A 57,671-nucleotide genomic window follows, 5' to 3' on the forward strand; every position below is an offset into this window, starting at 1 on the left:
ACCACAACGTCGACAGCGAGATCACCGACATGCTCTCCGGCCTGGCCGACCGGGCGGGCGACATGAAGCAGATCGCGGAGCGGTGCGCCGCGGAGGCGAGGAGCACGGCCTCGACGGCGAGCAGACCGGCCAGCCGGACGGCGCTGACCTGGTGCCAGATGCCCTGCACCATGCCCTCGCTGAACGCGGTGTAGACGACGAGCAGGATCGAGCCGCGGTCGACGTAGCCGAGGATCTTCTTGTGGCGGGTGAGGAAGCCGCCGACCCAGCGGCGCAGCAGCTGGCCCGCGAGGAACGGCACGAGCAGTTGCAGCACGATCTTGACGAGCGAGTCGGTGGAGAAGCCCCCGCCGCTGTTGCCGAGCAGCGCCGCCGCGAGCAGGGGCGTCAGGACGATGCCGGCCAGGGAGGAGAAGGAGCCCGCGCAGATCGCGGCCGGGACGTTGCCGCGCGCGATCGAGGTGAACGCGATCGACGACTGGATGGTGGAGGGGACGAGCGTCAGGAACAGCAGGCCCTCGTACAGGTTCCGCGGGAGCAGGACCGGGACGAGGCCGCGGGCGGCGAGGCCGAGCAGCGGGAACACCACGAACGTGCAGGCGAGGACGGTGACGTGGAGCCGCCAGTGCCGCAGTCCGTCCATCGCCTCGCGGGTGGAGAGTCGGACCCCGTAGAGGAAGAAGAGGAAGGCGACGGCCCCGGTCGAGGCGCCGGAGGCGACGTCGGCGGCGGCGCCGCGGGCCGGGAGGAGCGCGGCGAGGCCGACCGTCCCGAGCAGCGCCAGGATGTAGGGGTCGACCGGCATCCAGCGCGGCCAGTGCAGGCGTGTCATCGGTTCCTAGCTCTCGGTTCAGGTCGTGCCCTCTCCATGGTCCTCCTGATCAGCGTGATCGGGAATCCTGCATACCGCTCTGACTGTGATCGATGTTCATGATGAGCCCGGGTAGGGTCGGGGCATGTACGACCCCGGGCAGTTGCGGACGTTCCTCGCCGTCGCGCAGACGCTGAGTTTCACGCAGGCCGCGCGACGCCTCGGGCTGCGGCAGTCGACGGTCAGCCAGCACGTGCGGCGCCTGGAGGACGCGGTCGGCCGCACGCTGTTCACGCGGGACACGCACTCCGTCGAGCTGACCGAGGACGGCGAGGCCATGCTCGGGTTCGCGCGGCGCATCCTGGAGGTCCACGAGCAGGCGGCCGCCTTCTTCACGGGGACGCGGCTGCGGGGGCGGCTGCGGTTCGGGGCCTCGGAGGACTTCGTGCTGACCCGGCTCACCGAGATCCTGGAGGCGTTCCGGCACGAGCACCCCGAGGTCGACCTGGAGCTGACGGTCGAGCTGTCGGGGACGCTGCACGAGCAGCTGGCGGCGGGCAAGCTCGATCTCGTCCTGGCCAAGCGGCGCCCCGAGGATCCGCGCGGGGAGTCCGTCTGGCACGACCGGCTGGTGTGGATCGGCTCGGAGCGGCTGCGGATCGATCCGGAGCGGCCGGTCCCGCTGATCGTCTACCCGCCGCCCGGGATCTCGCGGGCCCTGGCGCTCGAGGCGCTGGAGCGGCACGGGCGGGCGTGGCGGATCGCCTGCACCAGCGGTTCACTGAACGGGCTGCTCGCCGCGGCGCGGGCGGGTCTCGGCGTGATGGCCCACGCGCGCGGGCTCGTCCCGCCGGGCCTGGTGCGGGTACCGGAGCGGGCGGGGCTGCCGCAGCTGGGCGAGGTCGACTTCGTGCTGCTCGGCGCCGCCGGGCGGGAGCGGGGCGGCGCCGGGGCCGCGCTGGCCCGGGCGATCCTGGCGGGCGGCGACCGGCTGCACCGGGCGGCGCGGTAGCCGGCCGCCGGCCACTGAGGGTCACCGCGCGGGCCGCGCATGGCCCCGGCGGGGGCGGGGCAGACTCCCGGCGCGGGTGCTCGCCGGTCGCCTCGCCCTCGGGGCCGACCTGGTGTATCGGCCCTGGTACGGTCACCCGGAACGGCCGGAGCGGAACCGACCACTCCGCCCAAAAAGGCGGTCGGCGCGCCGCGGTGACCTCTCCGTAGGGATTCCGTGGAGACGGGTGAAGAGCGCCGGGAGATTACGCTCCCGAAACTTACTCAACCGTAAGAATTCTGTCCCGGCCCTTCCCTTGTGGCCGCATTTACCCGGCTGACCTGTGCATATTCCGCGCGCTTGCGGCAACTTGGCACCCCTCCCGCCACAGCGCGCGGTCGGGTACCGTCACCGACGCTGTGCGGAGCGCCACAAGGAGCAACTTTGCGCGAGTTCACCAATCCTGCTCTGGCGTCGGCGCCGCCGGTGGGCGGCCTGGCCGACGCCGTCTTCGATCACGCCCTGGAGGACCCCTCACACATCGCCTTCGGCCGCAAGGACAAGAACAAGCAGTGGCACGACGTCACCGCGGGCCAGTTCCGTGACGAGGTGCTGGCCCTGGCCAAGGGGCTGCTCGCGGAGGGGATCAGGTTCGGCGACCGCGTGGCGATCATGTCCCCCACCCGGTACGAGTGGACGCTCTTCGACTTCGCGCTGTGGACCATCGGCGCCCAGGTCGTCCCGGTCTACCCCACGTCCTCGGCCGAGCAGGTCTTCTGGATGCTCTACGACGCCCAGGTGACGGCGGCGGTGGTGGAGCACGAGGACCACGCGATGACCATCGCCACGGTGATCGACCGGCTGCCGCACCTCCGGCGGCTCTGGCAGCTCGACGCGGACGCCGTCGGCGAGGTCTCCGCGGCCGGCGCCCACATCGACGACGAGACGGTGCACCGCCACCGCCGCGCGGTCACTCCGGACTCGGTCGCCACCATCATCTACACGTCCGGGACGACGGGCCGCCCCAAGGGGTGTGTCATCTCGCACGCGAACTTCATGTTCGAGGCGGACACGATGGTCGCCCGCTGGGAGCCGGTCTTCGCCTCCAAGCGCGACAGCGTCGCCTCCACCCTGCTCTTCCTGCCGCTGGCGCACGTCTTCGGGCGGATGGTGCAGATCGCCGCCGTGCGCGGCGGCGTGAAACTGGCGCACCAGCCGCAGCTGAACGCGGCGGCCCTGCTGCCCGACCTCCAGGCGTTCCGGCCCACCTTCATCCTCGCGGTGCCGTACATCTTCGAGAAGGTCTTCAACGCGGCGCGCCGGAAGGCCGAGAAGGAAGGCAGATCGGGCGCCTTCGACAAGGCGGTGGAGTGCGCCGTGAAGTACGCCGACGCGCAGGAGGCCAAGGCGTTCGGCACCGGCCCCGGCCCGTCGGCGTCGCTGCGCATGCAGCACTCGGTCTTCGACAAGCTCGTCTACTCCAAGGTCCGCGAGGCGATGGGCGGCCGGGTGCGGCAGGCGATGTCCGGCGGGTCCGGGATGGACCGGCGGCTCGGCCTGTTCTTCGCGGGCGCGGGCGTCGCGATCTACGAGGGCTACGGGCTGACCGAGTCGACGGCCGCGGCGGCCGCGAACCCGCCCGAGCAGACCCGCTACGGCACGGTCGGCAAGGCCATTCCGGGCACGACGGTCCACATCGCCGACGACGGGGAGATCTGGCTGTACGGCGCCAACATCTTCCAGGGGTATCTCAATGACCCCAAGGCGACCGACGCCGCTCTGCACGACGGCTGGCTCGCCACCGGCGACCTGGGCTCCCTCGACGACGACGGCTACCTCACCATCACCGGCCGCAAGAAGGAGATCCTCGTGACCTCCGGCGGCAAGAGCGTCTCGCCGCAGCAGCTGGAGGAGCGGGTCCGGGACCACCCGCTGATCGCGCAGTGCATCGTCGTCGGCAACGACCGCCCCTACATCGCGGCGCTCGTCACCCTCGACTCCGAGGCCGTCGAGCACTGGCTCGGGATGCGCGGCAAGCAGCTGATGACCCCCGCCGACCTGGTCCGTGACGGGGACCTGGAGATGGAGGTGCGGCGCGCGGTGGTCGCCGCCAACACGCTCGTCTCGCAGGCGGAGTCCATCCGTACGTTCCGCATCCTGGCCCACCAGTTCACCGAGGAGCACGGGCTGCTCACGCCCTCGCTGAAGCTGAAGCGCAAGTCGATCGAGACGGCGTACGCGAACGAGGTCGACGCGCTGTACCGCGCCTAGGGTTGTCGGTGTGGCATTCCCGGGGCGGTCCCGGACAGGAATGCGGGTACTTCTGTGATCGTTGACCATGGGAGTACCACCCGACGACTTTAAGGATCGACACCTCGTGAGCAAGGTCCCCCCGATCATCCTGAACAACGGCGTCGCGATGCCGCAGCTCGGTTTCGGTGTCTGGCAGGTGCCGGACGACCAGGCCGAGGAGGCCGTGAAGACGGCCCTGGAGGCCGGGTACCGCAGCATCGACACCGCGGCCGTCTACGGCAACGAGGAGGGCACCGGCCGGGCGATCGCCGCGTCCGGCCTGCCCCGCGAAGAGCTCTTCGTCACGACGAAGCTGTGGAACGCCGACCAGGGCCATGACTCCACCCTGCGCGCGTTCGACACCTCGCTGGCCAAGCTGGGCCTCGACCACGTGGACCTGTACCTGATCCACTGGCCGCTGCCGGCCAGGGACACGTACGTGGACACCTACCGCGCGCTGGAGAAGATCCACGCGGACGGCCGCGCCAAGGCCATCGGCGTCTCGAACTTCCTTCCCGAGCACCTCGACCGGCTGACCGCCGAGACCTCCGTCGTCCCGGCCGTCAACCAGATCGAGCTCCACCCCCACCTCCAGCAGCACGCCGCGCGCGAGAAGCACGCGGAGCTGGGCATCGCGACCGAGGCCTGGTCGCCGCTGGGCCAGGGCAAGGGCCTCCTGGAGGTCCCGGCGATCGTCGCCATCGCGCGCAAGCACGGCCGCACGCCCGCGCAGATCGTGCTGCGCTGGCACGTCCAGCTGGGCAACGTGGTGATCCCCAAGTCCGTGACGCCGTCGCGGATCAAGGAGAACATCGACGTGTTCGGCTTCGAGCTGGACGACGAGGACCTCGGCGCGATCAGCGCGCTCAATGAGGACCGCCGGCTCGGCGGCGACCCGGCCACCTTCGACGTGGTCTGAGCGACCGTCTTCCCGTGCGGCGCCGTCCGGCCCGGGCACCCGCGGTGCCCGGGCCGTAGCCTCAGCCGGGGCGCCTGGCCATGACCACGAGCCCCGGGCCGCTGAACTCGTCGGCCGGCAGGCGCAGTTCGGCGACCGGGCGCAGCCCGGCCCGCTCGATCAGCTCGACGAACTCCGCCGGCTGCCACTGGTGGGTCGTCCAGCGCACCGAGACCCCGCCGTAGGCCTCGGTGCGCACCAGGTCCTCGTCGCCGGCATGGGTGCCGGTGATGAAGGACCCGCCGGGCTTGAGGGCCCGCGCGAACACGGTGAGCACCTGCGGCAGGACGTCGCGGGGCAGGTTGAACAGGGACCACCAGCCGAGCACGCCGCCGAGCGACTCCGCGGCGAGGTCCAGCTCGGTCGCGGAGGCGACGGAGAAGCGGCAGTACGGATAGCGCCGGCGGGCGTTCTCGATCATGCGGGGCGAGAGGTCCACGCCGGACACGTCGAGTCCGCGTTCGGCCAGATAAGCGGTGACCGTGCCGGGTCCGCAGCCGACGTCGAGGACCGGGCCCAGGCCGGCGACGGTGTCGGCGAAGGCGTCGATCGACGCCTTGAGCCAGGGGTGACGGCGGATGTCGCCCATCCCGGTCGTCGTCACCATCTCGGCGTAGGTGTCGGCCACCCGGTCGTAGGAATCACGGATCACGTCCAGATCGGCGGGACGGTCGCATGAGTGTGCGCGCATCCGCCAACGATAGGGCGGACGCGCGCACGTGTGCTGACGGGGTGGTACGGATCGGCCGTCGGGACCGGGGCTGTGTGCCTGCCGGCCCCGACGGGGTGCGGGGCGCCTACAGGGCGGGGTAGGCGTTCTTCATGAGCTCCTGGAACTGGGCGGAGAACCAGTGACCGGACACCGGCGCGTTGGGCAGCGCCCCGGACAGGTGGTTGTTGTTGCGCGGGTTACCGGTGTACGTCGGGTCGCACATGCGGTCGAAGCCCTTGCCCTCGTCGTTGTCGATGGCGGTGCTCGAACCGTCGGACTCCCCCGGCGGCTTCATCCACACGTATGCGTCGATCCCGGTGGCCGGGTCGGCCTGCGGCCGCTCACCGAGGCCGGCGCCCGCCTGGTTGCACCAGTTCCCGAGGTGGATACGGCGGTCGATGCGTCCGCCGTCCACATACGTGTCGACGCTGGTCTTCGCGCCGGGACCCGCGGGCCGGGCCGCGCCGCCCCAGCCGTTGCGGGAGGTGTCGATCAGCATGCCGAGGTGCTGGTCGAAGCCGAGCGAGACCAGCTTGGTCCGCATGGCCTGGGCGTACGACAGCTCGTCGGTGTAGCGGTTCCAGTCGACCCACTTGGACTGGCGGACCGAGACGCCGTTGACGGAGTCGTCGATGGTGAAGTTGGTCTCCTTCAGCGCGCTGTAGTTGGCGGTGTTGACGATGAAGCCGTGGACGTCGGAGAGCTTGGCACCGTTGCTGCTGGCGGTCGTCTTGAACAGTTCGGCGGAGGAGCCGAAGTTGTCGTCCCAGCCGAGCCAGCCGTGGTGTCCGGCGTCGATGTAGTTGTAGACGTTCGGGACGTCACCGAGCTTGTCGAGGGCGTAGCCGACGCCCTTCTGGTAGTTGCCGTTCGCCTTCATCACGTCGCAGTTGGGCGTGGCCGTGGGGCGGCCGCTGACGTTGGTGACGAGGTTGGGCAGCGAGTCGATCTCGATCGTCGTGACGATGCGCAGGCCCGCGTACTTGGGGTCGGCGAGGATCGCCTTGATCGGGTCGATGAAGTCGCTCTTGTACTTGTCGATGTCGTTCGGGCCGAGTTCGCCGTTGGAGGCGAGGGCGGCGCAGTCGCGGCCCGGCAGATCGTAGATGACGAGCTGGACGACCTCTTGGCCGCTGCCCTTCTGGCTGAGGGCCGCGTCGAGGTGGTCGCGCAGGCCCATGCCGCCGTCGACACCGTTGATGGCGGCGATGCGGTCGAGCCAGACGCCGGTCGGCTGGTTGGAGACCTTGCTCCCGCCCGGCTCGGCGGCGGCCTTCTTCGACCACTCCGGGTTCACGTAGACCTTGGCACCCGCGTACGGGTTGTCGACGCGGCCGCTGGGATCGGTCGGGTCGGTGGGATCGGTCGGGTCCGTCGGGTCGGTGGGATCGGTCGGGTCGGTGGCGCCGTTGCAGGTGACGCCGTTCAGCTTGAACGTGGCGGGCAGGGCGTTGGTCCCGCTGTAGGTGCCGTTGAAGCCGAAGGAGGTGGAGGCCCCGGTGGCGAGCGAGCCGTTGTAGGAGAGGCTCTTGGCGGTGACGGCGGCGCCGGACTGGCTGATGTCGGAGTTCCAGCCGCTGGTGACCTTCTGGTTGCCCGCGAAGGACCAGGTGACGTTCCAGGCGTTCACCGCGGCACCGTTGTTGGTGACGGTGACGGCGGTGGTGAAGCCGCTGTCCCACTGGTTCTGCACCTTGTAGTCGACGGTGCAGGCGGCGGCCGCGGCTGTCTGGCCGGGGGCGGGCAGTGCGGCGGCGGTACCCACGCAAGCGGCGCCGGTGAGGGCCAGGGCGGCGAGCGCGGCGGTGCCGGCGCGCGATCTGATACGGCTCATGGTGTGCGGTGTCCCTTTCATCGGGGGTTGGTGAGGGGTCTTCATCGGGGGTGGATGAGGGGTCGAGAGGTGGTCGTGGGGCGTGGGGCGGCGCGGGCGCCTCATGGGGTTGCCGTCGGGCGGCACGAGGTTGCCGCCGGGTCGGCGCTCATCCGGTCAGCTCCCGCAGGTGGTCGCGCAGGCCGATCCCGAACGCCGTGGGGGTGCCGTCGTAGTCGCTGATCAGCGACGGCCCCGAGGAGCAGTCCCAGGTGTTCCAGGTCCAGCCGAGGTAGGACAGCTTCCGGTCGTCGAACCACTTCATGACGCGGTCGACGAAGCCGTGGGCGCAGGTGTTCTCGCCGATCTCCCCCGCCACCAGCGGGACCTGGGCCGCGACGGGCGCGAGCGTGGAGTCCCAGCAGCTCTCGGTGGCGCAGGTGTTGAAGTTGTAGACGTGCCAGGCCGCGGCGAGATTGCCGGCCGGGTCGTCGGGCCGGTGGGCGAGCCACTGGCCGAGGTCGTTGGAGTAGGCGAGGCCGCCCGCGAGGATCACGTTGGTCGCGCCCGCGCCGCGCACCGCGTCGACGAGGTCCTGCATACCGGCGACCTCGTACCCGATGCCGGGGCAGGTGCCGCCGTCCCGCCAACAGGCCCACGCCTGGGCGAGGGTGGAGGTGGCGCGGTCCGGATACGGCTCGTTGAACAGGTCGAGGACGACGGCTGGATCGTCCTTGAAGGTGCTCGCCACCGACGACCAGAAGCTGGGCGCGTAGCGCGCGTCCGGCATCGGCTTCTGGCAGGTGGCGTGGATGTCGGGGCAGCCCGCCGAGTTCCCGGTGTACTGGCCGTAGGACCAGTGCATCTCCAGGATCGGCGTCATGCCGTGGGCTCGGACCTTGGTCACCAACTCCTTGATCGCGGACCGGTAGGCGGCCCCGCCGTACTCCGGCTTGATGTTGTCGAGGCCCAGCCAGCACTCCTCGTTGAGCGGGATCCGGACGGCGTTCGCCTTCCAGTCGGCGATCGCCGCGATGGACGCGTCGTCGACCGGACCGTCGAAGATCCCGTAGCCCTGGACGCACATGAACTCGGCGCCGGAGCGGTTCACCCCGAGGATCCGGTGCGGGGCGCCGCCGGCGTCGACCAGCTTGTTCCCGGAGACCTTCAGTGCCGGCGCGGTGCCGTCGCCGCCCGGATCGGTCGGATCGGTCGGGTCCGTCGGATCGGTCGGATCGGTCGGGTCCGTGTTGCAGGCCGTGCCGTTCAGCTTGAAGGCCGTCGGTACGGTGTTGGCGCCGGTGAACGCGCCGATGAACCCGGCGGAGACGCTCCCGCCGGACGGCAGCGCGCCGTTCCAGGACTCGTTCGTGGCGGTCACGGCCGCCCCGGACTGGGCCCACTTCGCGGACCAGCCCTGGGTCACCTTCTGACCGTCGGCGAAGGCGAAGGACAGGCTCCAACTGTCCTTTGCCGCACCGTTGTTGGTGACCTTCACCGCGGCCTGGAAGCCGCTGTCCCACTGCCCGGTGACGGAGTACTCCACCGAGCAGGCGGGGGCGGCCGCGGACGCGGCGGTGGTCAGGGGGACGAGTGCGGCCGCCGAGACGACGCACGCGAGCAGGGTTGCGGGTAACAGATGACGCGGGGGGTGACGCATGAGCGACTCCTTGCAGCTCGGGCGCGGCCGGCACAGGCCGGCGCGTCGACTGGTGGAACCGCTCCCACTGGTTGCGGTTGGACTGTAGAGAAGGAACTGCCGTCAAGCAACAGAGGTGTTACGAATTCTTGTTGTCGAATTAATTCGACTCTTCAACCCTCTTGACCCCCAATTGCCCCGTCCCCATCCTTGGGAGCGCTCCCACTGGTTCACAGGTTGTGGCCCCCACGCCATGGCCCACCCCCCGCTCCCTGAACCGCAAGGAGGAACCAGGGCATGCCCAAAAGACCGGCCCGGCGGCGGTGGACCGCTGTCGCGGCCACCCTGGCACTACCGCTCGCCACACTTGCGGCACTCCCAACTAACGCCCAGGCGGCGGCAGTTGAGTGCAGCGTCGACTACAAGACCAACGACTGGGGCTCCGGCTTCACGGCCGATCTGACGATCACCAACCGCGGCGCCACGGCGATCGACGGCTGGAGTCTCACCTACAGCTACGGCGGCAATCAGAAACTGACCAATGGCTGGAACGCGACCTGGTCGCAGTCCGGGAAGACGGTCACCGCGAAAAGCCTCTCCTACAACGCGAAGATCGCGGCCGGGGCCGCCGCGTCCACGGGCGCGCAATTCACGTACAGTGGCGCGAATTCAGCGCCCACCGATTTCGCGATCAACGGCACGGTCTGTGCGGGCGCCCACCAGCCCCCGATCACGGTGCTCACCAGCCCCAAGGCCGGCGCGGTCTACTCGGCGGGCGACGCCGTCCCGCTCGCCGCCACCGCCGCCGCGGCCGACGGGGCGAGCGTCTCCAAGGTCGAGTTCTACGACGACACGACGCTGCTCGGCACGGACACCTCCGCGCCGTACACGCTCGCCGCGGACGGCCTGGCGTCCGGCACCCACTCCCTGTTCGCCAAGGCCATCGACAGCCAGGGCGCGTCCGGCGAGTCGACCCCGGTCGGCATCACGGTCGCGGCGGGCCCCGCCGTGGTCGCCTCGCCGTCCCAACTCGGGGTCCAGCAGGGCAAGTCGGGCACCTTCGACGTGAAGCTGTCTACGCAGCCGGCGTCGAACGTCGCGGTCACGGTGGCCCGCACGAGCGGCAACACCGGACTCTCCGTCGCCGCCGGCGCGAGCCTGACCTTCACCCCGTCGAACTGGAACACGGCGCAGAAGGTGACCGTCGCGGCCGACGCCTCCGGCACCGGCGCGGCCACGTTCACGGTGTCGGCGCCCGGCCACACCAAGGCCGCGGTCACCGTCACCCAGCTCGCCGCCGCCAAGACGTACGACGCCCGCTTCCTCGATCTCTACGGGAAGATCACCGATCCGGCCAACGGCTACTTCTCGCCGGAGGGCATCCCGTACCACTCGGTCGAGACGCTGATCGTCGAGGCCCCGGACCACGGTCACGAGACGACGTCGGAGGCGTACAGCTACCTCCTGTGGCTCCAGGCGATGTACGGCAAGGTCAGCGGCGACTGGTCGAAGTTCAACGGCGCGTGGGGCCTCATGGAGAAGTACATGATCCCCACCCACGCCGACCAGCCGACGAACTCCTTCTACAACGCCTCGAAGCCCGCGACGTACGCGCCCGAGCACGATCTGCCGTCCCAGTATCCGGCGGCGCTCGACCCCTCGGTCCCCGTCGGCCGCGACCCGCTCGCGGCGGAGCTGAAGAGCGCGTACGGCACGGACGACGTCTACGGCATGCACTGGCTCCAGGACGTGGACAACGTCTACGGCTACGGGAACGAGCCCGGCACGTGCGAGGCGGGCCCGACCGCGACCGGCCCGTCCTACATCAACACCTTCCAGCGCGGTGCGCAGGAGTCGGTGTGGGAGACCGTGCCGCAGCCGACCTGCGACGCCTTCAAGTACGGCGGCAAGAACGGGTACTTGGACCTGTTCACCGGCGACTCCTCGTACGCCCGGCAGTGGAAGTTCACCAACGCCCCGGACGCCGATGCCCGGGCGGTGCAGGCCGCGTACTGGGCCGATGTGTGGGCCAAGCAGCAGGGCAAGGGGTCCGATGTCTCGGCGACCGTCGGCAAGGCCGCCAAGATGGGCGACTACCTGCGGTACTCGATGTACGACAAGTACTTCAAGAAGGTCGGGAACTGCGTCGGGCCGACGACGTGCCCGGCCGGCACCGGCAAGGACGCCTCGCACTACCTGATGTCCTGGTACTACGCGTGGGGCGGCGCGACGGACACCTCGGCGGGGTGGGCCTGGCGCATCGGGTCGAGCCACACGCACGGCGGCTACCAGAACCCGCTCGCCGCGTACGCGCTCTCCTCGGTGGCCGACCTGAAGCCCAAGTCCGCGACGGGCCAGGCGGACTGGGCGAAATCGCTCGACCGGCAGCTGGAGTTCTACCGCTGGCTCCAGTCGGACGAGGGTGCCATCGCGGGCGGCGCGACGAACAGCTGGGGCGGCTCCTACGGCACCCCGCCGGCCGGCACGCCCACCTTCTACGGCATGTACTACGACGAGGCGCCGGTCTACCACGACCCACCGTCGAACCAGTGGTTCGGCTTCCAGGCGTGGTCGATGGAGCGTGTCGCCGAGTACTACCAGCAGACCGGTGACGCCGACGCCAAGGCGGTCCTCGGCAAGTGGGTCGACTGGGCCCTCTCCGAGACCACCGTCAACCCCGACGGCACGTTCCGGATCCCCTCGACGCTCCAGTGGTCGGGCAAGCCGGACACCTGGAGCGCGGCGAGTCCCGGCGCCAATGCGGGACTTCACGTGACGGTCGCCGACTACACGAACGACGTCGGGGTCGCCGCGGCCTACGCCAAGACGCTGACGTACTACGCCGCCAAGTCCGGTGACGCGGCAGCGAAGACGACGGCGAAGGCGCTACTGGACGGCATGTGGGACCACGACCAGGACGCGCTCGGCATCGCCGTGCCGGAGACCCGGACCGACTACAGCCGGTTCGACGACCCGGTCTACGTGCCCAGCGGCTGGACGGGCACGATGCCGAACGGGGACACGGTCAACTCCTCGTCCACGTTCGCCTCGCTGCGCTCCTTCTACAAGGATGACCCCAACTGGCCGAAGGTCGCGGCCTACTTGGCCGGCGGCGCGGCGCCGACGTTCACGTACCACCGGTTCTGGGCCCAGGCGGACATCGCACTCGCCATGGGTTCGTACGCGGAGCTGCTCGAGTAACGCCCCGCTGCAGGCAGCTCCGTGTGCACCGGGCCGGGCGGGCCCCCTCCCCGGGGACCGCCCGGCCCTCTCCCCTGCTCCCCTGGTACCTGGAGACCTCATGCGCAGACCCCGCTCGCCCCTGGCCGGCGTACTCGCCCTCGTGGCGGGCCTGTTGACGTCCGGCGCGGCGACGGCGGCCACCCCGCCGCCGGACGCCCGGATGTCCGCGGCGACGTCCGTGGCCGCCGACACGTACACCTGGAAGAACGCCCGCGTCGACGGCGGCGGCTTCGTCCCCGGCATCGTCTTCAACCGCTCCGAGAAGAACCTCGCCTACGCCCGTACCGACATCGGCGGCGCCTACCGCTGGGACCAGGCGGCGAAGCGCTGGACCCCGCTGCTCGACTCGGTCGGCTGGGACGACTGGGGCCACACGGGCGTCGCCTCCCTGGCCTCGGACACCGTGGACCCGGACCGGGTGTACGCGGCCGTCGGCACGTACACGAACGACTGGGACCCCGGCAACGGCGCGGTCCTGCGCTCCGCCGACCGCGGAGCGACCTGGCAGAAGGCGGACCTGCCCTTCAAGCTCGGCGGGAACATGCCCGGCCGCGGCATGGGCGAGCGGCTCGCCGTCGACCCGCACGACAACAAGGTGCTGTACCTGGGCGCGCCGAGCGGCAAGGGGTTGTGGCGTTCGACGGACGCGGGCGTGACGTGGTCGCAGGTCACGTCCTTCCCGAACCCCGGCACGTACCGGCAGGACCCGTCCGACGCGTCGGGCTACGCCTCCGATCTCCAGGGCGTGGTGTGGGTGACGTTCGACGAGTCGACGGGCGCGGGCACGGGCCGGACGCGGACGATCTACGCCGGCGTGGCCGACAAGGACAACGCGGTCTACCGTTCGACGGACGCGGGCGCCACCTGGCAGCGCCTGCCCGGCCAGCCCACCGGCTACCTCGCGCACAAGGGCGTCCTGGACGCGGAGAACGGCTACCTCTACCTCGCGTACAGCGACACGGGCGGACCGTACGACGGCGGCAAGGGCCAGGTCTGGCGGTACGCGACCGGGACCGGCGCGTGGACGGACATCAGCCCGGTCGCGGAGGCGGACACCTCCTACGGCTTCAGCGGACTGACCGTCGACCGGCGGCATCCGGGCACGGTCATGGTCTCCGGTTACAGCTCCTGGTGGCCGGACACGCTGATCTTCCGCTCCACGGACAGCGGCGGCACGTGGACGAAGGCGTGGGACTACTCCGCGTACCCGCAGCGCGCGAACCGCTACACCATGGACGTCTCCTCGGTCCCATGGCTGACCTGGGGCGCGGACCCGGCCCCGCCCGAGCAGACACCGAAGCTCGGCTGGATGACGGAGGCGCTGGAGATCGACCCGTTCGACTCCGACCGGATGATGTACGGGACGGGGGCGACGATCTACGGTTCCGAGGACCTGGGCGCCTGGGACAGCGGCGGTAAGATCACCATCACCCCGATGGTGAAGGGCCTGGAGGAGACGGCGGTCAACGACCTCGCCTCGCCGCCGTCCGGCGCGCCGCTGCTGAGCGCGCTCGGGGACATCGGCGGTTTCCGGCACACGGACCTGACGAAGGTGCCGTCGATGATGTTCACGAGCCCGAACTTCACGACCACGACGAGCCTGGACTTCGCCGAGTCGAAGCCGGCGTCGACCGTTCGCGCCGGCAATGCCGACGCGGGCGCACACGTCTCCTTCTCCTCGGACAACGGCGCCACCTGGCACGCGGGCAGCGATCCGGCCGGTGTGACGGGCGGCGGCACGGTCGCGGTGTCGGCGGACGGCGGCCGGTACGTGTGGAGCCCGGAGGGCGCGGGGGTGCAGACGGGGTCGGGGTCGTCGTGGACGGCGGCGAGCGGGGTGCCGGCGGGCGCGGTGGTGGAGTCGGACCGAGCGGACGCGGACACCTTCTATGCCTTCAAGTCCGGCACGTTCTATGCCAGTTCCGATGGCGGGGCGACGTTCGCGGCGAAGGCGTCGAGCGGGCTGCCGACGGACGGCCCGGTGCGGTTCAAGGCGGTGCCGGGCGCGAAGGGCGACATCTGGCTGGCGGGCGGTTCGGCGCAGGGCGCGTACGGGCTGTGGCACTCGACGGACGGGGGCGCCACCTTCACCAGGCTGGCGAACGTCACCGAGGCGGACACGGTCGGCTTCGGCAGGGCTGCGCCGGGCGCGCGCTATCAGACAGTCTTCACCAGCGCGAAGATCGGCGGCGTACGGGGCATATTCCGCTCCACGGACGCGGGCGCGAGCTGGACCCGGATCAATGACGACGCGCACCAGTGGGGCTGGACCGGCGCGGCGATCACCGGCGACCCGCGGGTCTACGGCCGGGTGTATGTGTCGACGAACGGGCGGGGGGTGGTCTACGGGGACCCGGCGGACACGCCGACGGAGCCGGGCGACGGCGGTCCGGGCGAGGCGGGCTGCTCGGTCGCGTACAAGGTCACCAACGCCTGGCCGGGCGGATTCCAGGCGGAGGTGACGGTGACCGACACGGGTCCGTCCGCGTGGAACGGCTGGTCACTGGCGTGGACGTTCCCCTCCGGACAGCGCTTGGCGCAGGCGTGGAACGCGGAGGCGAGCCAGTCGGGTGCGGTGGTGACGGCGAAGGACGTGGGCTGGAACGCCAAGGTGGCGAGCGGCAGTTCGGTGTCGTTCGGCTTCACCGGCACCCGTGCGTCGGCGAACGCGAGCCCGGCCGTGTTCACGGTGGGCGGGGAGGAGTGCGGGGTCGGCTGACGGCGGGGCGGGGGGGTGACCGGCCGGGTGGCGCGCAGCTGCCCGGCCGGTCTCGCGTCCGGGGCCGGGCGGCGTGGCGGGCCTCGCGCGGGCGGGCTGGGCCCAGCGTGCCCGGCGCCCGGGTGGACTCCCACTCAGCCCCTGACCCTCCACCTGGTCACGAATACATCACCAGCGCTTCACATCACCTTCACCAATGACCCGTCCGGGCCGTACGCTCCCTCCCTCACCACCGTGTTCAGGTCCAGGGGGACACCATGGCCCATCCGTACATACCCGCACCGCCACCAGGTCCGCCCACCCGGCCCGCGCCGAAGTGGGCCCGAAAGCGCATCGTGCTCCCGGCCCTGGGGGTCGCGGTCCTGCTGGGCGCGGGGATCGGCGCCGCGGGCGACGACGGCAAGGACGGCAGCGCCACGGTCGCGACGGCGCGGATCCGGCCGGCCCCCACCGTCACCGTCACGGCGACGGCCACCGCGACGGCCACGGAGACAGCCGACCCCGAACCCGCGCCGACGGTGACCGCCACCAAGACCGTGAAGGTGAAGGTCACCGTGACCGCGAAGGCGGCCTCGGGTTCGGGCGGCGGAAGCGGGGGCGGTACGAGTGGAGGGAGCGGAAGCAGCGGCGGGGGTACCAAGGCCGGCACCTGCTCCCTCACCTCGAACGCGGGCAACTGCTACGCGGCCGGCCAGTTCTGCCGCAACGCCGACCACGGCGCCTCCACCACCACGGCGGGCGGCGCGGCGATCACCTGCCGGTACAGCGGGAGCGCCTGGCGCTGGACGAGCGGCTGAGGGAGAGCGCCGTGCCCTGTCCGGCTTTCAGGGAGTCGAGATGGTCGGACGCGGCGCCGTCGCCATGCCCGCGCCCAGGAAGAAGCTCGGGTGCGGCGGCTGGTTGTAGGCCGTGTTCTGCCAGGCCAGCGCCGTGCGGTACTGGGTGTCGTGGAGGAGCGTGGTGATGCGGGTGGCGGTTTCGACGGGGGTCGAGTAGATGCGGAGCGCCGTGTTGTTCGTCGTCGGCCAGACGACCTCCTCGCGCCAGTCGCCGAGGATGTCTCCGGACAGGGCCGGGGTCGCCTTCGTGCCGCTGTCGGAGTGGACCCCCGAACCGGTCAGGAGTCGGGTGTCGGCCGTCGTGCCGTACTTGTCGATGTGCGTGGCGTCGAGGAGTTCGCGGGTGGTGTCGCCGTCCCACCAGGAGAGGAAGTTCGCGGAGGACGGCTTGCGGGAGGCGACGACCGTGCCCTTCGGGCCACGGATGCCCGACTCCGACGACGACCAGGACTCGGCGCCCGGACTGCCGGGCCAGATGTCGCCGGAGACACCGCGGCCGTTGTCGCCGCCGGCACCCGTCGACCAGAGCACCGCGCCGGTCTTCGCGTCGGCCATCCACGACGAAGGCTTGGCACCGTCCTCGTCGACCTTGAACTCCTCCAGGCCCGCGCGGGACGGGTCGAGGTCACCGACGTGCATGGCGTGGCCGTGGCCGTTCCTCGTGGTCCACAGGGCGGAGCCGTTGTCGTCGACGGCCATCGCGCCGTAGACGATCTCGTCCTTGCCGTCCCCGTCGGCGTCCGCGACGGAGAGCTGGTGGTTGCCCTGGCCGTCGTACCCCTTGCCGCTGTTGGTCGAGGAGTTGGTGTCGAACGTCCAGCGTCGTGTGAAGGCACCGCCGCGCCAGTCCCAGGCCGCGATCACGGACCGCGTGTAGTAGCCGCGCGCCATGATCAGCGAGGGCCGGGTCCCGTCCAGGTAGGCGGTGCCCGCGAGGAAGCGGTCGACGCGGTTGCCGTACGCGTCGCCCCAGGCGGAGACCGTGCCGCGCGCGGGGACGTAGTCGACGGTGTCCATCGCGGCGCCGGTCCGCCCGTCGAACATCGTCAGGTACTCGGGGCCGGAGAGCACGTAACCGCTGGAGTTGCGGTGGTCGGCGGCGGCGCTGCCGATCGTCCTGCCCTGGCCGTCGACCGTGCCGTCCGCCGTCTTCATGGCGATCTCGGCCCGGCCGTCGCCGTCGTAGTCGTAGACCTGGAACTGCGTGTAGTGCGCGCCCGAGCGGATGTTGCGGCCCAGGTCCGCGCGCCACAGCCGGGTGCCGTCCAGTTTCACCGCGTCGATGATCGTGTTGCCGGTGTAGCCGGACTGGGAGTTGTCCTTGGCGTTGGTGGGCTGCCACTTCAGGACGAAGTCGAGGACGCCGTCGCCGTCGAGGTCGCCGACGGAGGCGTCGTTGGCCTCGTAGGTGTAGGCGACGCCGTCGGGGGTGGTGCCGCCCGCGGGCGGGGTGATCGGTACGTCCTTGTAGCCGGTCCGGAACTGGATCGCGTGTGCCGAGTCCGCCTGCTCGGCGCCGTTGACGACGGCGCGGACCGTGTAGTCGGCGGAGTTCGGGGCGCCGGGGTGGAAGTAGTTCGTGGAGCCGGTGACGGGGGCCGCGTTGACCTTCGTACCGGCGCGGTAGACGTTGAAGGAGACGTTGTCGGGGTCCGTGCCCAGCCAGCGCCAGGTGAGGAGGTTGCCGGCGTCGGTGTGCACGCTGACCAGGCCGCGGTCGAGCCGCTCGGCCTGCCGGGCGGTGGCCGCGGTGGCGCTGTCGCTGGGCAGCAGCGTCAGGGAGGCGGCGGTCAGCGCCGCTGCGGTGGTGACGGCGAGCAGGAGACGGCGGGGTCCGCGACGGGGGCGGAGGTGACGCATGCGGGGCTCCCAGGGGTGGGGGGGTGGATTGGTCCGTGGGGCTACACACCGTCAGTTGCCGCCGGGCGGAGTTGAGTTGCCGCGCGCGTACTTAAGGGGCCGGTCTGTCCGGCTCGGAGCCAGCGGGCCGCATATCCCGCCCTGTTCCGGCGCCCCTTGACTTCGCGTGCGCTCCAACACGTTGACTCCTGCCACAGCCCGGCCCGCACCCGGCGGCCGGGCTCCACGAGGGGGCCCGCATGAAGTACCGCACCATCGGCATGGACCCGGCGACGCGCCGCGAGGTCAGTGTGCTCAGCCTGGGCGCCATGTTGTTCGGCACGCTCACCGAGGAGAGGACGGCGTTCGCGATCCTCGACCGGTACGTCGAGGCGGGCGGCACGTTCGTCGACACGTCGGACAACTACGCGTACTGGCAGACCGGCAGCGTCGGCGGCGAGAGCGAGACGGTGCTCGGGAACTGGCGGCGCAGCCGCGGCATCGGCGACGAGGTCGTGATCGCCACCAAGCTGGGCGCGGCGCCGCTCGCGCCCGGCACCGGGTACGTCGACAACGCCGAAGGGCTCTCCGCGGCGGCGATCCGCGCGGCCGTGGCCGGCAGCACCGCCCGGCTCGGCATGGAGCGGCTGGATCTGCTGTACGCCCACATCCCGGACCCGAAGGTCGAACTGGCCGAGACCGTGCGGGGGTTCGGGGCGCTGGTGAACGAGGGGACGGTCGGGCTGCTCGGGGTCTCCAACCACTGGGCGTGGCAGGTGGAGCGGGCCCGCGCCCTCGCGCGGGCCGCCGGACTGCCCGGCTACGAGGTGCTCCAGTACCAGCACAGCTACCTGCGGCACCGCACCGATCTGCCGAGCGCGCTGTCCCCGGACGGCGAGCTGGGCACCGCCGACGGCAACCTGCTCAGTATGGTGCGCGCCGAGCGGGACCTCACGCTCGTCGCCTACTCTCCGCTGCTCGGCGGCGCGTACGTACGGGACGACAAGCCGCTGGGCGCGGGCCACGACCACGGCAGCACGCAGGCCAGGCTGGCGGCGCTGCGCGACGTGGCGAAGTCGGCGGGGGCCACCGTCAACCAGGTGGTGCTGGCCTGGATGACGGGCGCCGAGGTCCCGGCGCTTCCGCTCGTCGGGGCGTCGTCGGTGGCGCAACTCGACGAGAGCCTCGCCGCGGTCGACCTGGTACTGACACCGGAGGAACGGGCCCGCCTGGACGCGGTCTGACCACGGGCGCGGCGGCCCGGTTCAGCGGCCGGGTGCCGGCACCGTGCAGGTGGGGCCGGGGCGCGGAGTCTCCGGGTGCGGCAGCCGTTCCAGGCGCCGGGCCGGCTCCTCGCCGCCCGCCGCGCAGACCCGCCCCGCCCGGACGTCGCGCGCGAGGCGGTCCGGGGTACGGCCCTGGCAGTGCCCCACGAACGTCACCCGGCCGCGGGGGCGCAGTCCGTGTCCGGCCGCGTGCGCGATGACACGTTCGGCGGCGTCGGCGGGGCGGCGGTCGTGGAACGGCTCGACCAGGGCGCACAGGTCGCTGCCGACCAGGTGGGCGGCGTCCTTGTCGACCGTGGCGAGGGAGACGCCACCGGGGCGCAGCACCCGGGCCGCCTCGGCGACGACGGGAGCCGGGTCGGCGAGGAGGTGCAGCAGCCACAAGTGGGTGGACCGGGCCCCGGTCAGGTCGCCGCGTGCGCCGGCGCCAACTCATCGACCCGCGCGGCGAGTTCGAAGTCCTTTCCGGTCACCGCGCCGCCCGCGTCGTGGGTGTGGACGGCGAGGGTGACGGTGTTGTAGCCGAGGGTGAGGTCGGAGTGGTGGTCGAGCTCCTCCTGGATCTGGGCGATGTGCACGACGAAGGCGGTGGCCGCGAGGTGCGTGCGCAGCCGGTAGGTGCGGGTGATGCGGTCGCCGTCGAGTGACCAGCCGGGCAGTTCGGCGAGGCGGTCCTCGATCTCCTTCTGGGAGAGCGGTTGCGTAGGCATGCCTCCAGCCTGCCACCCCTGCCGGGTTACGGTCTCCCCATGGCGGATGCGACGCGCACGAACACGTCCGAGGTGGGCCGGCTGCTGCGCGGCTGGCGCGAGCGGCGGCGGGTCAGCCAGCTGGAGCTGGCGCTGCGCGCGGACTCCTCGGCGCGGCACATCAGCTTCGTGGAGACGGGCCGCTCGCGGCCGAGCGAGGAGCTGGTCCTGCGGCTCGCCGAACATCTGGACGTGCCGGTGCGGGAGCGCAACTCCCTGCTGCTCGCCGCCGGTTACGCGCCGCGGTTCACCGAGACCCCGCTCGACGACGCCGCGCTCGGCCCGCTGCGGGACGGGCTGGAGCAGCTGCTGCGCGGCTACGAGCCGTATCCGGCGCTGATCGTCGACGCCACGTACGACGTGGTCGCCGCCAACCGGGGTCTCACGGCGCTGCTGTCCGCGCTGCCCGAGGAGCTGTTGGAGCGCCGGCCGATGAACGCGATGCGGCTCACGCTGCACCCGCGGGGTCTCGCGCCCCGGATCAGGAACCTGCGCGCGTGGCGCGGGCACCTCCTCGCGCAGATGGAGCGGCAGATCGCCCTGGCGCGCTCGCCGCGGCTGCGGGAGCTGTACGAGGAGGTGGCCGCGTACCCGGTGCCGGAGGGAGCGGACCGTGCCGGGTCCGCCGGGCCGGTGTCGTACGTCGCGCTGCCGATGGTGCTGGAGCACGACGGGCACGTGCTGTCGTTCGTGTCGTCGATCTCGACGTTCAACACGCCGATGGACGTGACGGTCGCAGAGCTGGCCGTGGAGACGCTGCTCCCGGCGGATCCGGCGACGGCCAAGTACCTCCGCACCGAGCTGGGCTGAGCCGCCCGCACCGGACGCGCTCGCTGGGCCGCCCGGGTGACGGCCGCCGGGACCGTCCGGACGGCCGGGCACCCGTACGGCCCCGGTCGGCAGGTGCCGCCGTCCCCGCGCCCCTAGCGTGCGAAGGAGGCCACAGCGAGGGAGCACAGACGGTGACGGACACGACGCGCACCCCGGCCGAGCCGGACGCCGCGCTGCTGCGGGCCGGCCGGTTCTTCCGGCGGGGGACGGCCTCGGACGACCTGCACAGCCTGCGGATCGAGGGCGGCCGGGACGGGGACGTCTTCTACCGGGACCGGTGGAGCCACGACAAGGTCGTGAACTCGACGCACGGCGTGAACTGCACCGGCTCGTGCCGGTGGAAGGTGTACGTCAAGGACGGCATCATCACCTGGGAGACCCAGCAGACGGACTACCCGAGCGTGGGCCCCGACCGGCCGGAGTACGAGCCGCGCGGCTGCCCGCGGGGCGCGGCCTTCTCCTGGTACACGTACTCCCCCACCCGCGTGCGCTACCCCTACATCCGGGGGGTGCTCCTTGAGCTGTACCGGGAGGCGAAGGCGCGGCTGGGTGATCCGGTCCTCGCGTGGGCCGACATCCAGGGCGACCCCGAGCGGCGGCGCCGCTACCAGCAGGCCCGCGGCAAGGGCGGCCTGGTGCGGGCCACCTGGGACGAGGCGGTGGAGATCGTCGCGGCGGCGCACGTGCACACGATCAAGGCGTACGGGCCCGACCGGGTCGCCGGGTTCTCGCCGATCCCCGCGATGTCGATGGTGTCGCACGCGGCCGGCGCCCGGTTCATGTCGCTGATCGGCGCGCCGATGCTCTCCTTCTACGACTGGTACGCGGATCTGCCGGTGGCCTCGCCGCAGGTCTTCGGCGACCAGACGGACGTCCCGGAGTCGGGCGACTGGTGGGACGCCGCGTATCTGATGATGTGGGGCTCGAACGTGCCGGTGACGCGGACGCCGGACGCGCACTGGATGGCCGAGGCGCGCTATCGCGGGCAGAAGGTCGTGGTGGTCGCGCCGGACTACGCGGACAACGCCAAGTTCGCCGACGAGTGGCTGCACCCGCACCCCGGCACGGACGGCGCGCTCGCCCTCGCCATGGGGCACGTCATCCTCAAGGAGTTCTTCGTCGACCGGCAGACGCCGTTCTTCACGGAGTACGTGAAGAAGTTCACGGATCTGCCGTTCCTCGTGACGCTGGAGGAGAAGGACGGCGGGTACGTCCCGGCGAAGTTCCTGCGCGCCGCGGACCTCGGGCAGGGCGGTGAGGGCGCCGAGTGGAAGACGGCGGTCCTCGACGAGGCGACCGGGCAGCCCGCGGTGCCCAACGGCTCGCTCGGCTTCCGCTGGACCGAGTCGGGCAAGGGCCGCTGGAATCTGGAACTGGGCGATATCGAACCGCAGTTGTCTCTGCACGGCAGTGACGTGGCGGCCGGGGTACCGGTGTTGCTGCCCCGCTTCGACACCGACGGTGGGACGCACGGGCAGGGCCGCGGCGAGATCGTCCGGCGCGGGGTCCCGGCGACCCGCCTCGGCGGGCAGGACGGGCCGCTGGTCACCACCGTCTTCGACCTGCTGCTCGCCCAGTACGGGGTGGGCCGCGACGGGCTGCCGGGCGACTGGGCGGCCTCGTACGACGACGCGGACGCACCCGGGACGCCCGCCTGGCAGGAGCTGCACACCTCCGTACCGGCCGCCAAGTGCGTGAAGATCGCGCGGGAGTTCGCGGACACTGCCGAGAAGTCGCGGGGCCGCTGCATGATCCTGATGGGCGCCGGCACCAACCACTGGTTCCACTCCGAGACCATCTACCGCAGCTTCCTGTCGCTGCTCCAGCTCACCGGCTGCCAGGGCAGGAACGGCGGCGGCTGGGCGCACTACGTGGGCCAGGAGAAGTGCCGCCCGGTGACCGGCTGGGCCTCGCTCGCCTCCGCCAACGACTGGTCGCGGCCGCCGCGGCAGATGATCGGCGCGGCGTACTGGTTCACCAACACCGACCAGTGGCGCTACGACAAGTTCGGCGCCGACGTGCTGGCCTCCCCGCTCGGCAAGGGTGCCTTCGCGGGGATGACGGGCGCGGACTGCCTGGCGCTGTCGGCGCGTTCGGGGTGGATGCCGTCCTACCCGACGTTCGACCGCAGCCCGCTGGAGCTCGGCGCCACCGCGGACCCGGTCAACGACACGGTGGCCGAACTCAAGGCGGGCACCCTCAAGTTCGCCTGCGAGGACCCCGACGCGCCGGAGAACTGGCCGCGGGTGCTGACCCTGTGGCGGGCCAATCTGCTCGGCTCGTCCGCCAAAGGCGCCGAGTACTTCACCAAGCATCTGCTGGGCACGCACTCCTCGCTGCGGGCCGAGGAGGCCGCGCCGGGCGAGCGGCCCTCCACGGTGACGTGGCGGGACAAGGCGCCCGAGGGCAAGCTCGACCTGCTGCTCTCGCTCGACTTCCGGCAGACCTCCTCGACGCTGCTCTCCGACGTCGTCCTGCCCGCCGCGACCTGGTACGAGAAGCACGACCTGTCCTCCACGGACATGCACCCGTACGTGCACTCGTTCACGCCGGCGGTGGACCCGCCGTGGCAGGCCCGTACCGACTTCGACACGTTCAAGGCGCTCGCGGAGAAGCTCAGCGAGCTGGCCGTGGACCACCTGGGCGTCCACAAGGACCTGGTGGCGGCGCCGTTGCAGCACGACACCCCGGGCGAGGTCGCGCAGCCCGGCGGCGTCGTCCTGGACTGGCGCAAGGGCGAGTGCGAGCCGGTGCCGGGCAAGACGATGCCGAACCTCGTCGTCGTCGAGCGCGACTACACCGCGATCGGCGCGAAGTTCGCCGCGCTGGGCCCGCTGGTCGAGAAGCTCGGCCTGCCCGCCAAGGGCATCACCCTGCGGCCCGACCAAGAGGTCGAGGAGCTGCGCGCGCGCAACGGGACCGTGCGCGGCGGCCCAGCCGACGGCCGCCCCAGCCTGGACACCGCGGTCAAGGCGGCGAACACGATCCTGGCCCTGTCCGGGACGACCAACGGCCGCCTCGCCACGCAGGGTTTCCACACCCTGGAGGCGCGCACCGGCCAGGAGATGGCACACCTCGCCGCCGAGCACGAGGGCAAGCGGGTCACCTACGCGGACACGCAGGCCGCGCCCGTCCCGGTGATCACCTCGCCGGAGTGGTCGGGCAGCGAGGCGGGGGGCCGCCGGTACACGGCGTTCACGCTCAACACCGAGCACGCCAAGCCCTGGCACACGCTCACCGGGCGCCAGCACTTCTTCATCGACCACGACTGGATGCACGAGCTGGGCGAGGCGCTGCCCGTCTACCGGCCGCCGCTCGACATGAACCGGCTGTTCGGCGAGCCGGTCCTCGGCCCGGACGGCGAGCACGAGGTGACGGTCCGCTACCTCACCCCGCACAACAAGTGGTCGATCCACTCCGAGTACCAGGACAACCTGTTCATGCTGGCGCTCTCCCGCGGCGGCCAGTCGATCTGGATGGCGCCGCAGGACGCGGATGCCATCGGGGTGAAGGACAACGACTGGATCGAGGCGGTCAACCGCAACGGCGTCGTGGTCGCCCGCGCGATCGTCTCGCACCGGATGCCGGCCGGCACGGTCTACATGCACCACGCGCAGGAACGCACCGTCAACGTCCCCAAGGCCGAGACCACCGGCCGGCGCGGCGGCATCCACAACTCGCTCACCCGGCTCATCCTCAAGCCGTCCCATCTCATCGGCGGCTACGCCCAGTTGAGCTGGGCCTTCAACTACCTCGGCCCGACGGGCAACCAGCGCGACGAAGTCACCGTCATCCGGCGCCGCTCGCAGAAGGTGGAGTACTGATGCGCATCATGGCTCAGATCGCGATGGTGATGAACCTGGACAAGTGCATCGGCTGCCACACCTGCTCGGTCACCTGCAAGCAGGCGTGGACCAACCGCGGCGGCATGGAGTACGTCTGGTTCAACAACGTCGAGACCCGCCCCGGACAGGGCTACCCGCGCCGCTACGAGGACCAGGAGAAGTGGCGCGGCGGCTGGGAGCTGAACAAACGGGGCGCCCTCAAGCTCAAGAACGGCGGCCGCTTCAAGAAACTCGCGGGCATCTTCTCCAACCCCAAGCTGCCCGAGATCAAGGACTACTACGAGCCCTGGACGTACGACTACAAGAACCTGACCGAGGCGCCGCTCGGCGACGACTACCCGGTGGCGGAGCCGCGCTCGCAGATCTCCGGCAAGCCGATGAAGATCGAGTGGTCCTCGAACTGGGACGACAACCTCGGCGGCGCCACGCAGTACGGCGACCTCGACCCGATGGTGGAGAAGACCCGCCAACAGGCGGCGGACAAAGTGAAGTTCGCCTTCGAGCAGACCTTCATGTTCTACCTGCCGCGCATCTGCGAACACTGCCTGAACCCCTCGTGCGTGGCGTCCTGCCCGTCCGGCGCGATGTACAAGCGCGCGGAGGACGGCATCGTCCTGGTCGACCAGGACCAGTGCCGCGGCTGGCGGATGTGCGTGACGGGATGCCCGTACAAGAAGGTCTACTTCAACCACCGCACCGGCAAGGCCGAGAAGTGCACGCTGTGCTACCCGCGGATCGAGGTGGGGCTGCCGACGGTCTGCTCGGAGACGTGCGTGGGGCGCCTGCGCTACCTCGGCGTCATCCTCTACGACGCCGACAAGGTGACGGCGGCGGCGCAGACCCGGGACGACACCGCCCTGTACGAGGCCCAGCTCGGGGTCTTCCTCGACCCGCACGACCCGGCCGTGCAGCGGGCCGCGGAGGAGGCCGACATCCCCTACGACTGGATGGAGGCGGCCCGGCGCTCCCCGGTGCACGCGCTGATCAGCAAGTACAAGGTGGCGCTCCCGCTCCACCCGGAGTACCGGACCATGCCGATGGTCTGGTACATCCCGCCGCTCTCCCCGGTCGTCGACGCGCTCAGCGAGACCGGCCACGACGGCGAGGACCACGCCAACCTGTTCGGCGCGATCGACACCCTGCGCATCCCGCTGGAGTACCTCGCGGAGATCTTCACCGCGGGCGACGTGGCGCCCGTGCGCTCCTCCCTGGAGAAGCTGGCGGCGATGCGCTCGCACATGCGGGCCCTCAACCTCGGTGACGCGCCCGACGCCTCGATCGCCGCGTCGGTCGGCATGGCCGCCGAGGAGATCGAGGAGATGTACCGGCTGCTCGCCATCGCCAAGTACGAGGACCGGTACGTGATCCCGACCGCGGCGCTGGGCGACGCCCGGCGCCTGGAGGAGACGGCGGTGCCGGACTCGTGCAGCCTCGACCACGCGGACGGGCCCGGCATGGGCGGCGAGGGCCCCTTCGGCGGCGACTCCGGCAACACCATGGCCGGCGGGCGCAAGCTGCTGCCGGTCGTCTCCGTGGAGACCTTCCACCTCACCAAGCGCCGCCAGACCGCCGACGACCCGAAGGAGAGCCCGTGACCGGCTCCCATGCCCTCCTCCACCAGGCGGCGGCGCTCTGCCTCACCTACCCCGACGAGGAGCTGTACGAGCGGCTGCCGCTAGTGCGGGCCGCCGCGCCGCAGTTGACGCCGTTCGTCGACCACGCCGAGGCCACGCCGCTCGCGGAGCTGGCGGCGCACTACGTCCAGGTCTTCGACTTCAAGAACCGCCACAGCCTGTACCTGACGTGGTGGCGGGACGGGGACACCCGGCGGCGCGGCATGTCGCTGGTGCGCATGAAAGAGATCTACCGGGAGCACGGCATGGAGTTCACCGGCGAGGAGCTCCCCGACTTCCTCCCCGCGGTCCTGGAGTTCTCCGCGCAGGCGGGGCCGGCCCTCCTGGAGGAGCACCGCAGCGGCCTGGAACTGCTGCGCCTGGCCCTCACCGAGCACGGCACGCCGTACGCGAGTGTTCTCACCGCCGTCTGCGCCTCGCTGCCGGGCCCCACGCCCAGGGACCGCGCCGAGGCGCTGGCGCTGGCCCGCTCGGGCCCGCCGCGCGAAGAGGTCGGCCTGGAGCCCTTCGGCGACCTCGGTCTGCGCGACCCTCTCCCGCTGTTCGTGAAGGAGCAGACCCGGTGACCACGCTGATCTGGGGCGCACTGCCCTACATCGCCTTCGTGCTGCTGATCGCGGGCACGATCTGGCGCTTTCGCTACGACAAGTTCGGCTGGACGACGCGCTCCTCGCAGATCTACGAGTCGAAGCTGCTGAACATCGCCTCGCCGGTCTTCCACTACGGCATCCTCTTCGTCCTCGTGGGCCACCTCATCGGCATCTTCATCCCGATGTCGTGGACGGAGAAGGCCCACGTCAGCGAGCACACGTACCACCTCTTCTCGCTGTACGGCGGCACGCTCGCCGGCGTCCTCGCCGTCTGCGGCATCGCGCTGCTGGTGTACCGGCGGCGCACGAAGGCGCCCGTCTTCCGCGCGACGACCCGCAACGACAAGCTCATGTACGTGGTGCTGCTCGGCTCCCTCCTGCTCGGCATGGTGGCCAAGCTGGCGCACTCCACGGGCGACGGCTACAACTACCGGGAGTCCATCGGCCCTTGGGCGCGCAGCCTCTTCACGCTCAGCCCGGACACCGCGCGGATGGAGGGGGTGCCCCTGCTGTACCAGATCCATGCGGTAGTGGGCATGTCACTGATCGCGCTGGTACCGTTCACCCGGCTCGTGCACATGTTCAGCGCGCCGGTGCAGTACCTGTTCCGTCCGTACGTGGTCTATCGCAGCCGCGATCCGCGGCAGCTGGCCTCGCGGCCGGAGCGCAGGGGGTGGGAGCGCACCGGCTCCTAGCCGCGGCGTGCCGCGGCGCGGCACGTGGGGAGACGTGACGTGAGTGAAAGACGGCCCGCTCCCACCGTGGGCCAGGTGGTCCTCGGCCGGCGCCTGCGCGATCTGCGGGAGGCCGCGGGGCTCAAGAGGGACGAGGCCGCCCGCGCCCTGCGGGTGACCGGGGCGACCATCCGCAGGATGGAGACGGCCGAGGTCGCGCTGAAGATCCCCTACGTCCAGATGCTCCTGGAGCTGTACGAGGTCCCCGAGCGGGAGATCGAGGCGTTCGTCGCGCTCGCCGAGGAGGCGAACCTCCCCGGCTGGTGGCAGCGGTTCCACGACGTGCTGCCGGACTGGTTCAGCCTCTACGTGAGCCTGGAGGGCGCGGCGGAGATGATCCGCGCCTACGAACCGCACTTCGTGCCGGGCCTGTTGCAGACCGAGGAGTACGCACGGGCCGTCTTCGACGCGGGCACGGTGGGTCGCTCGACCCCCGAGGACATCGACCGGCACGTGTCGCTGCGGATGGCCCGGCAGTCGCTGCTCACCCGTGAGGACGCCCCGCACCTGTGGGTCGTGATGGACGAGACGGTGCTGCTGCGCCCGCCCGGCGGCCCCGACGTGCTGCGCGGGCAGCTGGACCGCCTCCTGGAAGTGGTCCGGCTCCCCCAGGTGACGCTCCAGATAGCCGAGTTCGCGAGCGGGCCGCACCCGGGCACCTTCGGCCCCTTCACCCTGTTCCGCTTCCCTGTGCGGGAGCTGCCGGACATGGTGTACAGCGAGTACGTCACCGGTGCCCTCTACCTCGACTCGCGCGACGAGGTCGGCACGCACCTGGAGGTCCTGGACCATCTGGTGGCCCAGGCGGCGAGCGCGGAGCGGACCGTGGAACTCATCCGGGAGTGGCGCGACCGCCTGGCCGCCTCCGGCGGCTGACGGCTCGGACGGGCCCGCCCGAGCCGTCGCGGATCCCCGGCTCCTCCGGGTGTCCGGCGCGGATCCTGGGCGGGCCCGTGGCACGGGGACGAGGCGCCTCGTCAGGCGAGCTTGGCGGTCAGCGTGATCGTCGTGCCGGTGAGCGCCTGGCTGACCGGGCAGTTCTTCTTGGCGTCCTCGGCGGCCGCGGTGAAGCCCTCCTCGTCGAGGCCGGGCACGGTGCCCTCGACGGTGAGGTGGATGCCCTTGATGCCCTCGCCGGGCTGGAACGTCACGTCCGCCGAGGTGACCAGCTTGGTGGGCGGCGTGCCCGCGCCGGCCAGGCCGTGCGAGAGCGCCATCGAGAAGCAGGACGAGTGCGCGGCCGCGATCAGCTCCTCGGGGCTGGTCTTGCCGTTCGCCTGCTCGGCGCGCGAGGGCCACGACACCGGCTGCTCGCCGATGCCGGAGGAGTCGAAGGTGACGACACCGTTGCCCTCCAGCAGGTTGCCTTCCCACACCGTGTGCGCGGAGCGCGTGGTTGCCATGATGATCCCTTTCCGTTGCCGATCGAGCGGGGACACCATCCGATCACACTCGGCCCGCCCGCACCGCTGCGACGAGCAGTACGAGGACACGAAAGATCGGTGAATCCCCTCTCCGGCGACGGCGGAAGCCCTACAGTCCTTCCATGCTGGAACTCTTCCAAGTCCTCGGGGGAATAGCCGGATTTGGCGGAGTCGCGCTGGGCGTGCTGTACCTGCTCTACCGCGACCTGATGCGCGACATCATCCGCAACCGCATGTTCCGCGCCCTCACCGCCGCGCAGGCCACCGCGCTGTTCGGTGCGGTCGTCGTGCTGGCGTTCGTCGTCGCCGTGCTCGGCGTCTTCGCCACCCTCGCCGAGAGCAAGGGCGTGGTGCAGTTCCTGGTCCTCGTGGCCATGCTGCTCCTCTTCCTCCTCGCGATCCTGCTCGTCGGGGCCCGGGTGGCGATGGGCCGGCGCCCGGCCCGCGCCGGCGCCGCCGACCGGTCCCTCACCGCGGTCCGCCGCCATGTCGAGCGCGACGAGCCGGACGAGGCCGAGCGCGCCCTGGAGGTCTCGCGCAGCGACCGCGACGCGGCGGAGTTCTGGTACTGGAAGGCCCGCATCGCCCTGGTCCGCTCGAACGTCGACGTCGCGTCGGGGTACGTGGACGAGGCGCTGAAGCTGGAGCCGCGCGACCCCTACGGCATCGCCCTCAAGACGGAGCTGCTGTTGCTGGCCAACGATCCCGCGCGGTGCACGGAGGCCGAGCGCCTGGCCGCCTCCGCCACCGGCCTGAGCGCCGAACTCGACACCTGGCTGCGGCGGTTGCGGGCCGAGGGAATGTTCGGCGGCGGGGTGCGCACCCGCACGCGGCTGGAGGCCCGGTGCCCGCTGCCGACCCCGAGTACGGAGCGAGCGCATGCCGAGTGAGTACCTGCCGGGCGAGTCCGTCCCGGGCGAGCGGCGGCCCGCCGTCGTGTACGTGGGACCGCTCGATCCGGCGCGCGAACCGGACGCTCTGGAGAGCCCGGGTGGCGGGCGCGGCCCGCAGGGCCCGGGCGGTGGCGCGATGCGCCCGCCGGCCGAAGAGGCGCTGCGGCAGGCGGCCGCCGACGGACTCACCGCGGTGGAGCCGGTGGCCGGGACCGTCGCGGAGGCCGACGCCCAGCTCGCGGCCCATCCGGGCGCGGTGCTGCTGGTCCACCCGGGCACCCGCCACCACGACGTGTGGCCCGCGCCGGGGCGGGCGCTGTGGGGGCTGTTGCGCCGGGGCGCCGTGCTGCGGCCCTGCGGTGCCGGATCCCCGAGCGGGCCCCCCGCACCACCGCACACCGGCGGAGCGCAAGCTCTCCCGGCCCTGTTGGTCGTCGACTTCCCCACGGCCGCCGCGGAGCAGCCCGAGGACTCCCCGCGCGTGGCCGAGTGCCGCGCCTGCGCCGACCGCCTCGGGCTGCGCAGCGGTCCCGTGCTCGCGACGCCCACGCAGTGGGCCCTGGGCGCCCTTCGCCTCAGCGCCGGCGCGCACGCGACGACGGTCATCGTCCACCCGGAGGCGGCGCCGCCCGACCCCGCCTCCGCCGACGGCCTGGTGATGCGGTGGCTGCGGGCGGGGCACGAGATCCGGCCGGTGCGGACGGCCGCCCCGGACCGCAAACGGGGCTGGGAGCCGCCCGGGGAGCAGGAGTGGGAACGGTCCCGTCGGCGGATCAGGCTGGAGGAGGACGAGCTGCCCGCGGCACGCGCCCGGCAGGACGACGCGGCAGCCGAGCAGGCTCCGGAGCCTGCGGCCGAGCAGGGTCCGGAGCCCGGCGTCTTCCTGTCCCGGAAGACGGTGCGCCGGCGGGCGGAGGTGACCCCGGAGGCCCGTCGGGCCGAGATCGAGCAGGAGCTGTTCGCCGCCCGGCGGGGGGACGACGACCGCGCCGCCAGGCTCGTGTCGGACCGGGTCGTGGGCGCGGAGTCGGACCACGCGGCGAGCGTCGCGGGCTTCCCGCCGTCCGCCCGTCTCTCCCGGTCCGGGCCGCCGTACCCGCCCGTCCCTGTCCCGCGCCGCAGCGGCCCCCTCCCCCACGACGGCCTGTTCATCCGGCGCAACAACGCCTTCGGGACCCGCTCCGTGCTCGGTGTCCGGGACCTCATCGAGCAGGGTGTGATCATCGGCCAGGAGCAGATCCGGTTCGACGACTTCGTCGCCGCGCGCACCGACCAGGTGCCCGGCCCCGGCCCGGGGGAGGCGGTCGCGGTCAGTCACGGGCTCACGGCCGTGCCGAGCGCCTTCAAGGCCGACGAGGCCACCACGCATCTGCTGGAACTCACCCTGAGGGCGGGCGACGCCCCGCCCGCGGGCACGCCCCGCGAGGAGCCGCTGCCGGTCAACTTCGTCTTCGTCGTGGACACCAGTTACTCCATGCGGGGCGAGAAGCTCGACACCGTCCGGCAGGCGCTCCAGGGCCTCTACGACCGGCTCCGCCCGGCCGACTGCCTGGGGATCATCACCTTCGACACGCACGTGCGCACCCCGCTCGCCGCCGTCCCGAAGCGGGAGCTGCCGCCCGAGCGGTTCGCCGAGGTGGTCTCCGGGCTGACCGCGAGCGGCGGCACCGACATCCACCTCGGCGTGCAGTACGGCCTCTCCGAACTGCGCCGCCGCTCCGGCGGCGGCGCCACGGTCGACTGCCTGTACCTCTTCTCGGACGGCGACCCGACGTCCGGCCTCACGGACTGGGTCGAGATCCGTACGAGGATCGCGGCCGAGCTGCGCGGTGACGTGACGCTCTCCTGTTTCGGCTTCGGCTCCGATGCCCGGATGCCCGAACTGGCGGCGCTGGCCGGGCTGAGCGGCGGCCACTCGACCTTCGTGACCCGGCCCGAGCAGATCGGCACCGACCTCCTCGCCGATCTGAACCGGCGGGACCACCTGGCCGCCATCGACATCCAACTGCGCCTCGACATCGCCGCGGACGTCGAGATCCGGCACCTGTACGGGCACGACCTGGTGAGCGACCCGCGGGCCCGGCAGGCGGTGCTGCGCGACGCGGAGCTCGCGGCCGCGTCGGCGCGGGCGGCCTACGGCGCCGAGGCCCTGCCCGACATCATCACCGACGAGCACGGCATCAGGATCTTCGCGCCCGATCTGGCCTTCGGCGAGACGTACTGGATCGTCCTGGAGATCGCCGTGCCGCCGGGGCGCGGCCTGCCCGGCGTGGGCAGCGCCACCGTGCAGTTCGTGGACACCGTCGCGCGCGAGGGGCTGCGCAGGGACATCGACCTGTCCGACGGCTTCACCCTCGCCGCGGAGACGGTGCAGGTGCACGCGGTCGGCCTGTGGACCAGCGAGGTCACCTTCTCCGCCCTGGACGACCTGTACGAGCGGGACCGGGACACGGCCCGCAAGCGGCTGTCCGAGCACATCCAGATCCTCAAGAGCGCCCATCTGCACCTGCCCGCCAGGGAGTTCGTCGACGACCAGATCACCCTGAGCAAGCTGGCGACGCTCGCCGGCGCGCTGGACACCGTCCGCTCGTACAGCGATCCGCCGCGCGGCGGTGCGGGTCTCGCCCCCGCCATGGTCGCGATCAGCGAGTTCGGCCGGGTCAGGTCGGGCGCGGCCTGGCGGGCCTGACCTCGCGGCCGCCCGTCAGCCCGTCAGGGGGTGGCGGTCCGCTTCTTGCGGGCCGCCATCCACGCGTAGACGAGGACGCCCGCGAAGAGGAAGAGCACGCCTTGGTAGACGGCCGCGTAGCCGGCGCCGCCGACCAGCCACATGGAGAAGCCGAACGCGGCGACGGCGAGCACCATGTCCCGCGCCAGCCGCGAGCGCCGCACCCGGTGCCCCTGCCCGGAGAGCAGGAAGTAGATCTGGGCGGCGGTGGCCAGCAGGTAGGGGACGGTCGCGGTGAAGGTGGTGACCAGCACGAGCGTCTCGAAGACCCCGCTCGATCCCGCGGTGTAGTTGTAGACGGTCAGCAGGGACGCGAGGGTGACGGCGACGAGGACGCCGACGGTGGGGATGCCGCGCCGCTTGCGCCCGAACGCGGGCGGGAAGAGGCCGTCCCGGGCCGCCGCGTACGGCGTCTGGGCGCTGAGCAGCGTCCAGCCGTTGAGCGCGCCGACCATGGAGACGAGGGCGGCGACGGCGACGGCGGTGCCGCCCCAGGTGCCGCCGAACATCGCGTTGACGGCGTCGGTGAAGGGCGCGGTGGAGTCGACCAGTTTCTCGTGCGCGACCGTGCCGAAGACCGAGACCGTGCCCAGCAGGTAGAGCAGGGCGGCGAGCCCGGTGCCGAGGACGGTCGCACGGCCGACGTTGCGCTGCGGGTCGCGGACCTCGCCCGCGCTGACCGACGCGGACTCGACGCCCAGGTAGCTGAAGAGCAGGATCGCGGCGGACGCGGAGACGGCGCCGAGCGCGGAGTCGCCGGTGGCGCGGAAGGGGCCGAGGTTGCCCGCGTCGAAGAAGAACAGGCCGCCGACGGCGACGAGCAGCAGCGGCGCGAACTTCAGCACGGTGGAGACCAGTTGGACGGCGCCGACGTAGCGGGTTCCGGCGAGGTTGGCGAGGGCGGGCAGCCACTGGCAGCTCAGGGCGGCGACGATGGTCCAGAACGTGGAGCCGCGCAGCGGCAGCAGGACATCGAGGTAGCCGACGGCGGCGACGGCGAGCGCCGCGTTCGAGACCCAGGTGGTGATCCAGTACGACCAGGCCGCCAGGAAGCCGGCGAAGTCGCCGAAGGCCTCGCGGGCGTAGACATAGGGGCCGCCGGTCCGCGGATGGCGGTGGGCGAGCCGGCCGAAGACCAGGGCGAGCGCGATGGCGCCGAGGGTCAGGACGCCGAAGGCGACGAGGCTGACCGTGCCGTACGGGGCCACGGAGGCGGGGAGCAGGAAGATGCCGCCGCCGATGATGTTGCCCATGACGAGGGCGGTGGCGACGGGGAGGCCGAACCGGCGGGCGTGCCTGCTGTGCTGGTCCTCGTCCCCGGCCGGAGCCGTCTGTGCCGCGGGTCCGGTGTCGTGCATGGGGTGGTGCGCCTCTCGGTCGTGCTGACGCCGTCACGGGATCGCCGGGCGGCGCTCCATGGTCGGGCGGCGCGGGGCGCCTCGCCAAATCAGACCGATTCGTCCGGTGCTCTCGGGGGCGCGGCCGCAAATGATGCGACGGCCGGGGGCTGCCGGAGCGAATTCTCCAGCGGGACCTGCGGGCCGTCGCCGTCGCGCAGCCAGCGGCGCAGGACGTGGTGGACCTGTTCGGCGCCGACCAGCTCGCCGCCGTCCGGCGTGGGAGGGGGCAGGACCACCGGCGAGAGGAGGAAGGGGCGGCCCTGGGCGCCGCCGAGCCCGCCGTGCGAGCCGATCTGCTCCTCGAAGGCGAGGACCTCGCCGTCGACGGGGTCGTACCAGGAGTTGACCATGATGTCGGCGGTGTGCGGGAAGGAGTCGGTGCGGCGCACGGCGTCGGCGGCACCCGGGCCGAAGTCGGCGAGCGGTCCGTGTCCGTCGGCGAGGTCGGCGAGCGCGACCTCGGCGCCGCGCGCCCCGAGCACGACCGCGCCGTGCTCCTCGCTGCGTACGAGGAGGAAGCCGATGCCCGGGTGGTTGGCGAGGGTCGCCAGCAGCGCGGGGTGGCGAGCGTCGATCTCCTCCTTGCTCATGCGGTGGCGCACGTCGGGGAAGGAGACGAGGCCGAGGTTGCCGGAGGCGAGCACGACGGGTTCGTGGTGGCGGCCCCGGCCCGCGGGCTCCTCCACCGGGCGGCGCAGCGCGGCCCGGACCGCGGAGCGGGCCTCGGCGCCGCTGTGGGTGCGGCGCGCCTTGCGCGGCACGGGCAGTCCGCAGCCGGCCCGCACCAGGTCCTGGAGGGTCAGTCCGTAGCGGGCCTGGAAGGTCTCGCCGGGGCTCTGGCCGTGGTCGGACAGGACGACGATGCGGTAGCGGCGCGGCGCGTGCTCGGCGACCTTCTCGATCAGCGCGAGCGAGCGGTCAAGCCGGGCGAGGACCTGCTCGGCGTCGCGGCCGAAGGGGCCCGAGTGGTGGGCGACCTCGTCGTAGGCGACGAGGTCGGCGTAGACGGCGCTGCGGCCGGCCAGCAGGTCGCCGATGACGGCGGCGACCACGACGTCCCGCTCGACGACGGTCGCGAAGGCGCGGATGAAGGGGTAGAGGCCGCCGCGCCCGACGCGCGGGCGCCGGCGGCGCAGCCGGGCGCGGGTGGACTGGCCGATCTCGCGGGCGACCTCGGCGCCGAAGGACAAGGCGGTGCGCACCGCGTTGGCCGGGTCGCAGAAGTAGGCGAAGTAACCCGCGCGCGAGCGGTTCTCCTTGCCGCGCCGGGCCGCCACGGACAGCACGAGCGCGACCTCTTCGGCGCCGCCGCTGAAGAGGTTGCCGCGGCTCGCGCCGTCGACGGTGAGCAGACCGCCGTCGCCGGTGTGCTCGATGGCGCGGCGCTGGAGTTCGGCGGCGCTGGTGGGCCGGTTGGAGACCTGGATCTCGCCGGTGTCCTTCTCGTACCAGCGGAACGCGGGGACGTCGTGGTTGGAGCCGTGCAGGATGCCGAGCTGGCTCGCGCCGGTCTGGCTCGACCAGTCGGTGCGCCACGGGGTGAGGCGGTGGACGCCGTCGCGCAGCCAGCCCTGGACGGTGGGCATCGTGCCGTCGCGGGCGGCGCGCAGCAGGATCTCGTGGCCGACGCCGTCGAGCTGGATGAAGACGGTGCCGGGGGCGGGCGGTCCGGCGTCGGGCAGGACGCGCCCGGCCCTGCGGCTGCGCCGGTCGGCCAGCCGGTACAGGCGCCGCCGGTAGGCGTCGTCGTCGCGGACGGCGAGCGAGCCGCCGGTCGCCGAGGCGACCGCCGACATCACCGCGGCGACGACGACGGCGGTCTCCGGGCTCACCTCGCCGCGGCCGTCCGGGACGAGGTGGAGGGCGAACAGCAGCAGCGCGCCGTTGAGGAAGAAGACGCCGAGGCCGAGGACGAGGGCCGGGACGAGCAGCAGGGCGCGCACCAGCAGGGGCCAGACCAGTGCCGACAGGAGCGCGAAGGCGCCGGCGCCGAGGGCGGCGGTGGTGGCGACGCGGGTGCCGCTGTCGCCGCTGTCGGACTGGAGCTGGAAGTCCGGCAGCAGCCCCGCCAGGATCAGCATGGTCAGGGTGCTCGCGGCCCAGACCGTGAGCGAGCGCCATGCCGTGCTCGCCGCCCGTCTCCACCGGCCTGTGGCCACGTCCCGGCTCCCCTCGCCCCTGTACCGCTGTGCGCTGCGTGTCGTCGGGCCAGGGTTTCATACGGTTTGGAGGGCGCCGGACGGCCCCCGCGGCGCCGGGCGGGGGCGGGGGTCAGCAGCCGTCGTACCCGGCCGTCGGCATCGACAGGCGGCGGTGCACGCGGGCCTTCATCTCCGTGTCGTACGCCGGCTCCGCGAGCCCCGCCGTCTCCAGGCGGACCCCGCGCCGCGCGCACTCCGCGGCGAACGCGTCGACCGAGCGGAGCGCGGCCCGCAGGACGCGGTCGCTGGGGGCGACGAAGACGTCGACCAGGCCCGCGTCGACGCCCGCCCACAGGATCTCGTGGTCGGGGCGCACGCCGTGCACGAGCAGTTCGCGGGTGATCACATAGCCGCGCTCGGCGGCCCAGCGGGCGCACATCGCGTGCTGGCTGCGGGAGTCGACCAGGAACGGGTCCGCGTCCAGCTCCTCCAGCGGTGTGAGGCTGGCGATCGCCGCCACCCGCACGGCCTCGCCGCCCCCGCCCGGTGCACCCACGGTGTCCCCCTCACCTCAGCTTTCCGCGTCGACCCTACTCCTGCACGTACGCTTCGGGGCAGTCGTACGCAAGGAGGCAAGGAGTGCCGGTGGAGATCACCTGGTGGGGTCACGCCACCTGCACGGTCGAGGACTCGGGCACGAGGGTGCTCACGGATCCGCTCTTCGCCCGTCGCCTGGCCCATCTGCGGCGCCGGCGCGGTGGGACGCCGCCGCCGGACGCGGCCCGCGCGGATGTGGTCCTCGTCTCACATCTGCACGCCGACCACCTGCACCTGCCGTCGCTGGCACGGCTCGCCCCGGGCACCCGGGTGCTGGTGCCGCGCGGCGCGGGCCGCTCCGTGCCGGGGCTGCGCCGGCTGCGCGGCCTGGAGATCACCGAGGTCGAGCCGGGGAGCCGCGTCGAGGCCGGCGGCCTCGCGATACGGGCCGTGCCCGCGGCGCACGACGGGCGGCGGCTGCCGGTGGGACCGCGGCGCGCGCCCGCGCTCGGGTACGTGATCAGCGGGGAGGCCCGGACCTACTTCGCGGGCGACACCGGGCTCTTCGACGAGATGGCCGAGGCCGTCGGGGAGGTGGACGTGGCGCTGCTGCCGGTCGGCGGCTGGGGGCCAGGCCTCGGGCCGCACCACCTCGACCCGGCGCGGGCCGCCGAGGCGCTGGCCCGGATCGGGCCGCGCAGCGCGGTGCCCGTGCACTACGGGACGTACTGGCCGATCGGGATGGACGCGGTGCGCCCGCACGAATTCCACACGTCCGGCGAGGAGTTCGTCCGGCAGGCCGCGCTGCGGGCCCCGCAGGTGGCGGTGCACTGCCTCGCGCACGGCGAGAGCGTGCGGCCGGAGGTGGCCCGGTGATGCTCGACGCCCTCACTCAGGTGGTGCCGACCGAGACGACCCGGCAGGCCGCCGGCTATCCGACGTTGTTCCTGTTCGTCGCGGTCGGCGCGCTGCTGCCGGTGATCCCGACGGGCGCGCTCGTCAGCTCCGCCGCCGTCGTGGCGTTCCATCAGAAGGCGCCCTACTCCCTGCTGTTCGTGTTCGTCACCGCCGCCGTCGCCGCGTTCCTCGGCGATGTGGCGCTGTACTGGCTCGGGCGGCGCGGGATGCATTCGAAGAACGGTTCGCGGTGGTTGCAGGCGCTGCGGTCGCGGGCGCCGCAGGAGCGTCTGGAGCAGGCGCAGGAGAAGCTCGCCGACCACGGGGTGCTGGTCCTCGTGCTGTCGCGCCTTGTGCCCGCCGGGCGGATACCCGTGATGCTGGCGTGCCTGATGGCGAAGATGCCGCTGCGCCGGTTCGCCCGCGGGGACGTTCCGGCGTGCCTGGCGTGGGCGCTGACGTACCAGGTGATCGGCCTCCTCGGCGGTTCCCTGTTCAAGCAGCCGTGGCAGGGGGTCGTCGCCGCGATCGCGCTGACCGTGGCGGTCAGCGCCGTGCCGGTGCTGTGGCGCAAGGTGCGCCGGCCGTCAGGCAGTCAGCACGCGTGAGGCGCCGACCGGCAGGTCCCAGAGCGCGGCGCGCGGCAGCCCCGCCTTCTCCCAGGCGGCTCGCAGCCGGGTGAGCGGCTCCATGACCGGCTCGGCCGACAGCAGGAACGTGGCCCAGTGCATGGGGGCCACGGCGCGCGCGCCGACGTCCTGGGCGGCCCGGACCGCGTCCTCGGGGTCGCAGTGCACGTCCCGCAGCCACCAGCGCGGCTCGTAGGCCCCGATGGGCAGCAGCGCCAGGTCGATGCCGGGGTGGCGGCGGCCGATCTCGGAGAAGTAGCGGCCGTAGCCGGTGTCGCCCGCGAAGTAGACGCGCTGCCCGGCCCGGTCGGTGAGGACCCAGCCGCCCCACAGGGTGCGGCAGGTGTCGGTGAGCGAGCGCTTGGACCAGTGGTGCGCGGGGACGAAGTCGAAGCGCACGCCGCCGAGTTCGGCCGCCTCCCACCAGTCCAGCTCGGTGACGCGGGTGAAGCGGCGGCGGGTGAACCAGCGGCCGAGCCCGGCGGGGACGAAGACCGGCGTGGCGCGCGGGAGGCGGCGGACGGTGGGCCAGTCGAGGTGGTCGTAGTGGTTGTGGCTGATGACGACCGCGTCGACGGGCGGCAGCGCGCTCCAGGCGACGCCGACCGGGGTGATCCGTGCCGGGGTGCCGAGGATGCGGCGGGACCAGACGGGGTCGGTGAGGACGGTCAGGCCGCCGATCCGCACGATCCAGCTGGCGTGGCCCGCCCAGGTGACGGCGGCGGTGCGGGCGTCGACATCGGGCAGCGGGCCGGGGGCGAACGGCAGCCGCGGGATGTCGGCGAGGCCCTCGGGGCGCGGCCGCAGCGCGCCCTCGCGGGCGAACCGGGCGAAGCCCCGCAGGCCGGGCAGGGGTGCGGTCAGCCGGTCGGCGAAGGAGCGCGGCCAGCGGCGCGGCGGTGCCTGGGCGGTGTCTCCCCCGCCGAGCGGCCGCGGTTCGGCGAGGGGAGGCCCGGACGCCGGGGCATCAGCCCGCTTCGCGGTTCTCGGTTCGGACGCCTGGGTCATCGCTCGGACTCCCATCCTTCGCCTGCGGGGGCGCTGCCCTGCGGCCCCGCTGTCTCCCTCGCCCCGCGCAGCTCGTCGAGCACGGCCGCCACCTTGTGCAATTCACGTGCCACCTGAGGCAACTGCAGAGGGTCCGATGCGGTGAGAGACGCCATGCGCTCCTGCGGGTCCGATCCGAGCAGCGGGCCCGTCGAGAGCCGGACCCGCAGCGCGGCCGGGTCGTCGCCGAAGCGGTGGCCGCCGGGGGCCGGCATGCCGAGCCGGGCGGTGAGGAAGTCCTCCAGGTCCTGGGCGTCGCTCACGCCGCGCGCGGCGAGCGCCGGGCGCAGCGGGCCGAGGTCGGCGTAGAGGTGCCGGCCCGCGCGCGGGGGCCGGGCGAACCCGCCGCCGGCGAGGACGGTGCGGTACGCGGCCGCGGCCACCTGGGCGTGCAGCGCGACGGCGGCGGCGCGGCGGGCGAGGACGGCCGCCGGCTCGTGCAGGACGTAGGTGGCGGCGGCCGCGACGGGGGCGGCGAGCACGGCGCCGGTCGCGGTGAGGAAGTCCAGGACGCGGTCGGCGAGGCGGTCGCCGAAGGGGGTCGGCGCGAACCGGGCGCAGGCCGCGGGCAGCGCGGGCGGCAGGTACGCGCCGGTCAGCTCGGTGAGGACGGTGACCTGGTCGGGGAACATCTCGGCGGGGCTGAACAGGACGGTGTCCGTGCCCGGGTGCAGGGTGTCGCGCCAGGTCTCGTCGCTGACCACGTGCAGCCCCTCGCCCGCGGCGGCCTCCACCGCCTCGTGCAGCACCTCGGGCGGCGGCACGGTCGCCGTGGGGTCGTCGGCGACGGACAGCACGAGCAGCCGGGGATCGCCGCCCTCGGCCCGCACCCGGCGGACCGTCTCCAGGAGGGCGTACGGGTCGGGGACGCCGCCGCACTCGGCGGGTGTCGGCACGTGGAACGCCTCGCGGCCCAGCAGCCGGGTCTGCGGCACCCACCAGGCCGGGCAGGGGCGCGGGACCAGGACGTCGCCGCCGAGCGCCGCGGTGAGCGCGAGGAGGAGGGGGGCGCCGCCCGGTGCGGCGGTGAGCCGGGCCCGCCCGGCGCTCAGGCCACGGCGCTCCCAGTAGCCGCCGGCCGCGTCGAGGAGGGCGGGCGGGCCGCCGGGCGGCTCGGGATGCGAGCGTTCGGCGGTGCCCGCGACCACGCCGGCCAGCTCGGGCAGGACGGGCAGCCCCGGCGCGGGCGGCGGCGGGCCGTAGCGCACCGGGCCGCGGCCCTCGGGCCGGGCCCGGCGGGCGGCGACGGCCCGGGGTTCCCGTGCCGTGGGTTCCGATGGCCGCATGCTGCCTCCGTGCCGTGTGTCGCGGTGCCGTCGCGGGTGCGCTGCTTCCAGCGTCACATCCCGACGGGCACCCGCGCGCGCCGTACTGCTGCCGAGTACGTACCCACGGGGACGGCTGAACAGGCGGGCGAGGCGGGAGGAGGCTGCGCCGGACGGGTGAGGGGCGGGGCCCGGAGCGCCCGGGGCGCGGGGTCCCGGCCCGGCGGCCTGGCCCTGGTCCGCGCGGCCGCTGCGGGCCGCTCCCCCTCACCCCGCCCCCGGCGGCGCTCAGGCGGCGTCGGCCAGGACCTCGTCCCGCAGGCGGTGGCAGCACCGGGTGAGCAGCCGGGACACGTGCATCTGGGAGATACCCAGCTGTTCGGCGATGCGGCTCTGGGTCATGTCGCCGAAGAAGCGCATGTAGAGGATCTGCCGCTCGCGCTCCGGCAGGGCGGCGATCCGCGGTTTGACGGCCTCCCGGTCGATGACGACGTCGAGCGCCGGATCGGCGGCGCCCAGCGCGTCGGAGAGCGAGTAGCCGTCGTCGCTGCCGGGCAGCTCCGCGTCGAGCGAGAGCGCCGTGAAGCTCTCCAGCGCCTCCAGCCCGGTCCGCACCTCGTCCTCCGTCAGATTCGCGTGCGCGGCGATCTCGGCGGTGGTCGCGGTCCGGCCCGGGATGCTCCCGGAGAGTTCCTGCTGCGCGAACCGGACCCGGTTGCGCAGGTCCTGGACGCGCCGCGGCACGTGCAGGGTCCACATGTGGTCACGGAAGTGGCGCTTGATCTCGCCGGTGACGGTGGGCACGGCGTAACTCTCGAAAGCGTTGCCGAGCGCCGGGTCGTAGCGGTCGACCGCCTTGACCAGGCCCATCGCGGCGACCTGGCGGAGGTCGTCATAGGACTCACCGCGGTTGCGGAAACGGCCGGCGAGCCGGTCGGCCATCGGCAGCCACGCCTCGACGACGTCGTGCCGCAGCTCGTCGCGGTCGGGGCCGTCGGGCATGTCGGACAGCTTGGCGAACGCTTCGGCCGTGTCCGGCGCGTCGTCGTGCGGGTGGCGTCGGCCGGGCTTCACCGGGTTCACGGGTGCGCTGTTGGGCGTACGCATTGGATCGCAACTCCCCTGGAGGTGCTCTGGGGTTCGGTGGTCACCGTGGGAGTCGCGCGTTGCTACGGCGCTGGACACACCCGGGGTCGATACCGAGCGGCATCTCTCCCACGGACGTGCCTCCAGTCCGAAGCACTCACCTACGCCTGCCCGGCAATCGTGGGACCAAACGCATAGCTTCGCGGTGGATGGGTACGAGGCCGCGCCGCCGCGTGCCGGAGCCGGTGGGGCGCGGTGGAAAGGGGCCGTCACCAGGGTGTTCCGGCCGGGCGGGCGGTCCCGCGGCGAGGCCCGGGGGGAGCCCGGGCCCGCCGACGGGCGCCGGCCCGGTGAGGTGGGTGCCGGGCCGGACGTCACCGGGTTCCGTCACGGCCGAAGGCGCCGGGGACGGCACGCGCCCGGCACCGGGGACCGGCCCACGGTGACGCCTCGACGGTAGCCCTGCGCACGGCCGGTCACGATCCGCCGAACGCGGCCGCTGTCCGCGGAACGCGGCCCGTCGCGCCGGGCGCGGCGGAGGCGTTCACGGGGCGGGCTCGCGCAGCGTGCGGGAGGGCGCGGCGCCGTACCTGGCGCGGTACTGCTCGGCGAAGCGGCCCAGGTGGCCGAAGCCCCAGCGGTGCGCCACGTCGCTGACGGTGGTGGTGCCCGGATCGGCGGCGACGAGTTCGAGGTGGGCCCGCTCCAGGCGGACCCTGCGCAGGTACGCCATCGGGGAGAGGCCCACGTAGCGGGCGAACGCCTCTTGGAGGCGGCGGACGCCGACGCGGGCCTCGGTGGCGAGTTCCGTGGTGGTGAAGGGGTGCTCGGGGCGTTCGCGTATCGCGTCCATGGCCCGTTTGACGGGCGCGGGCCGCAGCCCCCGGGCCGGGGCTTCGAGCAGGTCGCGGTCGCGGTGGTCGGCGGCGAGCAGCAGGCCGCTCACGACGGCGTCGCGCAGCGGCTCGGCGACCAGGGGGTGGTCGAGCAGCCGGGCCGGCGCGGCGAGGTCGTCGACGAGCACACGCACGAGCTGGGCCCAGGCCCTGCCGCGGCCGCGGGTGAGGTCGAGTTCCGGGCCGAGCACCACGGGGGTGCGCGGCGCCCGCCCGGTCAGCTCCTCCAGGCGGCGTTCGAGCAGGGCGCGCTCCACCTTCAGGGCGATGATCCGGCCGTCCCCGGCCCAGCGGTCCACGCTCGTGGAGCCGACGGGCTGGAACAGCGCGGCCCGGCCGCGCGGCGTCACCAGTGCGGGCCGGCCCGCCTGGCGCCAGACCATCGGGGCGCCGAGCGGGATGTTCACGTGGTACGCGCCCAGCTCGCCGCAGCGGACCCGGACATCGGCGCCGCAGGCGAGGTCGCCGACGGTGACGCCGCCGAGGTCCAGCGTCTCGAAGGCGGCGCCGAACCGGTCCGGCGCGGCCAGGACGTCCAGCCGGTTGGTGTAGAACGCGTCCCTGATCGCTTCCCCGGCCTCCTCGACGTCGTCCGTCCGCAAGGAGGTCCTCACCAGCGGTCTCTTCATGCCTCGGCCATTCTCGTCGTGCGCGCCCGACCACTCAGCGTACGGCGAGGGGCCTCGGGGTGGGGCGGCCCCGGGGCGAGAGGGTTCAGCGCGGGCGCTCCACGCGGCGCTCGTCCCAGACCGGCTCCGTCGTCTCCCGCACCCGGCCGTCCGCGCCGAAGACCAGGTACCGGTCGAAGGCGCGGGCGAACCACCGGTCGTGGGTGACGGCGAGGACCGTGCCGTCGAAGGACTCCAGGCCCTCCTGAAGCGCTTCGGCCGACTCCAGGTCGAGGTTGTCGGTGGGCTCGTCGAGCAGGAGCGCGGTGGCGCCTTCCAGTTCGAGCAGGAGGATCTGGAAGCGGGCCTGCTGGCCGCCGGAGAGCCGCTCGAACTTCTGCTCCGCCTGCGCGGTCAGTTCGTAGCGCCGCAGCCGGGACATCGCGGCTCCCTTGTCCTTGGCGTGGTCGCGCCAGAGGATGTCCAGGAGGGTGCGGCCCCGCAGTTCGGGGTGGGCGTGGGTCTGGGCGAAGTGGCCGGGGACGACGCGGGCGCCGAGCTTGAACTCCCCGGAGTGCGCCACGGACGTGTCCCCGGCGAGCAGGCGCAGGAAGTGGGACTTGCCCGAGCCGTTCGACCCCAGCACGGCGACCCGCTCGCCGTAGAAGACCTCCAGGTCGAACGGGTGCATGAGGCCGGTCAGCTCCAGGCCCTTGCAGGTGACGGCGCGCACCCCGGTGCGGCCGCCCTTGAGCCGCATCGTGATGTCCTGCTCGCGCGGCGGCTCCGGCGGCGGTCCGGCTTCCTCGAACTTGCGCAGCCGGGTCTGCGCGGCGGCGTACCGGGAGGCCATCTCGTGGCTGACGGAGGCCGCCTGGCGCAGGTTCACCACGAGTTTCTTCAGCTGCGCGTGCTTCTCGTCCCAGCGCCGGCGCAACTCCTCGAAGCGGGCGAAGCGCTCGCGCCGCGCCTCGTGGTACGTGGCGAAGCCGCCGCCGTGCACCCACGCGTCGGCGCCGGCCGGGGCCGGTTCGACGCTGACGATCTTCTCGGCGGAGCGGGCGAGCAGCTCGCGGTCGTGCGAGACGAAGAGCACGGTCTTGCGGGTCTCGCGGAGCTTCTCCTCCAGCCAGCGCTTGCCGGGTACGTCGAGGTAGTTGTCCGGCTCGTCCAGGAGCAGCACCTCGTCGGTGCCGCGCAGCAGCGCTTCGAGGACGAGCCGCTTCTGCTCGCCGCCGGAGAGGGTGCGTACCTCGCGGAACTGCGCCTTGTCGTAGGGGACGCCGAGCGCGGCCGTGGTGCACATGTCCCAGAGCGTCTCGGCCTCGTAGCCCTGCGCCTCGGCCCAGTCGGAGAGCGCCTGCGCGTAGCCCATCTGCGCGGCCTCGTCGTCGACGGTCATGATCGCGTGCTCGGCCGCGTCGACCGCCCGCGCGGCCTCGCGGATGCGCGGGGAGGCCACGGAGACGAGCAGGTCACGCACGGTCGTGGCGTCGCGCACGGAGCCGACGAACTGGCGCATCACGCCGAGCCCGCCGCCGACCGCGACGGAGCCGCCGTGCGGTTGCAGCTCGCCGGAGATCAGCCGGAGCAGGGTCGTCTTGCCCGCCCCGTTCGGTCCGACCAGGGCGACCACGGCGCCCTCGCCCACGCGGAAGGAGACATCACCGAGCAGCGCCCGCCCGTCCGGCAAGTAGTACTCGAGGTGCGCGGCTTCCAGATGTCCCATGGTCGTGCATTCTGGACGTCCGTGCGGGTGACGGGCAAACGAATAGGGTGCGCGAAGCTGGGTGCGGAGCCCGGCCCGGGGTAGGGGTCGTGGCATGTGTGCCGACTTCGACATCTCCAGGCTGCCGAGAGCCGCGGCGGAAGCGCCGCGGCCCGGGCCTTCCCTGCGCGGTCGGCTGGCCGCCCTCGACATGCGGCTGTTCGAGAACGCCGCCGAGCGGCGCTGGCCCGGCGCCGAGCGGATCCTGCCGGGCCTGAGCCGGACGGCCAACCACGGGGTGCTGTGGTTCGCCGCGGCCGGTGTGCTGGCGGCGACGGGTTCGCCGCGGGCCCGCCGGGCCGCCCTGCGCGGGGTCTCCTCGCTGGCCCTCGCCTCCGCCACGATCAACACGATCGGCAAGCGGTCGGTGCGCCGCACGCGGCCGGCCCTCGACGCCGTGCCGATAGTGCGCCGGCTCAAGCGGCAGCCGTTCACGACGTCGTTCCCCTCGGGCCACGCGGCCTCGGCGGCGGCGTTCGCGACGGGGGTCGCCCTGGAGTCGCGGGGCTGGGGCGCCGTGATCGCCCCGGTGGCGTTCTCGGTGGCGGCCTCCCGGGTGTACACGGGCGCGCACTTCCCCGGTGACGTGCTCGCGGGCGCCGCGCTCGGGGTGGGCGCGGCCTTCGCCGTCCGGGGCCTGGTGCCGACCCGGGACCAGATGCCCTCGCCGGGCCGCCCGCTGGTGGACGACGTGCCGGCGCTGCCGGAGGGCGAGGGCCTGGTGATGGTGGTGAACACCCAGGCGGGGACGCCGGAGCGGGTGCGGGTACTGCGGGACGCGCTGCCGCTGGCCGAGTTCGTGGAGTGCGAGGGCGCCGAGATCCCGGCCGCGCTGGAGAAGGCGGCGCAGAGCGCCCGCGTCCTGGGCGTCTCGGGCGGCGACGGCTCGGTCAACACGGCCGCGCAGGTGGCCCTCAAGCACGATCTGCCGCTGGCCGTGCTGCCCGGCGGCACCCTGAACCACTTCGCCTACGACCTCGGCATCGAGGACGCGGGCGACCTCGTGCGGGCCCTCGTCGGCGGCGACGCGGTCGCGGTCGACGTCGGCCGGTTCCGCTCGGACAAGGCGTCCGGGATCTTCCTCAACACGTTCAGCCTGGGCGCCTACCCGGAGCTGGTGCGCGAGCGCGAGCGCTGGTCGGGGCGGATCGGCGGCCGGCTCGCCGACGTGGTCGGCGCGGTGCACGTGCTCCGCCGCGACCACCCGCTCGAAGTCCATGTGCACGGCGAGAAGCGGCCGCTGTGGCTGCTGTTCGCCGGCAACTGCACCTACCGGCGGATGGGCCTGACCGCGGGCCGGCGCGCGGACCTCGCCGACGGCCTGCTCGACGTCCGCACCGTCAGCGGCGGCCGGCTGCCCGGGGTGCGGCTGCTCGCGGCGGCCCTGTCGGGCCCGCTCTCGCGCTCCCCGTTCCACTCCGCGACCCGCCTCACCCACCTGCACGTCGACGGCGTCTCGCCGGGCACCCCGCTCGCCTACGACGGCGAAGTCACCGAGTGCGGGCGGGAGTTGACGGTCGACAAGCAGCACGAGGCGCTGCGCGTGTACCGGCCGCCGAGCATACTGTGACCCGCACCCCGTCCACATGACAAGACGGGTGTCTCACGATCCGGCTGACGGGCGTACGTTGACGGTGGCTCCCCGGGGCGTCCCCGGGAGGCACCGTCGCGCCGTCGAGGCCGCACCGTGAAGGGGACCGGGCATGTCACAGGAGACCGCCGTCTACACCCACGGACACCACGAGTCCGTGCTGCGCTCGCACACCTGGCGTACCGCCGCCAACTCCGCGGCCTACCTGCTCGGTTCGCTCAAGCCGCACATGCGGATCCTGGACATCGGCTGCGGCCCCGGCACGATCACCGCCGACCTGGCCGCGCTGGTCCCCGACGGCCACGTCGTCGGGGCCGACCACGCGCCGGAGATCCTCGACCGGGCGCGGGCCACGGCCGCCGGACGGGGCCTGACGAACGTCGAGTTCACCACCGCCGACGTGCACACCCTGGACTTCCCGGACGACACGTTCTGCGTGGTGCACGCGCACCAGGTCCTGCAACATGTCGGCGACCCCGTCCAGGCGCTGCGCGAGATGCGCCGGGTCACCAAGCCCGGCGGCCTCGTCGCGGTACGCGACTCCGACTACGCCGCGATGACCTGGTACCCGCACTCCCCCGGCATGACCGACTGGCTGGACCTGTACCGCCGGGTCGCCCGGGACAACGGCGGCGAGCCGGACGCGGGCCGGCATCTCAAGGCGTGGGCGCTGCGGGCGGGCTTCGCGGCGGCGGACATCACGGCGACGGCCGGTACGTGGTGCTACGCGACGCCGGACGAGATCGCCTGGTGGAGCGGGCTGTGGGCGGACCGCACGGTCGCCTCGGCCTACGCGGACCGGGCGATCGAGGGCGGCCACGCGACGCCCGGGCAGCTGGCGTCCGTCTCCGAGGCGTGGCGGGAATGGGGCACGCACGAGGACGCGTGGTTCGCGGTCCTGCACGGCGAGATCCTCTGCCGCAAACCACGCACCCTCGCGTCCTGACCCCACCGCAAGCCCCCGTCGAGCCGCCCCTGCGGGCGCGCGACGGGGCCTGCCCCGGACCCAGCTCCTCACGCCCCTCCCGCGATGGGGGGAACGGGGCCCGGGGCGGAGCCCACCATCAAGCCCCTCCAGCGATCGGGGAGCCGGGTCCGGGACAGAGCCCCGTGGCCCGAACGGGCCCCGCCTACCTATCGCCGAGTCCGCCCGGCACTGGCGGCCGGCCGCCGCTCCTCGTCGGGTTCGTCGGACTCGACGGGTTCGTCGGACTCGTCGGACTCGTCCACGGCGTCCTCGTACTCCTCCGCGTCGCCCTCGTCCTCCTCCTCATACTCACCCTCGTACTCGCCATCGTCCTCGGCCTCCGCGTCCTCCGGCTCGTCCGCCTCATCGCTCCCGTACGAGTCGTCCGACGCCTCCCCCTGCGCCTCCTGCTCCTGCCCCTCCTCCTGGACTTCCTGCTCCTCCTGTTGTTCCTGCTGCTCCTGTTCCTCCTGCTCCACGGCGTCCTCGTGACTCAGGACGACCTCCCCGTCCTGGATCTCGCCGCGCCAGCCGTCGCTCGCCTCACCGCGCAGCGTCACGAAACGCGCGAAATGCTTGAGGTCGAGACGGGCCCGGCGGCCCTGGGCGCGCCAGATGTTGCCGGTCTTCTCGAACAGGCCCTTGGGGTAGTACTCGATGACCAGCAGGACCCTGGTGAGCCGGTCGGCCAGCTCATGGAAGGTGACGACACCCTTCGTCGTGCCCTTGGCGCCTTCGGACGTCCACTGGATCCGCTCGTCCGGCAGTTGCTCGGTGGTGTGCGCCTTCCAGCTCCGGTTGGACCAGAAGACCTTGAGCTGCCAGTCCGAGGTGACGTCGTCGGCGCGGCTCGCGTTCTTGACACCCTTCGCGAAGGTGCTGAACTCCTGGTACTGCGTCCACGAGTCGTACGCGGTCCGCAGGTCGACGCCGACGTCGATGAACTCCATGATGACGGTCGGCTTCTTCCCCGCACCGCCCTTGCTCTTGCCCTTGCCGCCGAGGCCCTTGAACGCCCCGATGGCCTTGTCCTTCAGGTGGCCCGCACCCAGTTCGATCGCGGTGCGCATCGGCCCCTTGCCCTCGGCCAGCTTGCGTCCGCCGTCCAGTGCCAGCTTGGCGAAGCCCGGACTGTTGCCCTCGGCGATATCGGTCAGCTTGCCGGTGGTCTCGCCGAGCTTGCGGCCCGCGCCGGCGAGCACGCGCTCGACCTGCGCCAAGGCGTAGCTCTGCAATTCGGACTTGAGGTGCTCGACGGCCTGGCTCTGAGCTATGCCGCCGAGTGCCTTGGTCGGGGAGTCAGCCATGGTCACGGCCTCCCTTCGCGGTGCGGGTCGCGCTGCCGGTCGCCTTCTTCGCCGCCCGGGGCGCCCGCGAGGCGGACCCACCGCCACCACCCTCCGCCCCGCCGCCGCTCGCACGCTTCGCGGCGCTCTTCTTGGCGGGTGTCTTCTTCGCCGCACCGGTCTTCGCCGCACCGGTCTTGGCCGAGGCGCTCCTCGCCGTGGAACTCTTCGCCGTCGCACTCTTCGTGGTGCGGGTGGACTTGCGCGGCGCCGCGGCGCGCCCGTCCGCCGAGGGCTTCTTGTTCCGCGCGCCGCTCTCGTCCTCGTCGCGGCCGCCGCTCTGTGCGTCCCCGCGCTCGTCCGAGGTGTCGCGCTCGTCCTCGTACTCCTCGCCGTCCGCGTGCGCCCCGTCCTCGCCGGCATCCTCCCCGCTGTCGTCCTCGCCTCGGCGCTTGCGTCCCCGGACGACGCCCGTCACCCGGTCCCCCGCGCCCCGCACGTCGTCCGCGTCCGGCGTGACGCCGGCGATGCGGTCCTGCACGCCCTGGGTCCGCGAGTGCAACCGGCCCGCGAGCCCCTCGAGCTGCCGCTCCACCAGCGCGCCCGACGCGGCCGTGCCGACGCCGCGCAAGTCCTGGCGGAGCTGGTCGCCGACCCCCTTGAACTGCGGGTTCTTCTCCAGTTGCGTACTGACCAGCTCGGCCAGCGCCTTCGGGCTCAGCTTCAGTCGCTTGCCCGCGACCATCGTGCCGACGGCGAACGCCAGCTTCATCTTCTTCGTGCGTCCGAGGATGTAACCGGCCCCTACCGCGAGGCCGAGAGCTATTCGGTTCACTGTGCCTCCACCCGGTCGAGGACCTGGTCCTCGCTACGGTCGAATGTCTGCGGGTCCGTTCACTTCGGTGCCGACGGGCTCCGACGGTCCCGGCTCCACGAAGCTGTACGGCGGGAGCGGGCCGTTGACCTTGAGTTCGACGTGCGCGTGCTCGCTGCGGGCCGTCTCGACCGCGGTGAGGAAGTGCTCGGCGGCCTTCCGGTCCACGAGGAACGAGACGTTGGCGAGCCAGCCGGCGCTCTGCGGCCCGTTCGAGACCGCGTCGGCGGCGGGCTCCAGGAGCTGCCGCAGGGTGACGGCGTCCTGCGCCTCACGGGCCTGCACCGCGGCCACGACCAGCTCGCCGAGGCGCAGCTTCTCCTCGTGGCTGCCGCCGCCCGCCCGCCGGTTGGCCTCGGTCACCGTGCGGATCTCGGCGTTCTCGGCCATCACCCGGTGCAGGACGGCCTCTTCGTTGTGCTGCGCCTTGACGTTGTACTCCACCTTGCCGTCGAGCGCCCGCAGCCGCTCGTGGTAGTGCCCGGCCCGCTCGGCCAGCACCATCGCGACGGCGTCGTCGTCGGGGGCGAGGCTGCCGAACCGCATGGGCAGCACCGCGCCGCCCGTGCCCGCCTCAGCCAGGATGTTCTGGTGCGCCAGCAGGTCGCGCCGCTTGGGCCGCAGATCGTCCGGAGCGTCGCTGACGACGGCCGTGAGCCCGCCTTCCTTCACGAGCCGGACCGTGCGCGGCGGTTCGCCGATCCCCCCCGCGCCGTCGGGCAGCGAGGGATGTCCGGCGCTCGCGATCCCGTAGATGTACGTACTGCTCATTCCTGCTCCCCCTTGCGGCGACTGGAGGTGCTGCGGGCGCGCCGCGCGGCGGGCCGGCTCTCCTCGCGCGACTGGTCACGGGCGCCCGAGATGGTCTCGGCGGCGCCGGACAGCGCGCCCTTGGCCTTGCTCTCGGTGCCCGACTCGTCCTTTCCGCCGAGGAGTTCCGGCAGGCCGGGGCTGCGGTTGGGCCCCGCCTCCAGGTCGAGGCGGTTGCAGGCTTCGGCGAAGCGGAGGTAGGTGTCGACGCTGGCGACGACGACGCGGATGTCGATCTTCAGGATCTCGATGCCGACCAGCGAGACACGGACGAACGCGTCGATGACGAGTCCGCGGTCCAGCACGAGTTCGAGTACGTCGTACAGGCCGCTGGTGCCGCCACCGCCGCCTGATTGCTGTGCAGGGACCACGGTCATGGAGAGTCGTCCTCCTCGGTCTGTGGTGTACACGGGTGAGACGGGAAGGCCGCTGCGGCCGGCCGACGGAGGCGCCGTCGGCGCTCGGCCCTGCCCCTCTCGTCACGTCGGTCGCGCCGTCGCACGGCGCGCACTGCCTTTGGGGTCCGGTCTCGCCCGGTGGCTTGCCGACGGGCCCGTGCCTCGCCCTCCGAGTCACCGCTCATCCCCCGACCAAACCTCAACCCTCCTCATGTGTGCGGGAATTGTGAGCGGCGAGGGGAGGCAGGGAGCGGCCGGGGCGTGGCAGCCGGGCGGATGCGAACGGCGCCGGAGACGGTCAGGGCGGCGGCCCACCCGGACAGGCCGGGGGCGGGCACGAGGCCGGGGGGGCACGGCCGGCGTGGCGCCCGCGTAACCGCGCGACCGCGGCCGCCGCTCCCGCGTACGGCGTCGCGGTCCGCCTACCCTCGCGCGCTCTCGCGCACGGCCTCGGTCAGCTCGGCCCGCGGCGCCTCCCGCACGGCCCGGGTCACCTGACCGCTCGGCTCCTCGTTCAGTCGGTCGTCCAGCCGGTCATTCCGTCGGTCGTCCATGCGTGCCGTGGTACCCGGGCACCGCGCCGGTCAGCGAAGGCGTGGTCCGGACGCGGGCCGGCGGCCCCCGAAGCGATCACGCTCGCGCGCCCGGTCAACTAGGCTCCCGCGTATGGAGATCCTGGGCACCACGCTGCGCATCTGCGTCGAGGATTTGGAGTCCTCGGTGACGTTCTACGAACAGCTGACGGGCAGCAGAGCGCTGCGCTTCGAGCGCGGCGGGGTCGCGGTCGCCGCCGTCGGCTGCTTCCTCCTGATGAGCGGCCCGCAGCAGGAGCTGGACGTGCTGCGCAAGGTGACGGCCACGGTCGCGGTGCGCGACGTGGACGAGGCGCACGCGGTCCTGACGGCGTCCGGCGCGCACATCGTCGCGGGCCCGGTACCCACCCCGGCTGGCCGCAACCTCATCGCCCTGCACCCGGACGGCTCGGTCTTCGAGTACGCGGACCGCCAGGCGCCCGCGGAGTCCTGAGCCGGGCCCGGCGCTCGCGCACGTATCCTCGCCCGGAGCGGTACGGCGAAGGACGGTGGGCGTGGCGGGCAGGCAGGCACAGGCGGGGCAGGGGCGGACGTCCCTGAGCGTGCGGGCGCGCGAAGAGGTGCGGCGGCGCATCGTCGACCGCCGCTACCCGATGGGCGCGCGGCTCGTGGAGCGCGAGGTCGCCGAGGAGCTGAACATGTCTCGGGTGCCGGTGCGTGAGGCGCTGCGGGCCCTGGTCACGGAGGGCCTGCTCGAACTGCTGCCGCACAGCGGCGTCCGGGTGCGGCACCTGGAGCGGGACGACGTACGGCAGCTGTACGAGGTGTGGGAGCCGCTGGCCGTGCAGGCCTCGCGGCTGGCGGCGCGCGCGGTGGCCGCCGCCCGTCCGCACGAACCGGCGGGCCTGGCGGCGCTGCGGGACCTCCTGGACCGGGCCGAGCGGGCGGCCGCGGCGGACGAGGGGCCGCGCGAGGTGGCGGCGCACACGGCCTTCCACGAGGAGGTGGTGGCCCTCGGCGGCAATCCGCTGCTGGCCCGCACGATGGAGCAGGTCAGCTGGCAGTTGCAGCTCCTGTTCGGGATGCGCGAGGAACCGGCCCATATGCGCGCGCAGCACGCGGAGATGTTCCGGCACATCGCGGCGGGCGACGAGGAGGCCGCGGCCGCGAGCACGCTGCTGCACGTCCGGGACAGCCGCGCGGTGGCCGCCAAGTCCCTCTTCGGTGACCCGGCCCTGCCCTCTTAGAGACCAACCGTCTCAACCACCAGTCGCCGTAGGCACCGGCCAGGGGATCTTGTATACCAAGCCTAGATGGAGAGGCCCGCATTCGCGGAATGTTCCCGGCACAAGCCGCGCATCGGGAGGAGTCTCTACTCCGGATCTTGCCGCGCACTCCCACTTGGTATACAAACTGTCGGGCCAGGCTCTCCTCCTCCCCGCAAGGAGCCCCCCATGTGTGTCGAGCCCGCCGAACCCCCTTCCGGACGACTGACCCGCCGCGGGGTGCTCGCCGCCTCCGCGGCCCTCGCCGGCACCGCCACCGCTGTCGCCGCCGCCCCGGCCGCCGCCTCGGCCCGGGTCCGCCCCGGCCAGGCCGGAGACCTCGTCGTCGCGGGCGGCACCCTGCTCGACCCCGCGACCGGTGAGGTCACGCAGGACGCGGTCGTGGTGATCCGCGCCGGCGTGGTGCACGCGGCCGGCCCCCGCTCCCGCGTCACCGTCCCCGATGGCCTGCCGCATCTGGACGCGCACGGCCAGTGGATGCTGCCCGGCCTGATCGACGCGCACATCCACCTCAACACCGCGGACGAGGCGCACACCGCCGTCCGGCAGGGCGCCACCAGCGCGCGCAGCGGTTCCACCAACTTCTACCAGGACATCGCCGTACGGGAGCTGGCCCGGCAGGCCCCCGGACTCGCGCCGCGGCTGCGGGCCGCCGGGGTCTTCGTCACGCCCGACCTCGGCGACACCGTCCTCGCCGACCCGGACCTGACCCCGCTGGCCCGGCTGAAGGACGGTGTGCGGTCCGCCGAGGCGCTGCGCCGGGTCGTCCAGGTGAACCTGGCGCGCGGCGCCGACGTCGTGAAGACGCGGGTCAACGAACGCGCGGGTCTGCCCGAGCAGGACCCGCTCGCCCAGGTGTACTCGCGCGAGCAGCTCGCCGAGGTGGTGGCGGCGGCCCGGCGCGGCGGCAAGGGCGTGCTGTGCCACAGCTACAGCGAACGCGGCTGCCACGACGCGGTGACCGCGGGCATCCGCTCACTGGAGCACGGCGTCTTCGTCAGCGAACGGACCCTGGGTGAGATGCGGCGCAGGGGCACGTACTTCACGCCGACCCTCACCGCCATCGCCGGTCTCGCCGACTCCGCCGATCCGGTCCTGGCCGAGCGCGGCCGCGCCTATCTGCCGGTCCTGAAGCGGGCGGTGCTGGCCGCGCACGAGCTGGGGGTACCGCTGGCGGCGGGCACCGACTCCTCGGGCGGGCAGATCACACCGATCGGCCGCGAGGTCGAGCTGATGCGCGCGGCGGGGCTGCCGGCGCTCGACGCGCTCCGCACCGCCACCACCGGCGCCGCCCGCCTGCTCGGCCTCACGGGCACGGCGGGCCGCCTCTCCCGTGGCCACGCCGGTGATGTCCTGCTCGTCCCCGGCGATCCCCTGGCGGATCTCTCGGTGCTCACGTCACCTGCCCGCGTGGTGCGTTCGGGTCTCGTCCTCTGATCCGCCCCCTGCCTCCGCCCCGCACCACACCGCACCACCGAACCCCAAGGAGCTTGTGGCCATGACTCCTCCTCCCCTCTCCCGGCGCGGTGTCCTCGCGGGCGCCGCCTCGCTCGGCGCGGCCCTCGCCCCCGCGGCGGCCGAGGCCGCCGCGGCGCACGGGCCCGGCGCGCCCCGCCCCGGGAAGGCCGTCATCTTCCGCGACGTACGCCCCTTCGGTGCGCGGGACGCCGTGGATCTCACCGTCGTCGACGGCCTGATCAGCGACCGGCCCGCACCCGGGGGCGCACGAGTCGTCGAGGGCGGCGGGCGCCTCGCCCTTCCCGCTCTCGTGGACGCGCACATCCACCCCGACAAGACCAGCTGGGGCGGCGGCTGGGTGTCGCGCAGACCCGCGAGCGGGATCGCGGAGTACTGCGCGCAGGACGTGGAGCTGTTCCACGCGCAGAAGCGGCCCGTCGGCGAGCGTGCGTACGGACTGATGGCGCACGCCGTGACCCGCGGCACCCGGGCCATGCGCGCGCACGCGGACGTGGCGCCCGCCTTCGGCCTGGCCGGTGTCGAGGGCATCGCCGAGGCGCGCGAGCGACTCGCGGACGCGCTGGACGTGCAGATCGTGGCGTTCCCGCAGCACGGCGTGGTCCGCGCGCCGGGCACGGCGAAGCTGCTGGAGTCCGCCGCGCGCGCCGGCCTCGTCGACATGATCGGCGGCATCGACCCGATCAGCTTCGACCATGCCCTCGACGAGCAGCTCGACCTGGTCTTCGGCCTGGCCGACCGCTACGGCGTCGGCGTCGACATCCATCTGCACGACCGGGACGAGAAGGGGACGAAGGTTCTGCGCGGCATCATCGAGCGGACCCGGGCGCTGTCACTGCGCGGCAAGGTGACGGTCAGCCACGTCTTCTGCCTGCCGTTCCTGCCACCGGCCGAACTCGACGCGACAGCCCAGGACCTGGCGGACCTGGACATCGCCCTGACGACGGTCGCTCCGAACGAGTCGCTGGTCCTGCCGATCGCCGGGCTGACGCGGCACGGGGTACGGGTCGGGCTCGGTTCGGACGGCGTGCGCGACTCCTGGAGTCCGTTCGGCGACGCGGACATGCTGCACCGCGCACACCTCCTCGGCTGGGTCACCGACGTCCGTCTCGACGACGAACTGACCGCCTGCTACACGGTGGGCACGCACGGCTCAGCGGATGTGCTGGGGCTGCCCCGGGCCGATCTCACCCCCGGTTCGCCGGCCGACTTCGTCCTCGTCCGCGGGGAGTGTGTGCCGCAGGTGGTGGTCGACATGCCGCAGCGCGACATGGTCGTCCACGCGGGACGCATCGTGGCCCGCCGGGGCGAACTGGTCTAGGGGCCGGGCGGGCCGGACCTCACTCCCCGGCCGGACGTGCTTGGGGCCGCATGCGGAAGTCGTACCGGGCGGGCAGCGGCTCCCCCGGTGCGGCCCGCGCCCAGACCTCGCCCAGGACCTCCGCCCCCTCACGCAGGTCCGCCACCTCGAACCCGGCGTCCAGCACCGCACGTGCAGCCGCCACCTCGCCCTCCGCGAGCAGCAGGTGGACCTCCAGGAGGCGGAAGCGCCCCCGCGCCCGGGTGGCCGCGGGAAGCCGCTCCCACACGCCCCGGGCCGCGACGGTCCGCTCGACCAGGAGCAGCGCCTCGATCGCCTCGCGGCCGAGCGCGGCCGTCGCCGCCCGCCACACCTCGCCCTCGTCCCGGCGCTCCGCGCACAGGTCGTCGAAGGCCGCGGCGTGCCGGTCGGCGGCGCGCTCCAGATGTCCGTCCGTCGCGTCGGCCACCGCGAGGCAGCGCAGGAACGGCCAGTCGGAGACGGCGAGTTCGAGGCCGCGCTCCCAGCTGCGCACCGCCTGCGCCCGGTCACCGGCGTGCCACTGCGCGACGCCCAGGTGGTACTCGGCGAGCGGCCGGGCCGGCGCCGTCTCCAGCATGTCCCGCCAGGCCGGGGAGGTCAGGCTGGGGCCGGGCACGCCGATCCGGCGCGGCTCGGGGAAGATGCCCGACTCCAGCAGCTCCCGCCACGGCGCCTGCTCCTCGCCGAGCGTCGACTCGTCGAAGGGCGTGCCCGGCACCTTGACGCCGGCCCGCAGGACCTCCAGCGCGCCCCACCCCGACCCCGCGGCGAGCCGTTGCCCCGGCTCGGTGTCGGCGTGCGGCAGCCACGCCTCGTACGCGGCCTGCACATCGGCGCGCGGCAGCGCCCGCTCCAGGCGGTCCTCGACCTCGCCGACGGCCGCGCCCCACTCCCCCGCGCCGTGGACCGTCCCGGCATCGGCGGTCAGCGGTCCGTACACCTCCAGCCAGCTGAACTCCCCCTGCGCCTCCAGCCGTACGTGCTCCAGCTGGGTGCGGGCCAGGCCCGCCTGGATCTCGGCGTAGCCGCCGGTGCCGGGCTCGGTCAGCCACTCCTGCCAGCGCCGGCCGCCGCTTCCGCCGCCCCACAGGAAGAGCTTGCGGCCGCGCAGCGTGTCGGTCGACGTCTGGACGAGCCCCTGCCCGCTCGCGTCGAGGGCGGCGATCCAGCGGCGCCGCCCGTCCTCGATCTCGTAGAAGTAGTCGGCGGGGAACTCGCTGTTGAGGGGGTAGGTGCGGTCGGCGCCGTCGAACCGCGGGACGGGGACGCGGCGCAGGGACCGGGCGTAGCCGAAGTGCCAGGCCTCGCGGGCGGGTGCGAGGACCCGGCGCTCCTCGGGCACCGCGATGTTCGACCACCAGTAGACGGGCGCGGGCTTCTCGTGCGGATTGCGGACGCGGACGCCCACGTAGAGGAAGTCGGAGTCCTCGGGCAGCCACAGGTCGACCTGGAAGGGCAGGTCGCGCAGGCGCTCCCACTCCCACAGGCGCAGCATCTCGGTGCCGTCGGGCGCGGTGACGCGGGCGGCATGCAGGGGCGCGCAGGAGAGGGTGGAGTGGCCGGTGGCGCCGATGTTCCACTCGATGCCACCGGAGAACCAGGCGCCGTTGAGGGCGAAGGCGGCGGGCTGGAACACCGGGTTGCGGTACAGGAGTTCGCGGCCGGTCGGCTTGTGGAACAGGGAGGCGACGCGGCCGCCGAGCCCGGGCAGCACCGTCGCCCGCAGCCGGTCGTTCTCGATCACGATGGTGTCGAGGTCGACCGGCGGGCGCTCCCGCCCGTATCCGTCGCGCAGCCGCTCGGGCAGAATGCCGCGCAGCGGCTGGTAGCCGAGCTGGCGGGCCATGTCGAGCGGCAGGTCCTCGGCGGAGCGCTCGTCGACCTCGTGCACCTGGTCCAGGGGCCGCAGTGGTGGCAGCGGGTTCGCCGGGCCCAGCGCCGCGCCGGGCAGGGTCAGTACCGCGCGCCGTACGACCGTCATGTCTGCCTCCCGATGCCACGGGGCGCGGCCCGCCCCCGATGACCATGGAACAGGGTCATCGGCGAGGTGACCAGGGGCCGCCCCGGTCAGGATTGCGCAAAGGCCGCCACGACGAGGTCGGTGAGCAGGGCGCCCGCGGTGCCGTCCGGGTCGAGGTCGGGGTCGTAGATGGTGACGTTCATGCCGACGCAGGCCGGGGAGGCGAGCAACGGACGGAGCAGGGCGAGGAGTTCGTCGGGGAAGAGGCCGTCCGCGTCGGGGCTGTCGACGGCCGGCATCACGC

Annotated in this window: 46 protein-coding genes (1 of these 46 running past the window's edge); 23 read left to right on the forward strand and 23 right to left on the reverse strand. The window is 72.9% G+C overall.

What is annotated here, in order from left to right; genetic code table 11:
• Positions 1–832 (reverse strand): bile acid:sodium symporter family protein (locus ABZY33_RS17015; RefSeq protein WP_356492367.1); only part of this gene is annotated, 832 nt, incomplete at its 3' end.
• Between the two features lie 124 nt (positions 833–956).
• Here ABZY33_RS17015 and ABZY33_RS17020 point away from each other — a divergent pair.
• The 3 genes from ABZY33_RS17020 (at position 957) to ABZY33_RS17030 (ending at position 5,013) form a co-directional block, all read left to right on the forward strand.
• Positions 957–1,823, forward strand: coding sequence for a LysR substrate-binding domain-containing protein (locus ABZY33_RS17020; RefSeq protein ID WP_356492368.1), 867 nt, complete (start codon positions 957–959; stop codon positions 1,821–1,823).
• A 423-nt stretch (positions 1,824–2,246) separates the two neighbouring features.
• Entirely contained in the window at positions 2,247–4,073 is a 1,827-nt protein-coding gene (locus tag ABZY33_RS17025) for an AMP-dependent synthetase/ligase (RefSeq protein WP_356492369.1), read from the forward strand.
• 67 nt (positions 4,074–4,140) lie between these two features.
• Positions 4,141–5,013 carry an aldo/keto reductase gene (locus ABZY33_RS17030; protein WP_356492370.1) on the forward strand — a complete coding sequence of 291 codons (873 nt, stop codon included), beginning with the start codon at positions 4,141–4,143 and terminating at the stop codon, positions 5,011–5,013.
• Between the two features lie 61 nt (positions 5,014–5,074).
• Here the strand turns inward: ABZY33_RS17030 and ABZY33_RS17035 are convergent, their stop codons facing one another.
• The 3 genes from ABZY33_RS17035 to ABZY33_RS17045 all read right to left on the reverse strand — a co-directional run bounded on the left by ABZY33_RS17035 (position 5,075) and on the right by ABZY33_RS17045 (position 9,237).
• The gene (locus ABZY33_RS17035) at positions 5,075–5,743 is read right to left on the reverse strand and encodes a class I SAM-dependent methyltransferase (protein WP_356492371.1); all 669 of its coding nucleotides are present in this window, start codon (positions 5,741–5,743) and stop codon (positions 5,075–5,077) included.
• A gap of 106 nt (positions 5,744–5,849) precedes the next feature.
• Entirely contained in the window at positions 5,850–7,598 is a 1,749-nt protein-coding gene (locus ABZY33_RS17040) for a glycoside hydrolase family 6 protein (RefSeq protein ID WP_356492372.1), read from the reverse strand.
• Between the two features lie 148 nt (positions 7,599–7,746).
• On the reverse strand, positions 7,747–9,237 hold the full coding sequence (locus ABZY33_RS17045) for a cellulose binding domain-containing protein (RefSeq protein ID WP_356492373.1): 1,491 nt from the start codon (positions 9,235–9,237) through the stop codon (positions 7,747–7,749).
• Positions 9,238–9,513: 276 nt separating this feature from the next.
• Here ABZY33_RS17045 and ABZY33_RS17050 point away from each other — a divergent pair, with 276 nt between their 5' ends.
• From ABZY33_RS17050 to ABZY33_RS17060, 3 genes are all read left to right on the forward strand, one after another.
• Positions 9,514–12,417, forward strand: coding sequence for a glycoside hydrolase family 48 protein (locus tag ABZY33_RS17050; RefSeq protein ID WP_356492374.1), 2,904 nt, complete (start codon positions 9,514–9,516; stop codon positions 12,415–12,417).
• A 100-nt stretch (positions 12,418–12,517) separates the two neighbouring features.
• The gene (locus tag ABZY33_RS17055; protein WP_356492375.1) at positions 12,518–15,178 is read left to right on the forward strand and encodes a cellulose binding domain-containing protein; all 2,661 of its coding nucleotides are present in this window, start codon (positions 12,518–12,520) and stop codon (positions 15,176–15,178) included.
• 257 nt (positions 15,179–15,435) lie between these two features.
• Positions 15,436–15,975: a hypothetical protein gene (locus ABZY33_RS17060; protein WP_356492376.1), complete on the forward strand. Its 540-nt coding sequence runs from the start codon at positions 15,436–15,438 to the stop codon at positions 15,973–15,975.
• Positions 15,976–16,002: 27 nt separating this feature from the next.
• Here the strand turns inward: ABZY33_RS17060 and ABZY33_RS17065 are convergent, their stop codons facing one another.
• Positions 16,003–17,877 carry a rhamnogalacturonan lyase gene (locus ABZY33_RS17065; RefSeq protein WP_356492377.1) on the reverse strand — a complete coding sequence of 625 codons (1,875 nt, stop codon included), beginning with the start codon at positions 17,875–17,877 and terminating at the stop codon, positions 16,003–16,005.
• Positions 17,878–18,116: 239 nt separating this feature from the next.
• Here ABZY33_RS17065 and ABZY33_RS17070 point away from each other — a divergent pair, with 239 nt between their 5' ends.
• Positions 18,117–19,100 (forward strand): aldo/keto reductase, encoded by a 984-nt coding sequence (locus ABZY33_RS17070; protein WP_356492378.1) that lies wholly within the window; start codon positions 18,117–18,119, stop codon positions 19,098–19,100.
• Positions 19,101–19,121: 21 nt separating this feature from the next.
• Here ABZY33_RS17070 and ABZY33_RS17075 read toward each other — a convergent pair whose 3' ends face one another.
• Both ABZY33_RS17075 and ABZY33_RS17080 read right to left on the reverse strand, forming a co-directional pair.
• Positions 19,122–19,526: a hypothetical protein gene (locus ABZY33_RS17075; protein WP_356492379.1), complete on the reverse strand. Its 405-nt coding sequence runs from the start codon at positions 19,524–19,526 to the stop codon at positions 19,122–19,124.
• 20 nt (positions 19,527–19,546) lie between these two features.
• Positions 19,547–19,852 (reverse strand): 4a-hydroxytetrahydrobiopterin dehydratase, encoded by a 306-nt coding sequence (locus tag ABZY33_RS17080; protein WP_356492380.1) that lies wholly within the window; start codon positions 19,850–19,852, stop codon positions 19,547–19,549.
• Positions 19,853–19,891: 39 nt separating this feature from the next.
• Here ABZY33_RS17080 and ABZY33_RS17085 point away from each other — a divergent pair, with 39 nt between their 5' ends.
• The 6 genes from ABZY33_RS17085 (at position 19,892) to ABZY33_RS17110 (ending at position 28,401) form a co-directional block, all read left to right on the forward strand.
• Positions 19,892–20,701, forward strand: a complete 810-nt coding sequence (locus ABZY33_RS17085) for a helix-turn-helix transcriptional regulator (RefSeq protein WP_356492381.1) — start codon at positions 19,892–19,894, stop codon at positions 20,699–20,701.
• A 152-nt stretch (positions 20,702–20,853) separates the two neighbouring features.
• A complete protein-coding gene (locus ABZY33_RS17090) occupies positions 20,854–24,546 on the forward strand; it encodes a nitrate reductase subunit alpha (RefSeq protein WP_356492382.1) in 3,693 nt (1,230 codons plus the stop codon).
• Positions 24,546–26,162 carry a nitrate reductase subunit beta gene (gene narH, locus ABZY33_RS17095; RefSeq protein WP_356492383.1) on the forward strand — a complete coding sequence of 539 codons (1,617 nt, stop codon included), beginning with the start codon at positions 24,546–24,548 and terminating at the stop codon, positions 26,160–26,162. Before ABZY33_RS17090 ends, narH begins: the two co-directional genes overlap by 1 nt.
• Positions 26,159–26,767, forward strand: coding sequence for a nitrate reductase molybdenum cofactor assembly chaperone (narJ, locus tag ABZY33_RS17100; RefSeq protein ID WP_356492384.1), 609 nt, complete (start codon positions 26,159–26,161; stop codon positions 26,765–26,767). Before narH ends, narJ begins: the two co-directional genes overlap by 4 nt.
• On the forward strand, positions 26,764–27,486 hold the full coding sequence (narI, locus tag ABZY33_RS17105) for a respiratory nitrate reductase subunit gamma (RefSeq protein ID WP_356492385.1): 723 nt from the start codon (positions 26,764–26,766) through the stop codon (positions 27,484–27,486). The genes narJ and narI overlap by 4 nt, the downstream gene beginning before the upstream one ends.
• A gap of 39 nt (positions 27,487–27,525) precedes the next feature.
• Positions 27,526–28,401: a helix-turn-helix transcriptional regulator gene (locus ABZY33_RS17110; RefSeq protein ID WP_356492386.1), complete on the forward strand. Its 876-nt coding sequence runs from the start codon at positions 27,526–27,528 to the stop codon at positions 28,399–28,401.
• A gap of 101 nt (positions 28,402–28,502) precedes the next feature.
• Here ABZY33_RS17110 and ABZY33_RS17115 read toward each other — a convergent pair whose 3' ends face one another.
• Entirely contained in the window at positions 28,503–28,928 is a 426-nt protein-coding gene (locus ABZY33_RS17115; protein WP_356492387.1) for an OsmC family protein, read from the reverse strand.
• A 143-nt stretch (positions 28,929–29,071) separates the two neighbouring features.
• On the opposite strand from ABZY33_RS17115, the gene ABZY33_RS17120 reads away from it, so the two are divergent.
• Both ABZY33_RS17120 and ABZY33_RS17125 read left to right on the forward strand, forming a co-directional pair.
• Positions 29,072–29,839 (forward strand): hypothetical protein, encoded by a 768-nt coding sequence (locus ABZY33_RS17120; RefSeq protein ID WP_356492388.1) that lies wholly within the window; start codon positions 29,072–29,074, stop codon positions 29,837–29,839.
• Positions 29,829–32,531: a VWA domain-containing protein gene (locus ABZY33_RS17125; protein WP_356492389.1), complete on the forward strand. Its 2,703-nt coding sequence runs from the start codon at positions 29,829–29,831 to the stop codon at positions 32,529–32,531. Before ABZY33_RS17120 ends, ABZY33_RS17125 begins: the two co-directional genes overlap by 11 nt.
• A gap of 23 nt (positions 32,532–32,554) precedes the next feature.
• Here ABZY33_RS17125 and ABZY33_RS17130 read toward each other — a convergent pair whose 3' ends face one another.
• The 3 genes from ABZY33_RS17130 to ABZY33_RS17140 form a co-directional block, all read right to left on the reverse strand.
• Positions 32,555–33,928 carry an amino acid permease gene (locus ABZY33_RS17130; protein ID WP_356492390.1) on the reverse strand — a complete coding sequence of 458 codons (1,374 nt, stop codon included), beginning with the start codon at positions 33,926–33,928 and terminating at the stop codon, positions 32,555–32,557.
• 89 nt (positions 33,929–34,017) lie between these two features.
• Entirely contained in the window at positions 34,018–36,129 is a 2,112-nt protein-coding gene (locus ABZY33_RS17135; RefSeq protein WP_356492391.1) for an alkaline phosphatase family protein, read from the reverse strand.
• A gap of 112 nt (positions 36,130–36,241) precedes the next feature.
• Entirely contained in the window at positions 36,242–36,667 is a 426-nt protein-coding gene (locus ABZY33_RS17140) for a hypothetical protein (protein ID WP_356492392.1), read from the reverse strand.
• 83 nt (positions 36,668–36,750) lie between these two features.
• Between ABZY33_RS17140 and ABZY33_RS17145 the strand changes: the two genes are divergently transcribed.
• The gene (locus tag ABZY33_RS17145; RefSeq protein ID WP_356492393.1) at positions 36,751–37,524 is read left to right on the forward strand and encodes an MBL fold metallo-hydrolase; all 774 of its coding nucleotides are present in this window, start codon (positions 36,751–36,753) and stop codon (positions 37,522–37,524) included.
• Entirely contained in the window at positions 37,524–38,153 is a 630-nt protein-coding gene (locus ABZY33_RS17150) for a VTT domain-containing protein (RefSeq protein ID WP_356492394.1), read from the forward strand. Before ABZY33_RS17145 ends, ABZY33_RS17150 begins: the two co-directional genes overlap by 1 nt.
• On the opposite strand, the gene ABZY33_RS17155 is transcribed toward ABZY33_RS17150, so the two are convergent.
• The 5 genes from ABZY33_RS17155 to ABZY33_RS17175 form a co-directional block, all read right to left on the reverse strand.
• Entirely contained in the window at positions 38,133–39,182 is a 1,050-nt protein-coding gene (locus ABZY33_RS17155; protein WP_356492395.1) for an MBL fold metallo-hydrolase, read from the reverse strand. The two genes, ABZY33_RS17150 and ABZY33_RS17155, sit on opposite strands and share 21 nt — an antisense overlap.
• Positions 39,179–40,507 carry a pyridoxal phosphate-dependent aminotransferase gene (locus tag ABZY33_RS17160; protein WP_356492396.1) on the reverse strand — a complete coding sequence of 443 codons (1,329 nt, stop codon included), beginning with the start codon at positions 40,505–40,507 and terminating at the stop codon, positions 39,179–39,181. Before ABZY33_RS17160 ends, ABZY33_RS17155 begins: the two co-directional genes overlap by 4 nt.
• A gap of 267 nt (positions 40,508–40,774) precedes the next feature.
• Positions 40,775–41,593: an RNA polymerase sigma factor SigF gene (locus ABZY33_RS17165; RefSeq protein ID WP_356492397.1), complete on the reverse strand. Its 819-nt coding sequence runs from the start codon at positions 41,591–41,593 to the stop codon at positions 40,775–40,777.
• A gap of 523 nt (positions 41,594–42,116) precedes the next feature.
• On the reverse strand, positions 42,117–43,082 hold the full coding sequence (locus tag ABZY33_RS17170) for an AraC family transcriptional regulator (RefSeq protein WP_356492398.1): 966 nt from the start codon (positions 43,080–43,082) through the stop codon (positions 42,117–42,119).
• Positions 43,083–43,182: 100 nt separating this feature from the next.
• Positions 43,183–44,805, reverse strand: a complete 1,623-nt coding sequence (locus ABZY33_RS17175) for an ATP-binding cassette domain-containing protein (RefSeq protein WP_356492399.1) — start codon at positions 44,803–44,805, stop codon at positions 43,183–43,185.
• A 94-nt stretch (positions 44,806–44,899) separates the two neighbouring features.
• On the opposite strand from ABZY33_RS17175, the gene ABZY33_RS17180 reads away from it, so the two are divergent.
• Entirely contained in the window at positions 44,900–46,414 is a 1,515-nt protein-coding gene (locus tag ABZY33_RS17180; RefSeq protein WP_356492400.1) for a phosphatase PAP2 family protein, read from the forward strand.
• Between the two features lie 133 nt (positions 46,415–46,547).
• A complete protein-coding gene (locus ABZY33_RS17185; protein WP_356492401.1) occupies positions 46,548–47,381 on the forward strand; it encodes a methyltransferase domain-containing protein in 834 nt (277 codons plus the stop codon).
• Between the two features lie 188 nt (positions 47,382–47,569).
• Here the strand turns inward: ABZY33_RS17185 and ABZY33_RS17190 are convergent, their stop codons facing one another.
• The 5 genes from ABZY33_RS17190 to ABZY33_RS17210 form a co-directional block, all read right to left on the reverse strand.
• Entirely contained in the window at positions 47,570–48,709 is a 1,140-nt protein-coding gene (locus ABZY33_RS17190) for an SRPBCC family protein (RefSeq protein WP_356492402.1), read from the reverse strand.
• A complete protein-coding gene (locus ABZY33_RS17195; RefSeq protein ID WP_356492403.1) occupies positions 48,702–49,523 on the reverse strand; it encodes a DNA primase in 822 nt (273 codons plus the stop codon). The genes ABZY33_RS17190 and ABZY33_RS17195 overlap by 8 nt, the downstream gene beginning before the upstream one ends.
• Before the next feature lie 33 nt (positions 49,524–49,556).
• The gene (locus ABZY33_RS17200) at positions 49,557–50,333 is read right to left on the reverse strand and encodes a GvpL/GvpF family gas vesicle protein (RefSeq protein ID WP_356492404.1); all 777 of its coding nucleotides are present in this window, start codon (positions 50,331–50,333) and stop codon (positions 49,557–49,559) included.
• Complete coding sequence (locus ABZY33_RS17205) at positions 50,330–50,749, reverse strand: gas vesicle structural protein GvpA (RefSeq protein WP_356492405.1); 420 nt, start codon at positions 50,747–50,749, stop codon at positions 50,330–50,332. Before ABZY33_RS17205 ends, ABZY33_RS17200 begins: the two co-directional genes overlap by 4 nt.
• 443 nt (positions 50,750–51,192) lie before the next feature.
• Complete coding sequence (locus ABZY33_RS17210; protein WP_356492406.1) at positions 51,193–51,324, reverse strand: hypothetical protein; 132 nt, start codon at positions 51,322–51,324, stop codon at positions 51,193–51,195.
• Between the two features lie 112 nt (positions 51,325–51,436).
• Between ABZY33_RS17210 and ABZY33_RS17215 the strand changes: the two genes are divergently transcribed.
• The 4 genes from ABZY33_RS17215 (at position 51,437) to ABZY33_RS17230 (ending at position 55,386) form a co-directional block, all read left to right on the forward strand.
• The gene (locus ABZY33_RS17215) at positions 51,437–51,796 is read left to right on the forward strand and encodes a VOC family protein (RefSeq protein ID WP_356492407.1); all 360 of its coding nucleotides are present in this window, start codon (positions 51,437–51,439) and stop codon (positions 51,794–51,796) included.
• 61 nt (positions 51,797–51,857) lie between these two features.
• Positions 51,858–52,550, forward strand: a complete 693-nt coding sequence (locus ABZY33_RS17220) for a GntR family transcriptional regulator (protein ID WP_356492408.1) — start codon at positions 51,858–51,860, stop codon at positions 52,548–52,550.
• A 207-nt stretch (positions 52,551–52,757) separates the two neighbouring features.
• Entirely contained in the window at positions 52,758–54,026 is a 1,269-nt protein-coding gene (locus ABZY33_RS17225) for an amidohydrolase family protein (RefSeq protein WP_356492409.1), read from the forward strand.
• Positions 54,027–54,087: 61 nt separating this feature from the next.
• On the forward strand, positions 54,088–55,386 hold the full coding sequence (locus tag ABZY33_RS17230) for an amidohydrolase (RefSeq protein ID WP_356492410.1): 1,299 nt from the start codon (positions 54,088–54,090) through the stop codon (positions 55,384–55,386).
• Between the two features lie 19 nt (positions 55,387–55,405).
• On the opposite strand, the gene ABZY33_RS17235 is transcribed toward ABZY33_RS17230, so the two are convergent.
• Both ABZY33_RS17235 and ABZY33_RS17240 read right to left on the reverse strand, forming a co-directional pair.
• Positions 55,406–57,388 (reverse strand): DUF5107 domain-containing protein, encoded by a 1,983-nt coding sequence (locus ABZY33_RS17235; protein ID WP_356492411.1) that lies wholly within the window; start codon positions 57,386–57,388, stop codon positions 55,406–55,408.
• An 86-nt stretch (positions 57,389–57,474) separates the two neighbouring features.
• Positions 57,475–57,671 carry the final stretch of an arginase family protein gene (locus tag ABZY33_RS17240; protein WP_356492412.1) on the reverse strand. 703 nt of this gene lie beyond the right edge of the window, so the window shows 197 of its 900 coding nt (coding positions 704–900); its start codon lies beyond the right edge, outside the window; the stop codon is at positions 57,475–57,477.

Origin of the sequence: Streptomyces sp. NPDC006552 (assembly GCF_040611655.1) — a bacterium.
GTDB lineage: Bacteria > Actinomycetota > Actinomycetes > Streptomycetales > Streptomycetaceae > Streptomyces.

Bases quoted from the DNA above. Each gene is read 5' to 3' on its own strand.
- ABZY33_RS17020 (WP_356492368.1), top strand. From the start codon at position 957: ATGTACGACCCCGGGCAGTTGCGGACGTTCCTCGCCGTCGCGCAGACG.
- ABZY33_RS17030 (WP_356492370.1), top strand. From the start codon at position 4,141: ATGGGAGTACCACCCGACGACTTTAAGGATCGACACCTCGTGAGCAAG.
- ABZY33_RS17035 (WP_356492371.1), bottom strand. From the start codon at position 5,743: ATGCGCGCACACTCATGCGACCGTCCCGCCGATCTGGACGTGATCCGT.
- ABZY33_RS17040 (WP_356492372.1), bottom strand. From the start codon at position 7,598: ATGAGCCGTATCAGATCGCGCGCCGGCACCGCCGCGCTCGCCGCCCTG.
- ABZY33_RS17045 (WP_356492373.1), bottom strand. From the start codon at position 9,237: ATGCGTCACCCCCCGCGTCATCTGTTACCCGCAACCCTGCTCGCGTGC.
- ABZY33_RS17050 (WP_356492374.1), top strand. From the start codon at position 9,514: ATGCCCAAAAGACCGGCCCGGCGGCGGTGGACCGCTGTCGCGGCCACC.
- ABZY33_RS17055 (WP_356492375.1), top strand. From the start codon at position 12,518: ATGCGCAGACCCCGCTCGCCCCTGGCCGGCGTACTCGCCCTCGTGGCG.
- ABZY33_RS17060 (WP_356492376.1), top strand. From the start codon at position 15,436: ATGGCCCATCCGTACATACCCGCACCGCCACCAGGTCCGCCCACCCGG.
- ABZY33_RS17065 (WP_356492377.1), bottom strand. From the start codon at position 17,877: ATGCGTCACCTCCGCCCCCGTCGCGGACCCCGCCGTCTCCTGCTCGCC.
- ABZY33_RS17070 (WP_356492378.1), top strand. From the start codon at position 18,117: ATGAAGTACCGCACCATCGGCATGGACCCGGCGACGCGCCGCGAGGTC.
- ABZY33_RS17080 (WP_356492380.1), bottom strand. From the start codon at position 19,852: ATGCCTACGCAACCGCTCTCCCAGAAGGAGATCGAGGACCGCCTCGCC.
- ABZY33_RS17085 (WP_356492381.1), top strand. From the start codon at position 19,892: ATGGCGGATGCGACGCGCACGAACACGTCCGAGGTGGGCCGGCTGCTG.
- narH (WP_356492383.1), top strand. From the start codon at position 24,546: ATGCGCATCATGGCTCAGATCGCGATGGTGATGAACCTGGACAAGTGC.
- ABZY33_RS17115 (WP_356492387.1), bottom strand. From the start codon at position 28,928: ATGGCAACCACGCGCTCCGCGCACACGGTGTGGGAAGGCAACCTGCTG.
- ABZY33_RS17120 (WP_356492388.1), top strand. From the start codon at position 29,072: ATGCTGGAACTCTTCCAAGTCCTCGGGGGAATAGCCGGATTTGGCGGA.
- ABZY33_RS17125 (WP_356492389.1), top strand. From the start codon at position 29,829: ATGCCGAGTGAGTACCTGCCGGGCGAGTCCGTCCCGGGCGAGCGGCGG.
- ABZY33_RS17130 (WP_356492390.1), bottom strand. From the start codon at position 33,928: ATGCACGACACCGGACCCGCGGCACAGACGGCTCCGGCCGGGGACGAG.
- ABZY33_RS17150 (WP_356492394.1), top strand. From the start codon at position 37,524: ATGCTCGACGCCCTCACTCAGGTGGTGCCGACCGAGACGACCCGGCAG.
- ABZY33_RS17155 (WP_356492395.1), bottom strand. From the start codon at position 39,182: ATGACCCAGGCGTCCGAACCGAGAACCGCGAAGCGGGCTGATGCCCCG.
- ABZY33_RS17160 (WP_356492396.1), bottom strand. From the start codon at position 40,507: ATGCGGCCATCGGAACCCACGGCACGGGAACCCCGGGCCGTCGCCGCC.
- ABZY33_RS17165 (WP_356492397.1), bottom strand. From the start codon at position 41,593: ATGCGTACGCCCAACAGCGCACCCGTGAACCCGGTGAAGCCCGGCCGA.
- ABZY33_RS17175 (WP_356492399.1), bottom strand. From the start codon at position 44,805: ATGGGACATCTGGAAGCCGCGCACCTCGAGTACTACTTGCCGGACGGG.
- ABZY33_RS17180 (WP_356492400.1), top strand. From the start codon at position 44,900: ATGTGTGCCGACTTCGACATCTCCAGGCTGCCGAGAGCCGCGGCGGAA.
- ABZY33_RS17185 (WP_356492401.1), top strand. From the start codon at position 46,548: ATGTCACAGGAGACCGCCGTCTACACCCACGGACACCACGAGTCCGTG.
- ABZY33_RS17190 (WP_356492402.1), bottom strand. From the start codon at position 48,709: ATGGCTGACTCCCCGACCAAGGCACTCGGCGGCATAGCTCAGAGCCAG.
- ABZY33_RS17200 (WP_356492404.1), bottom strand. From the start codon at position 50,333: ATGAGCAGTACGTACATCTACGGGATCGCGAGCGCCGGACATCCCTCG.
- ABZY33_RS17205 (WP_356492405.1), bottom strand. From the start codon at position 50,749: ATGACCGTGGTCCCTGCACAGCAATCAGGCGGCGGTGGCGGCACCAGC.
- ABZY33_RS17210 (WP_356492406.1), bottom strand. From the start codon at position 51,324: ATGGACGACCGACGGAATGACCGGCTGGACGACCGACTGAACGAGGAG.
- ABZY33_RS17215 (WP_356492407.1), top strand. From the start codon at position 51,437: ATGGAGATCCTGGGCACCACGCTGCGCATCTGCGTCGAGGATTTGGAG.
- ABZY33_RS17225 (WP_356492409.1), top strand. From the start codon at position 52,758: ATGTGTGTCGAGCCCGCCGAACCCCCTTCCGGACGACTGACCCGCCGC.
- ABZY33_RS17230 (WP_356492410.1), top strand. From the start codon at position 54,088: ATGACTCCTCCTCCCCTCTCCCGGCGCGGTGTCCTCGCGGGCGCCGCC.
- ABZY33_RS17235 (WP_356492411.1), bottom strand. From the start codon at position 57,388: ATGACGGTCGTACGGCGCGCGGTACTGACCCTGCCCGGCGCGGCGCTG.